The organism is uncultured Eubacterium sp., assembly GCF_934295145.1.
Lineage (GTDB): Bacteria > Bacillota > Clostridia > Lachnospirales > Lachnospiraceae > Eubacterium_I.
Genome location: NZ_CAKRAS010000001.1, coordinates 1 through 57,671, shown reverse-complemented (window position 1 = coordinate 57,671; position 57,671 = coordinate 1). Strand labels below are relative to the sequence as shown.

Below are 57,671 nucleotides of genomic sequence, written 5' to 3'. Positions count from 1 at the left end.
AAAATCCTGGATAAAATTTTCTTTGGATCTACTTTCGCAAAATAACCGGATACAAAAATAAAAGCCGGCATATGAAAACTGAATATGATCTTATAAATAACATCCACTTCCGGTGTATCTGCAAAGGTACTGATCATGTGCCCGAATACTACCAGAAAAATCAACAAAGCCTTTATATTGTCAAAATGATAATTTCTCTCTCCTGCTATGTCTGTTCACCCCTTTTTTTATATTTATCCCGTAGTGAGTATACCGTCTTTTTACAAAAACCGCAAGCAAGTTCAAGAAGTATCGCCCGCAAACGAATTTACTTTTCTGGCTCATTTTGTTTATCCCTTCTTGAAACGAGTTCAAGAAGTATCGCCCGCTAGCGGGCTCTGTTAGCACTCATTTTCAAAGAGTGCTAATTTTCTATTGACTTTTCATTTTTCGAGTATTATAGTGTATTTATGCTTTCAGAAGTCCCTCTTTTCATCAGGATTTTTGAACCAAAAACGTTAATTTTTCAAAAATATTTATAAAAAGAAACAGGAGTGATATGTATGAGTAACAAACACGGAAGTCTTTCCATTAACAGTGACAACATTTTTCCGATCATCAAAAAATGGCTCTATTCTGACCACGACATTTTCTATCGTGAGCTTGTATCCAACGGCTGTGATGCCATCACAAAACTGAAAAAACTTGATATGATGGGCGAATACACACTGCCGGATGATTACGAGGCAAAAGTAGAAGTACGTGTCAACCCGACAGAAAAAACATTAAAATTTATCGATAACGGTCTTGGTATGACTGCCGATGAAGTAGAAGAATATATTAACCAGATCGCATTTTCCGGAGCAACTGATTTCCTTGAGAAATACAAAGACAAATCCAACGACGATCAGATCATCGGTCATTTCGGACTTGGCTTCTACTCTGCATTCATGGTAGCTGACGAAGTTCATATCGATACTCTTTCCTATCAGGATGGTGCTAGACCGGTTCACTGGGAATGTGATGGCGGTACAGAATTTGATATGAAGGACGGTAATAAGACAACGGTTGGTACTGAGATTACTTTGTTCTTAAATGAGGATTGTCTGGAGTTTGCCAACGAATACCGTGCAAGAGAAGTACTGACAAAATACTGCTCTTTCATGCCGACAGAGATTTATCTCGTAAATGAAACTGCAGAACCGGAATATGAAACCATTCTTCCGGAAGAGAAAACAGACAAAGATACCGTCATTGAGACGATTATCGAAGAAGCCAAAACAGAAGAAAAAGAAAACGAGAACGGCGAAAAAGAAATCGTAGAAGTATCTCCGCGTACGGAAAAATTAAAGATTTTAAAACGTCCGGTTCCGATTAACGATCCGCATCCACTCTGGACCAAACATCCAAATGAGTGCACAGATGAGGACTACAAAGAATTTTACCGCAATGTATTCCATGATTACAAAGAGCCATTATTCTGGATTCATCTGAACATGGATTATCCGTTCAACTTAAAAGGTATCCTCTACTTCCCGAAGATCAATACCGAGTATGATTCCATTGAAGGCACCATTAAGCTGTATAACAACCAGGTATTTATCGCAGACAACATCAAAGAAGTCATTCCGGAATTCCTGATGCTCTTAAAAGGTGTCATTGACTGCCCGGATCTGCCACTGAATGTATCCAGAAGTGCACTTCAGAACGATGGATTTGTCAAGAAAATTTCTGAGTACATTACCAAGAAAGTGGCTGATAAACTCACAGGTATGTGCAAGACAGATAAAGAAAGCTATGAAAAATACTGGGATGACATCAGCCCGTTCATCAAATTCGGCTGTTTAAAAGATGAGAAATTCTGTGACCGTATGAACGACTACATCCTCTTCAAGGATATCAATGACAAATACATGACGCTTCCGGAACTTTTAAAAGAGAAAGAAGAAAAAGAAGCGGAAGCAAAAGATGAAAATACCGATGATAACGCTGATAATACGGAGGAACAGAAAGATACCCGTGAGACCATCTACTATGTAACAGATAAGAACCAGCAGGGACAGTACATTCGTATGTTCAAGGAATCTGACATGAACGCGGTCATCCTTGATCACAACATTGATACTTCCTTCATCACTCAGTTAGAGCAGCGGAATCAGAATTACAAATTCATGCGTATCGATGCTGATGTAACCGATGCACTGAAAGAAGAAGTATCTGAGGAAGATATGAAATCCGCACTGGATACTCTGACAGAGACATTCCGCACCGCTCTTGGCAAAGAAAATCTGGATGTAAAAGTAGAGAAATTAAAAGACGCTTCTATCTCATCCATGATCACACTCTCCGAAGAGGGACGCCGTATGCAGGATATGATGAAGATGTACAATATGTACGGCATGGATCCGTCCATGTTCGGTGGCAATGAGACATTGGTTCTGAATGTCAACAACAAACTGGTTCAGTACATTCTTGATCACAAAAATAGCGAACATGTACCAATGTTCTGTAAACAGCTTTATGATCTGGCTATGCTTTCCAACCAGCCGCTTTCGCCAGAGGCTATGACAGCATTCATTAACCGAAGCAATGAGGTTATGATGATTCTGGCTGATAAATAAATTTTAAGAACAACTTTATATTGTAGTATTAATGAAGCCCTTTATTTTGCATCACGCAGGCTAAAACGCCTGCTTAGATGAAAAATAAAGGGTTTCTATTTACATGCTTTATCGTAATTCAGTTGTCCTGACATAAGCATCCCCCTACCCACCGCTTAGTGTTCTACGCACTTGAAGCGGGGGAATGCTTATTCTGCGTTCAATTTTCTATTATTTCGGTGTCACCATCGTTAACGGATCAACATAGGTTCCATTCACTCTGAATCTAAGATCCAAATGATTTCCCGTTGCATCTCCGGTCATTCCAACATATCCGATCACGTCACCCTGTGCCACCTTCTGTCCCACTTTTACATTCAGTGCGGAACAATGCAAATACATCGTATGTACGCCATTTCCGTGATCAATTTCGATGTTATTGCCGAAACTGCTGCTTAATTCTGCTTTGATTACTGTTCCGGCTGCACATGCCTTAATTGATGTTCCCGCCGGTGCAGGAATGTCAATTCCACCATGATATTCATAGCCATGATATGGGCAGACGCGATATCCAAATTTTGAACTTAAGGTTGTGTATCCGTTTAACGGCCACAGATAATCTGATTTCTGATCATCACTGTTATCTTTGCTGTCGCTGTCATTTTTGGAATCATTTTTATTGTCATCTTTTCTGGTGTCATCCGGTTTTACGTACTGAACCTGACCATTAACTACTTTGCACTTCACACCATTCCACACGGTTGTTCCATTATAGGAGAAATCAACTTTTCCTCCTCTGAGATACCAGATACCGTTTTCATTTTCAGCTGCACCATTAAAATTGAAGCTGACTTTTCCGTCCTCAATCTTCCACCAGCCATTTTCGTTTTTTGCTACGGTATTTGCAGTGAAATCCACTTTTCCGTTGCGCACCAGCCACCAGCCGTTCTCATTTTTCGCCACGCCAGTGTAATTATAGTTGACTTTTCCGCCTTCAATCTTCAGCCATTCTGTTCCGACTTTCACGATTCCGTTGCAGTTAAAGTTGACTTTTCCGCCTTCAATCTTCCACCAGCCGTTTTCATTCTCGGCGATTCCATTGTAATTAAAGTTTACCTTTCCGTTTTCGATCTTCCACCAACCGTTTTCGTTTTTTGCTACGGTATTTGCGGTGAAATCCACTTTTCCGTCACGCACCAGCCACCAGCCGTTTTCATTTTTCGCTACAGTATTTGCAGTAAAATCTACTTTTCCGTTGCGCACCAGCCACCAGCCGTTCTCATTTTTTGCTACGCCGGTGTAATTATAATTGACTTTTCCGCCTTCGATCTTCAGCCATTCTGTTCCGACTTTTACGATTCCATTGCAGTTAAAGTTGACTTTGCCACCTTCGATCTTCCACCAGCCGTTTTCGTTTTCAGCAATTCCGTTGTAATTAAAATTAACCTTGCCATCTTCGATTTCCCACCAGCCATTCTCGTTTTTCGCTACGGTATTTGCTGTAAAATCTACTTTTCCATTGACAATCCGCCACCAGCCGTTTTCATTTTTCGCCACACCGGTATATTTAAAATCTACATCACCGTTTGTGATCTTCCACCAGCCGTTCTCATTTTTTGCTACGGTATTTGCCGTTTTATCAATTTGTCCATTTACATATAAATGCCATGTATTGGTCACCAGATCTTTACAAACCCCGTTCAGTACTTTTGTCTCTGTCTCATCTGTATCTGTACTGCCGCTGTTGTCTGTCGTAGTTTCAGTTGCTGTCGGTTCCGCCATGGCCGGTACTGTAAAACCGGTCATGGCTGTCCCTGCAACCAATGCAACAGCTAAAAGTTTCTTCCATTGTTTCATTCTTATAACTTCCCTGTCCTGCTACTGTTGTTCTGCAGAAAAATACTGCTGATATACTTCCATGAAAGATGCACTATCAAGCTTCAGCGAAGTATCTACCGTCACACTTGACCATACATCCTGATTTTCCTTGGAGCTCAACTGATTCATATATTCTGCATAAGTATTTGTCACTGCATCAGACATACGTTTTTCCAGCACATCTTTTTTGTGCGCGTCTGTCAGTTCCGCATCAAAAGCACTGCTGCAGTAAAAAATATAATAGCCACCGTCAATTTCTATCACATCTGTGATGCCGCCATCTGTCAGCGCAAATAATTTTTCCGACACATCATCAGAAAATGTGGTGCGGTTCACATTGATGTCCACACTATCTGCTTCATTGGCGGTCTGCGCCAGTGTCTCAAAATCAGTTCCGCCCTGAAGCTGCGCCAGATATGTCTGCGCTTTTGTCTGATCTGTCGTATAGATCTGTTTTAACTTCATCACCCGGGCTTCGTCATCACTGACTTCCTGATTTACTTCTGTTTTCAAAGTCTCATACAGTTTTTCTGCCAGCACATAACGTTCAAACAGTTTTTCCGTCTGTTTTTCGCTGAGTCCAATGTACTCACGCTCCGTGTCATCCAGACCATCCCGATATGTTTTGGCTGCTTCTGAAACTTTTTTCTGTTCATCCTCAGATAATGTCACTTCTTTTTCGGAAGCGATCACATCCAGCGTATACACCTGCGCCATCTGAGCAAGCGTCAGATTTTTGATATATTCTTCCAGACTCTGCTCCTGTCCGTAATCATGCTCCCACATGTCGATGCCGTACAGATTACTGTACTCTTTCTGATAATTCATCAGAATTGCTTTCGCATCTTCCTGACTGCAGCTTTCACTGCCAACCTTAAATACCGGCTTGGAAATGATTGCCGCCAGTGGACTGCTGCAAGCACCAAGAAATGTACTGCACACCAGCACAACTGCAAGTGCACCTGCTTTTTTTCTCATATTTCTACTTTTCAATCAACTATTCTCCTATTAATGGAATCTTATAATCATACCTCATTTTTTAGGCATCTACTACCAGATAACGTCCATCCGGAAGTTTAAACACTTCGTCTGCCTGCTCCAGTTCTTCTTTACTCATGCCGGAAATATCTGCTCCGGTCTCGTCAAAGTACTCCCGTACTTCTTTGAGATTTTTGCATACTGCTGCCATGCACATATCCAGAAAATCTTCTGCTTCTTCCGGTGTCTCTGCAACTTTCTCCGGAAAAAGTTTTAACTGGTCTTTTAAAAATGTTTCAATACATACTTTATCGTATTCGCCCATGGTACTGTTCTCCATTTCAAAATTTTCGTTTTTTCATGTGAAATGATGCTTTGTCATCCTAGCAGGACAAAACACCGTTATTTTTAATATACCATTGTTGTATCTTTCTCGCAACCGGAAATAGTCCTTCTAGTTTTTTAGTTCATGATATAACCGTGCAATTGGTAAACCAACCACATTGTTATAATCACCGTGGATTTCACGGACATACAGACCTCCCCTGCCCTGAATTCCGTAAGAACCGGCCTTGTCCATCGGCTCTCCGGTGGACACGTACTGATTGATCTCTTCTTCTGTCATTGGATAAAAGACCACATCTGTTTTTTCAAAAAAACAGTGCACGTCTTCTGTTCGGTTTTCTCTTTTCCAGATGCAGACCCCGGTATACACCTGATGTTTATTGCCCTGCAGCATGCGGAGCATCCTTTTTGCATCTTCTGCATCTTTTGGCTTTCCGAGAATCTTCTGGTCATAAACAACCACGGTGTCTGCCCCCAGAATACACACATTTCCTTCCGTTTTTCCTGCGATCTCCGCTGCTTTCTGCTGCGCCAGTTCCATTACGGCACGCTCCGGCAGCACTTCTGTAATCTTTTCTTCTCCCTGTGACGGGCATACTTCAAATTCCAATCCCATCTGTGACAGCAGTTCGCGCCGTCTCGGGGAGGCTGATGCTAAAACAATCTTCATCTACATATTCTCCAATTCAATAACTGCACATATTTTTTATGAAAGCTGTATCGTCTCTGCCAACGCAAAGGAATAGATCAAAATCTCTTTTACTGGCTTTCCATCTCCAAATCGGCTCAATGCATCCGCATAAAGCTCTAACTGTTTTTTATATCGGCGCACCAGTTCCTGCGCATGATCCACTCGGTCTGTTTTATAATCCAACAGTACAATACCGTCCGCTTCTTCCCAGAACACATCTATGATACCCTGAATCAGCACTTCTTCTTCCGGGTGACTCTCCTCCCAGACCAGATTTGCCGGAACAAACATTACAAATGGTTTTTCCCTCTCTAACGTGCCCTTCATTGCTGCATCTCGCATCCGTTTTGCGGTATCGCTCTGCAAAAATTCAAGCAGTTTCTTCCAGTTTAAGCGCTTCGCGTCGGCTTCCTGCATACGTCCAAGTGCACAAAATGCATCGATCTGCTGTTTTACAAAATACAAACCCCGTTTCTCTTCCATAAAATCCGGAAGTTCTGCAAAATCCAGACATTCCAGGAAACGGTGTACCATCGTTCCATACAGTGCACCCGCATTTTCCTTGGCTTCCTGCACAAACCGTGGCAGATATGGGGAAACAATTTCCTGCGGGAATAACGGTTCCGCTGTATTCAGTGTCTGATTCTCTGACTCACTGCGTTCTTCTATCGCCCGGTGCTTAAGTTCGGATACTGATACTTTCTGTTTATGTTTTCCTTCCTCCAGCCAGGCATATTTCCATTCAAACCGATTTTCCAGCTTCTGCATCTCCTCTTTTGACACATCCTGCAGTGCTTCCAACAAATTCCTGTGCTGCTCTGCCGCATCATGCAGCTGCCGCTGTTGTTCAGAAAGCATCTGTTCCTCATCCCAGATTGTATAGTCATAGGCCCCATTTTCCATGCCAAGCACCGGCAGTACCCAGTCCCAGTAACATCTCGCATCATACCGGGTCGAAAACGGCACTTTTTCCTCCCTGCCGTATCCAGGAAACTGTCCCTTTTCCGGAAGTTTGCAGCTTCCCGCAAGGATCAGTTTTTCCTTTGCTCGAGTCAGTGCCACATAAAGCACACGCAGTTCCTCCCCCAGATTTTCCCGTTTGGCTTCCATGGCAAAAATCTGATGAATCAGTGTATTCGCCTTAGTTCGCTTCTCACAGTCATACCATTTTAGACCGATACCAAATTCCGGGTGAAAGATTATGCTGCTGTTCAGATCCTGTTCATTAAATTTTTTCCCCATTCCGCAGACAAATACCACAGGGAACTCCAGACCTTTACTTTTGTGAATACTCATCAGGCGGACCGCATTTTCCTGCTCACTGATAATTTCCGCCTCACCATAATCAATATCATATTTCATCAGACGGTCAATGTAACGGATAAAGTGAAACAGACCGTGATAACTCGTCTGCTCATAGGCAACTGCTTTTTCCATCAGCATATCAAGGTTGGCCCGACGCTGCTCTCCGGCCGGAAGCGCTGTCACATAGTTGCGGTAGCCGCTCTCGTCCAAAATTTCCTGCAGTAATCTATGGATCGGTGTATATGGAATGCGTCTGCGAAACTTCTGAAGCATTTCCTGAAATGCACAGATTTTTTCTGCCAGATGCTGCGTCTGCTCCACACATTGATAAAATGGCAGGTTCGGATATTCTGCCCGGATTTGAGCCAATTCATCGGAAGTAAATTTACCAAAATAGGATTTCATCACTGCTGCCAGTGGGATATCCTGACATGGATTATCCAGCACACGAAGCAATGATAACACCGTTTGCACTTCTGTCGCTGAAAAATATCCCGTTTTGGATGATACGATCAGTGGAATTCCTTCCTGTTCAAACACTTTCTGATAAGTCTCCGCCCAACCGGACATGGATCGCAGTAAAATCACAATATCTTTATAAGTAAGCCCCGGCAGCTTCTGCTGATCGACCATCTGTCGGATCCGACCTGCCACCGCAAACGCTTCCTGCTCTCTTCGATCTGTGCTTCCGCCATCCGCCGGAACCAGTAAAAGTTCCGGTTTACAACATGCCACATCTTCATATTCTGGATACTCCGCACCGGCGTACAAAGCAGCTTCCGCATCATAACCAACGTTTCCGAGATCTGTCGCCATCAATGGATAGAAAATATCATTGACCGCATCCACCACTTCCCTTCGGCTTCGGAAATTTCGATGCAGATCAATGCGCTGCCGGCTGCTCTCCTCCGTGGAAAAACGCTCATATTTTTCCATAAAGAGTTCCGGTCTGGCCAGTCGGAAACGATAAATACTCTGTTTCACATCACCAACCATAAACAAATTTTCACGTCCACATTTCACGCCGGAAACAGCTGTCAGAAGCGTTTCCTGCACATAGTTGCTGTCCTGATACTCATCGATCATAACTTCTTTGAACTGCTGCTGATACTCCAGTGCCGTCTCCGTCAGTTCTTTTGTCTCAGGGTCCACCAGCACCCGCAGCGCATTGTGCTCCACGTCGGAAAAATCCATCATATTTTTCAGCTGTTTTTCCTGATAAAAACGTTTTGCAAAGGCCTGCGTCACCGTCACCAGCATCCGCACCATCCCAGAAGTCTGATTCAGTCTCTCCAACTGTATTTCTAACGGTGTGGCAAAGATTGTTTTTTTCCATTTGTCCACCTGTTTCTTCATCCGGTCACGCCCGGACATGACAGCCTCTTTCTTCTGCTCACTGCCCTCGTATTTTCTGGCACTTCCGATATTTTTAAATTTAATCCCGGACAGAACTTCCTGCCACTGGGAATAATGTGTAAACTCTGCCAATCCGCGCAGCTGGCGCAGATCATCCTGAATGGACGCCTCATACATATACGGCCCATCTGCTTCCTGGGTCAGTTCCAGCAGTTCTTCATGTGCACGGATCAGATCCCCGATCCGCACTTTCATGTAAGCCAGAAAATCCTGCACCCACGGTTTTTGCTCCAGTTCGTTCTCATCCGCAGCCTCATACTGCTGCACACAGGATGCCAGCCATTCCTCCGGCCAGGGATAGCTCTCGGCATAATCATATAATTTCAGCACCATTTCCTTGATCTGCAGATCATCTTTCGCTCTGGAATAACTATCTGCAAACCGTAGAAACTCCGGATCTGCTTTTTCGTAAAACTCTTCCAGAACCGCCTCGCAGACATCTTCCCGCAGCAGTTTTAACTCGCCCTCATCTGCGATACGAAATCCCGGTTCCAGATCGATTTTGTGAAAATGATCCCGCAAAATCCGGATGCAGAAACTGTCAATAGTAGTAATCTGTGCGTTGTGCACCAGAGTCAGCTGACGCTGCAAATGCTGATTGTAAGGATCCTTCTCCAGCGCCGCCTCAATGGCTGCGCCAACACGCTCCCGCATTTCCGCCGCTGCCGCATTCGTAAACGTCACAACCAACAGCCGGTCGATATCCATCGGATCCGTCTCATCGGTCACCATGGAAATAATACGCTGAACCAGCACCGCCGTTTTTCCAGAACCGGCAGCCGCAGAGACAAGCAGACTCCGATTTCTCAGATTGATGACTTTTTCCTGTTCTTTTGTCCACTTAACGCTCATCCGACTGACCTCCTTCCCGATAAATATCACTCCAGATTTCCTCTTCCTGCAATTTTTTGTTTTTTTGGTAACGATACCCCTCAATCTTCGGATCAAAACCGCACACACTGTGATACGGACAATAGTCGCATCCGGTTCTCGTCTCCATCTGATACGGACGGATATTGATCTCTCCCTCCAGGATCTGCTCTGCCGCCGCACAGATTTTCCGGTTCACGAAGGACGTCAGCGCATGGAAATCGATTCTGGTGGCTCCCGAAGTTCCTCGCTTACTGACAGTTCCGTCTTTTTTCAATGTCAGCGGAATCACTTCTGATTTTCCCTGTAAGCCCACATCCATCTGCTCATAAGCTTCCTGCTCCAGGCTGACCAGACCATTCAGACGCAGTTCGCTCAAGATGTTTTCCATAATTTTTTCTTCGTCCTCGCCGTCCGCATCCACCATCGGATCATCCATCCGATAGTAAAAAATACCAGCCGGAACGATTTCTTTTCCCGGATGTGTCCTCTTTAACTGCTCCATGGCTGCGTTCAGATACACCACAAGCTGCAGCTGCTGTCCATAATACAGATTCAACAGCTGAAACGTTGTTTTTCCGGATTTATAATCAATGATGCGTACATAAACAGCATCCTCCGTCTCACGAGTATCCATACGGTCAATTTTTCCCACAAGACGCATTTTGTGTTCCTCATCCAGTATCATATTTTCCACATTTAACTCATTTACCTGCACAAAATCCACTTCGTACCCCGACGGTTTGAAGGTTCCGTGCCGAATCTGTTCGGTCAGTGCCCAGATGCTGCGCTTCATGATCCGATAGATCCGCTCCAGCACATAGGCACTTCTGGCAGACTCCAGCAACGACTCATTCGGCATGGAAAGTACCGCATCCTGCATGGCAGCCTTCAGCAGATCCTCCTGCTGCGGCTCCGTGATGGAATACCAGTCATAAGATTTCTCCAGACTTTCGCAATACCGCTGCAAAATCTCATGGAACATGCTTCCCATATCCAGCGCCGCAAAGCTGTAAGTCTCCCGCTCGGATAATTTCAGACCATATTCCAGAAAATGTGCATAAGCACAACGGGCAAATAATTCCAGACGTGTAACAGAATTTGTCAATACCGTTCCATACAGCTGTCGTGCGGTCTCAACTGCCAGCTCTTCCCCGGTAAACTGAGAAAATGCTGCCTCAAATAATTCCTTTACCACCGGTCCCCAGACCATTGAGCCGTCAAGGTACCGGTGCAGTGCCTTCCAATCATCCGTTATCTCACCTTCCCTTGCCGCTGCCAGTCCGGTCAGATAAGCATCAAGACTGCTCTTTGGTGTCAGTGGTATAAAGGCTTTCCCCGCCTCAATTTCCTGCACAGAAAGCTCCGGGAACAATTTCTGCAGTGTTCCGATCAGATAAGACGGTCGTGACGCTTTTTGCTGCGTATCCATCCGCGCATACGTCAGGTACAGCGCCTCCGACGGCTTCGTCATATTCAGATACAGATAGAAGCGCTGCAAGAAAGACTGCTCTCTGGCTGTTGGTGACAACTGCAATTTCTGCTCCTCGATCAGTTCCCTGTCATACTGGGACAAAATACCTCCATTTGCCGTACTTTTTGGAATCATACCATCGTTTACCCCAAGGAAAAACAGCACTTTTATACCTTCCAGACGGGTACGTTCAATATCGCCCAGAATCACACAGTCCGCTCCCGGCGGAATCGCGCCAACCTTTGCCGATGCAAAACCTTCCTCCAGCACGTCTGCATAATCCCGGACCGACAACTTTTCCTCACCCAGCAGATCCACCAGTTTGTCCAGCAGATCAATAACAATCTTGTAAATCTGGCGATACTGAGAAGCCAGCAGTTCCTCCCCGGTTTCCTCAAATGCTTCCTGCTGCTCTCTCATCTGTTCTTCCAGATGTAATGCGCAGAGCAGTTCGTACAGAGCCTTTGTCAGCTCTGATACCGTAATATCTTTTTGGGATGCCACCTGATAAAATGGCTCCATCATTTTCCAGAATTGCTCCCGCAGCTGATTGGCCCGGGACAGTTCTTCCTGCAATACCGTTTCTTCCATCCGGATTCGTCCCGTATGACGCATTGGTTTCAGGAACTTTTTCTTCCATTTGGAAGCACCACGGATTCCACGGGCCAGCACATAGTTTTCCAGAAAATCAATGTCTGCCTCCGCAAATCCGGACAGACCGGTCCGCAAAAAGCGAAAAACACTTTCATAGGAAAAATCTTTTTCCACAATTTCCAGTATCGCGCGAATCAGTTCAATGCATGGATGATACAAAATCGAAGTTTTCATATCCACAAAATATGGCATATCATACCGCGAAAACACAGACTGCGCATATTTTTCATAGCATTCCACATCACCGCACACAATGGCACATTCACTGTAACGATAGTCACATTTTCGCATCAGTTCAGAAATCTTCCATGCCGCAAATTCCAGTTCTTCCCGGGGTGTTGCCAACGAATGCACCTGCAGTTCTTCCCTGCATTCTCCCTTATACTGTAGCGTTCTCACCCGAAACAGATTCTGCTCCAAATGCTGCAAAGCAGATGCATTTGCCAGACGGCTCTGCGCTCCCGGTGCCAGAAACACTGCTTCCTCCACAGGGAAATGTTCTTCCTGCGCCGCCCGCAACAATGCTGCTGTCATCTTCCGACTCATATAAAACAGGTCCTGAATGCCTCGATCCTCCAGCGGATCTTCCCGCACATCCATCGTCACCGTCACATACATATCTTTCACCACATGCATGCAGCGGTGCAGTAACTTCATCTGTACCGGAGTAAATCCGGTAAACCCGTCAAATACGAACACCGCATCTCTCAGTAATCTTGAATCATCCACAGCCTCTGCCAGCACATCCAGCACACGCTCCGCTGTCACATACTGCCCCTGCAAATACTCCTCAAAAGCAGCATACATGGTATGCACATCCGATAATTTATAATACAGATTCGATTCCGGTTTTAACTGTTGTAAAAACGCTTCCAGCTCTTCTACGGAAATATCATACTGCATTAGCTCAGAAATCATGGATTTCAGTTCATTGATATATCCCATCTTCCGGATATTTCCACGCAAAACGGTCAGATCTTTGCCTTTTTCTTCCGCAATTTTACGCAGCACCAGACTTTTTCCGGTCTCTTCCATGACCGTATTCTGAATACCAAGTTCATCAAAAATACGGTACGCCAGACGTTCAAAACTGACTACGTCAATATTTACGATCACATGATTTTGTGACCGGCCTGCCAGTTCCCGCTGTGTCTGCATCGTAAACTGCTCCGGAACAATGACATAAAAATTGCGCCTGCGGTCTGCCTGCGCCATCTGAATGACTTTTTCATAAATATAGGTTGATTTTCCACTGCCGGAATTTCCGTAAATCAGCTGTAAGGCCATGTTTTTTGCTCCTGTTCTAAAAAAATTGTCTGCGCTCATCGTATCATGTTTCCTGTTTTTTCGCAAATGTTACACTGGTCTGTTCCAATCCCCTGATAACAAAAAAGGGAGTTTTTTTACATCCCCCTTTCTCATTTTTATTTTATTGTTCCTGCGGATATAATTTATTATGATAATATCCATCCGCCGCATACAGCGCTGCAACCGGATTGTGACCAAGCACGCGGTCTTTTACAACAAGTGTTGTTGTCAGTCCTTCGGCATATTTGTAAAACATACTGTCGTGTCCCACACATAATCCCATCACGATATTCAGATCTGTGTGCTCCGCATTCAGCATTTTTGCCTGCAAAATCGGATTGCACATGTTCACACCAGTGTTTTCACAAGTCTTCGGAATACCAACTTCTGTTTTGCGCACCGTGCCCGCCTTACAGGCCACGCCGTATACTTCAAATCCATGACTCCGCAAAATATTGGTCAGTGTGCGCGTTTCACGAATCAGTCCCACACAGGTAGCAATCCCAATTTTCTTTGCACCGATTCGTTTTGCAAATTCAATGGTCTCCTCCACACGGCACATCTGACAGTAATAATCGCTCTCCACGCCAGCTGCCGCAAGTGTTACTTTTTTATTTTCTTCGTCATCATATAAGCGGATCACTTCGCCCAGCAGCTTTTCGTCCATACCGGTTGTCAGGCAGAAGTCCGGATAATATTTGTTCATTTTATTACAATTTGTTACGCCACAATCGACACAGCTGTGGTGTAACGGATTCTTTTCGCCCATTCTTATATTCCTCCATATTCTTTTGCTACTATTTCTCTGCTAGAAGTTTTTCTAATTCACGAATGCGAGCGTCTTTCTCCGCTAATTCTGCTTCTTTTTTCTCTAATTCCTCATCTCTTTTCTTTAATACTGTTGCCATTTCCGCTTCTTTCTCTTCCGTTATTTTTTTACGGATTTCTTCGCCTCTTTTCTCTAGCTCCGCTTCCTTTTCTTTCGTTATTCTTTTACGGATTTCTTCGTCTCTTTTCTTTAATGCCTTACACATTTCCGCTTCTTTTTCTTCCGTTACTTTTCTTCGTATTTCTTCATCTCTTTTTTCTAACGCTCTACACATCTTCGTTGAACCTCCCTGTTCCTTATTGACCATTGTCTCATATAGTTTCTGATCACCTGCAAGAATTCCCGTTAATGACAAAATACTATTTTTGATTTTTCTGTCATCCGGTTCCTTCTCGGCATATATCTGTGTCAATGCATATTGCAAGTCCTGTAAATTCTGATCCGCAAAGGACAATTTTTTATCATGCCCTATATCAATCACATACAAGGGATAATCCGGTACACAGGTACAGATTCTATCATCTGCATCCAGATCCATCATATCATAAAGTGATGTCGGACCATCCCATGGCGTTTCCCCCGTGTAAAACACAACCGTAATAATTGGTGTTACAGTTGTTCCTTTTCCCACATTTGACAGCCGTTCCTCTATGGTCCATTCTGCCGGATCCTGTTGTTTCGCCTTTTCTGTTATTTCTGTGGAATACCCTAACACATCATATAACATTTTGCGGATCGGCATTGCGTAATGCACCTTATTCTGATCTTCTATCCCAAGTATCACCAGTGTCCCTATTTCTGTCTTCCTGACAATATCACGATATTTATTAATTTTCTGCTTCTTTCCATCTGTATTTTGAACCGTAACCGCATATGCTGTATCTGCAGGTTCTAACGCAGTGGAAGAAATAACATTTTCTCCCTGAAAAAGATACCCATTGAATAACGACGCAAACACTTCATCATTCTGAAAAAACTCCCTGAGTGCCTCGTTTGGCTTTGGCATTTTAATATTTGACATATTTTCTCCTTTTATTATAGTATAATTTTTTCGCAAAATATAGCGTTTTCTTTTTTCAATCCATCCCCTTCCTACGATTACATACTGTCATAATTATTAAAATCTCTCTGTCTGTTCGTTCTTCCTCTGGAAAATGCTCGAAATCATGAGCTTCCGAAATTCAGAAACCTGTCACCTGGCTAAATATAAGAAAATTTGTGCCGTTACATAGACTTGTAACCGCGTAGTTCTAAAATAACACAACTATATTTATTTTGCAATCAAAAATATTTACAAACTACAATGTCAAATTTTTGGTAGTTTTTACTAATTCATCATTATAGCAAAAAAGATGCCTGCTTTTATACAGACATCTTTTTTGCTATTCAGAGTTTTATTTTAGGAACAGAACATCTCTTATTCCAAACTAAATTGTAATTACACTTTTTTGTTAATTTCAAATACTCCAAACTAAATTGTAGTTTTTTACTGAAATTTTATATCTCATACCACTTAATTTCGTTTGCATCAAGATGCAGTTCAAAGCTGCTTCCATCTCCGCGGTAAACTACTGTATCCTGTGGTACATAAGTATTATTAACGACACAATATTTGCCATTTGCTACATATGCATGTACATCTACATTGAAATTCTCAGAATACCATTTTCTTAAGTTTGCTTCATCATGGCAGCTGTACATTACGCTTCGATGAAGGATTCGTGCATTTTCGAAGGAATATGGCAGACCGCTGATATAAACGGAGCGACCTTTTCCAAATTCATGCACAGCCATCTGGACTTCCTTGTCACGCTGTACCAGGATTTCTGTATCCTCGCGAGCAAACATGCTCTTTTTGCCTTCTCCAAAGTCCACATCTTTTGTACAATCTTCAAGGATAAAATGCTCCGGATGATTATCCCAATTATATTTGTCATAATTTAAGGTAAATCCGGTCTCTTTCTCCACACCGATCACATTGCCAAGCTGAATGTATCTGCCCTGATGCTGATGTCCGGTCGGCTCACCGACGCCGATAAATCCACCACCATTGTATACAAATCTCTGGATTGCTTCCACGATCTGCGGATCTTCCCACTCGTAACCACCGGTATGTGCGGTATCGCCATCACCTACATTAATGATAACATCAATATCATTTAAAATATCTGCATTTGCACGGATATCGTCAAAGTTGATGAATTTCACATCATATGGAGCGCCGCTCAGTGCTTCAATAACACCTGCATAACTGTAATTCTGTTTCTGATACAGTGCATGGTGTACCATATGGCAGCCCCAGGAACGCATCTTGCCCCAGCTGTTTAAAACCGCAACGGTTTTTACACAATATGGTGTGGTTCCTTTTGCATTCTCATACAATAAACGGAACTCATCACAAACGCTCTCAATATAATCAACGAAATCCGGGAATTCACAGGCAAGTTTTAAATATCCGCCGTATCCGATACGATCGATCGGTTTACGAAGAATTGCTCTTCTGGCTGTTACCCAGTTTTCTTTTGCTTCTTTTACCGGATCTCCACCTTCATGGAAGGTATCCGGGAAGAAATATGGTAAAAATCTTCCTTCTCTGTATTTTACACCTTCCACATCACTGATCAGACGCAGGGTAGAACCATTTCCGACACTTCCTACCAGCGCATCCAGACCGATTGTTTTGAACTCGTCCATAAACGGCTCTGTTCCGATCCAGTGATCGCCGAGGAACATCATCGCTTCTTTGCCTTCCTCGTGGGTAATATCTACCATCTCTTTTGCAAGTTTTGCAACTTCACGGCGCTGGAAAGCCTGGAAATCTTTGAACTCTTTGGACGGGATACGATACTGATTGTTAAAATATCCCTGATCAATAATATATTCCGGACGGAATTTGTAGCCAACTTCTTTTTCAAACTGTTCCAGAATGTATGGACTTACACTGGCTGAATATCCGTACCAGTCAACATATTTTTCCCTTGCAAGTTCGTCAAACACAAGCGTAAACTGATGGAAAAATGTCGTATAACGGATAACATTGACATGTGGATTTGCCTTGCAGAACTTCCGCAGACGCTCCATACTGAATTTATGTGTCTTTGGCTGACGCACATCAAATGTGATCTGATGCTCTACGTCTTTCCAGTCGTTGACAACGGCATTGTACATGTGCACCGGATCCCACATAATGTAAGCCAGAAAACTTACTGTATAATCATGGAATGGTGTAGCCGGATCAATGGTCACATCTCCGGTCTCTTCGGAATAAGACCAGTTGTCACAACTTACTACTTCCCCTGTGGTACGGTCGATGACTTCCCACCAGCGGCGAATGTCATCGCGGCTGTTTACTTTCAGCATTTCCGGATAAATACCGGTCATCAAATGAATGGATAATTTGTCAGATTCGGCAGTATAAAATTTTGTCATAATATAACACTGCTGAATCTCATCCGGGTTGGCTTTTGCCCACTCGTTATCCTTTCGCGTTGTATAATAAGTAGAATACACTTTCGCATCTACATCTTTTAATCCTTCCGGGTAATCGGTTCCATCGCAGTCACGAATGGCATCTGCACCCCAGCGTTTCATCAATTCCAGTGTTTCCGGAACGACATCGATATCTGTCGGGATTGTTACACGACCTGTCAGTTTCTGATCTCCCATCTTATTTTTCCTCCTCATGAATTTGGTCAGTCGTTTTATTCCAGACTGACTAACTATAAGTATTGTATCATTAAATTTGAGAGATTTCATCCGATATTTGTACAAAAAAGTTTTTAAAACTTGTAAAAAAAAGAACTAAATTGTTTTGTGGATATTTTATAGGTTATGAAAAGGCAGAGTCAGATTTGTCTCGGTCGCTGACAATCGCTCCTTGAGAAAAATCTGACTCTGCCTTATTGTACGTTACTTATCTTGTTGCAAGGAAATATCCGATTACTGCAATACCAAGTACGATTCGGTACCATCCAAATACTTTGAAGTCGTGTTTCTTGATATAGGACATCAGGAACTTGATTGCGATAATGGAAAGTACAAATGCTACGATCATACCAATTGCAAGTAATGCAACTTCTGAGGAATTAAATCCACCGCTGTATTTCAAAATTTTGATCGCGCTTCCGCCAAACATTGCCGGCACTGCAAGAAAGAACGTAAATTCTGCTGCCGCAGTTCTGGAAATACCAAGCATCAGAGAACCAACGATAGTGGAACCGGAACGGGATGTTCCCGGAAAAATTGCGGCGATCATCTGGAATACACCGATCAAAAATGCCTGACCATAAGAAATATCATCAATAGAATCTACTCTTGCTATTTTATTCTTATTCGCACGCTCTATTACAATAAATACAATACCTACCAGGATCAGCATGATTGCAACGGTCTGGTAATTGTAAAAATATTTTGTAAATACGTCATCCCAGAGGATTCCAACCACACCTGCAGGAATGGATGCAACGATGATTTTTACCCACATCTTGCATTTTCTGCGGCTGATATGTAAGCCATGCTTTGTAGACAGCGGAATCAGCTTATTCCAGTAAATAACTACTACCGCAAGAATTGCGCCCAACTGGATCACTACCAGAAACAAATCCAGAAATTCTTTGCTTACATTTAATTTTACAAATTCATCAAGCAAGATCATATGGCCGGTACTACTGATTGGAAGCCACTCTGTAATACCTTCCACAACACCAAATAAAATCGCTTTTAATACTTCGATTATTGTTAACATGTCAAAAAATCCTTTCATAATTTATTATCTACTTAATTTTTATGCCTAGAAGATTCTAACATGCTTCCCACAATATCTCAACTTAATTTTTTATGAGTATTTCTTTTCTGATTTCTAAACAGACCTGACCAGCCTCATCCGATTACTTTTTTGATGTAATAGAAAATCATATTTTTCCTCTTCATCAAGCACTATGCAAACAATCCTTCTAACCAAGTCTGAGCCAGATTAATCCAGCTCTGACACTCCTTTTGTACTCCGATTCCGTTGGCACGGCAGGTTTCTTCATTTGCAAGAGAAATTCCGTGTCCTCCCACCGGGTAAATATGCAATTCTGCGGAAACGCCCTGCTGCAGACAGGACTGAAAAAAGTAAAGTGAATTTTCTACAGGTACTGTTTCATCCGTTGATGTATGCCATAAAAACGTTGGTGGTGTATCAGGCGTCACACAGTTTTCCAGTGAAAGTTCTTCCTTTTTCTCTTCATACTGTTCTCCCAGCAAATTTCGAAAAGATCCTTCATGTGCTTTTTCCCCGGAAGTGATAACTGGGTAGCACAATAATAACCCTGCTACGCGAAGCTGTTCCGGATCATTCTCCATCCCCATGCGTTTTGTCAAAAACGGACTGTTCCAGGCAATGCCATAATTGGCAGCCAGATGTCCTCCTGCCGAACATCCCTGTAATACAATTTTCTCCGGATCAATATGGTATTCTTCTGCATGATATTTCAGATATAATACGCTTTCTGCTACCTGCTGCAATGCCACCGGATAACGCACCGGACTGACACTGTAACGCAAAATGGCAACATGATAGCCCATAGCAAGAAACTGCATGGCCATCGGTTCTGCCTCCCGGTCGGAAGTCATTTCATAGCCGCCTCCCGGGCACATCAGAATAACCGGGCGTTTTTCGTTTGGACGCATCTCAATGGAGCTGTCCAGAAAATAGGTGTATAAGTAGCCGGCGGCTTCGGTGCCGCGGGCTTGGATTTCAATTTTTTTGTGTATCATGTATGCATTCCTCCCATAGTACTCTGATTTTCTTTATAAATGTGACCATTGGCAACCATTCCACATCATCTGACACATATCTTACTTTATGAAAATTTTTTAACTTTATACACACTCTTATTCGTATTTCCCTCTGGAACAACATACCCGGTTTCAGTTAAAAGTTTAAGATAACGCCATATAGTTGCAGATGATTTTCCACATACTTGCTTTGCCTCTTCAGGCGTAATACTTCCATACTTATCCATAATTTCTACGATCGGAAGAACTTTATTATAATCAACTTCTTTCAAATCTTCTTTCAAAACTTCCTTCAAACTTCTTTCATTTTCCATACTTGATCCACCAACAGTAGCTTTTACTTCAAATCCATCCCTAATATGAATAATCGTATTCAAATATGTTCTATCTTCGTCCATATCAAATTCCGGTGCAGGAGAACCGTTTTTCCTAAGCTCACGTAATATTTTTGGAATACCAGTGCCCTTCTTCTCAGATAAATCAATTTCTTTAAAAAATTCACCAATTCTTCGGTTACGATATTTTCTTCCTCTTATCATTCCAGCTTCAAAACGTTCAAGATTAATCCATTTTGCAAGTCCCGGATAGTTCAAAATCTGAATGCTATCTACATATATGCGAATTTCTACTGGTTCAGGTTCACGATACGATTTATGAAATATTGCATTAACCAATGCTTCCTCCAATGCATTATATGGATAATTGTAAAATCTTACAGCTTCTGCCTGACCTTGTATTTTTTCTACCTTCTGCTCAATAACTGTATTCTTAATATAATCTAATGCATCTATCACTTGTTTCCAAATAGGTCCGGTAAATGTCTTTTCAACAAAATCATCAGAAGCTTCTGCATCCTTTGTATTAAACCGTATCAATTCAATATATGCACCTGGAATCAACTTTTCCGGATGTTCTGTAAACATCAAAACACCAATATTTCTTATATCAAGCTCTGTGTCCGTCTCGTCTGCCACTTCCTGTGCAATCAACAAATCCTCTAATGTACAGTTATTAAGTTCATTTATCAAACTACTGTTACTCTTCCTGATAAAATCCTCAATATATCCTCTTCTAATGTCATCAATCTTAGCTTTATAGTTTATTCTATCGTCATATGGGACAGAATTAAATTTATCATATAATTCAGATATTTCATCCTGTTTTGCGTCTGTGGTAAGTGATGCTGGACGTATCCAATATTTCATGCTTTTATCTATTTTCTCTCCTTTAGCACCATATACTGATTGCGGCGCTTGATAGGGACCACTATCACCAGCCGGACACCATAAATATACTAAATATGTTTCCGAATTTTTATAATTTATAATTTCAATTCTTGGAATATATCTTGGTGCAATCATATTACAATATTGGAAAATTTCCTGCTGGATTGAATCTAATTTCTCCTTAGGAACTCCTGCCAACGGAAAAACAGGCATTCCGTTTTCTTCCTTTACTCCAATTACAATATATCCGCCATTAGAATTATCATAATCATTTGCAAATGCACAAATTGAATGAATAATATCATTAGGATTCCAACCAGTTTTGTATTCAACACGATCATGTTCAACAACACGTCCATCCAACAACGTTTCTATTTTTAATGGTATCATTTAATCCCTCACTTTCCCCACTACTCTGCAACAAACACAATGCTCATATTAAATGTACTCACGAAAAAACTATTCATCTTTAATTTGCATATTCTTTTTAAATAGCATAGGCTCCGCCACCATTTTTAATACATTTCTACTATTCTGACCACCAATTTCCAGAATCTGTTCTGATTTAGTAGAAAACGCTGTGCCACCGATGCCATAATATTTTTCAAAAAAGATGTTCAACTTATCAATAACTTGTTGCTTCTTTTTGTCCCTACCACCGCCAAAACGTGATATAGGTGGCAACAATTTATCAATATCAGTTCCAGCTGTTCATTTATGCCCCAATCCAAAACAAGGCATATATTTTCATTATAATTAAATACTTTCTTCAACTTTTCCACTTTTATTTTTTAATTATAATTCCTCATAATATCTCTGAATCAACCGAGACATCAATTTCCTACGTTCCTGTAAGAAAATATCATAATCATCAATCCGCATTTCAAAAATATCGTATGGAATACAATTATCTACCAGATTTTCATATAACAATTCTTCTTCCGAAATATTTCCCAAAACGATATTTTTTGTAGCACATTGTTCTTTCACTTTTGAAAAATAAACTGCCGGCGCATCATCACTAATTGCCTTGTTTACTTGAGTATCCAAATAAATATAATTTGCTACCTGATTATATTTTGTTTTGGTAGTCACTCCATTTTTCTTCAAATATTCCTTAGGAAATATATGATGTACATCCCCGGAAATAGTTATCAAATCATTAACCTTTGTTCCCCTCATTAACAATGAGTTACAATTCTGATTAATTTGTGCCGCAAGAAAAATATTAAACGCCGGGCTATTAACAGATGATGTTTCCAGATTTTGTGGCAATGTTACATTCCAAAAAGTTTCCGATAATGACGATGCCTCCACTTCTGAAAGGAACTGCAAAAATCCTTTTTCTCCAATATTTCGCATATCTCTATCCATCTGTGTTTCTGGAGAACCTATATATCTTGATGTTAAAGTTGACAGTACAAACCATTTTTGCACATATCTCTTAATCTGTGCATTAGGAATTTGTGGATCAGCTAATAGCATTAAATATAACGTATATGCAAAATCAAGTGTCATTTTTGAATTTAATAGCTTACCTGATACAAATCCTGCACCTTTAATCGCCATGATGAATTGTGAAAAATTATATTTATTAATAAAATTCATAATACCATTGTCTAATTTTTTATACGACTCTTCTACAATATCATCACGAAATTCTTTTGTCACAAAATCTCTACCAGAAAGCAAACTAACCAAATCTGCCAATTTTCCACGCTTAAATTGATGCATAAATGATACCCTTAACATATCTCCATAATCCGGATCATAGATATCATCATAATCATTTGCTAACCATTTAATTTTATCTGCATATTTAGAATTTTGAAATTCTTTGTCATTTACCAAATGAGAATAAAAATCTGGTTTAACTGCCAAATGGCAAAAATAATCCACTGTCTTTCTCATTAAACTACCATTATGTACCGAATCTGCTGCCATTTTTGACATAACAAAATCAGACTGACTTAATGACGTACCTTTAGAATTGATACGAATAAAAATTTCAGTTACTTCGTCAATATCTAATGTTGCATCTAGTTCAATTACACCAATCTGACGATTTGCAATGCTTTTTAACTTTGTTAAAACTTCCGACAATTCATCTAAATCCACATCTGGATTATTATTTGCATATTCATTTTCAAATGCTCTCTGTTTAAATCCTGTTGAAAATAATATTGATATATCAGGAATCCATTTTTTATCTTTGAGATGAGAAGCATCTTGTACTGCAAACCTTTTTGTTTCATCATCTGTTAAAGGATTAAATGCTATTTTTATACGCTCTTTATTAAAATCATCATCTAATACTTCTTTACCTGAGATTGCCGCCATCAAAGCAGTTACCCTCTGTTGCCCATCAATTAAAACCTTTTTACCATTTGCCTTTCCACCATCTTTTGTTTTTACATCTGGATTTTTCCAAGTAATTATATATCCTGTTGGATATCCATTATATAATGAATCAATCAAGTCTCTAACCTGACTGCGCTTCCAAACAAACGGACGCTGAATTTCAGGTATCACAAAATCTTCTGCTTCGATTAAACCCAATATTGCATGCACTGAATATTGCATTAATGTAAACTTTTCTCCGGTCATTAATATACCCCTTCTGCTTTTTAAGTTAACAAAAGTCTTTTTGCGACTTTTGTTTTCAATATATTATTAAATAAATCATATCATAATATATCGCTCTGAACAATTTTAAAAATTAATTTCAATTTTTATTTGACTTTTTAACAGCAACATCATACAATCATAACTAAGAAATGGGTTTTGTTACTGAGTAAGGTTACTCGACTGGAAAAGGATGCTCGTTTCTTTTTTATTGTTTTATATAACAAAAATCAATCGCAATTACTTACGATTGATTTTTCGCCCATCTTTATTCAATTATAATTTGAACTTATTTCCTGCACATCTCCCGATACAGTCTACTCTTCTGGTGATTATAATCAATCTCCATACACTTCTCAAAATTTTCCTCTGCCGCCGCATATTCACCTGCGCCCAATTTCGACAATCCCATCAGATAATAGCAATGTGCCTTGTTTTTTTGTGTAATATCATCTTCAAAAATCAGAAAATCAGGCAACGATACCGCAAAGAAATCATCTTCTACATGATCGTACAAATGCTGCTCTCCATAATCCTGCAACTTGTTCAGACAGGCATGATAACGTTTCATTTGATTCAGCTTTTTGCTTGCCAATGCCTGATACAATATCATATCCGCTGGCTGATCATAGTAATACATTGCGCCCGCCGGCTCGTTATCACCGATTTGTGCCAATTCAAAATACTTCCGCGCCTCATCCTGTCGGTTCAAATGTTCCTGTACCACACCAAGTTCATAATAAATGTCATTATCCTTGGTGCCTTCCAGACGTCCTTCACCCAGATTCTCCGGATACTGTAATGCCTGCTTCAAAAGCAGCTCCGCACGTTCATAATCTTTTTTCTGCATTGCTTCCCTTGCCAGTGTTGCCAGTGCAATCTTATACTGACCGGAAATCCGCCCTTCTGCACCTTCCCATGGGCGGAAGGAATGGCTCATGATGAGATCATAGGCTTTCTGCGGCTCACCGTCCAAATTATATAGTGTCACCCACTCCAGCATCGTATCATCCCGCTCCCGGATCAGTTTCTCCCTCGCTTCATACTGTTTCAAACGTTCTGCAAATGACACGCCAAGTTTCTTATATAACTGATCCAGTTCCAAAAATACACGGCTGTCGGATTCATCCAGTGCAAATGCCTGTTCCAGTTCCTTGCGGGCTGCCTCAGCATCCTGCCGTTTGTTATAATATGCAATTGCCAGATTTCGATGTGCAGTTGAATAAGATGCATCCAGCATGATGGACTGTTCCCAAAGTGCGATTGCACGATCATACCGCAATTTATCATAATACAAATTGCCTAAATAATAATATGCTTTTGCCCCTTTTGGATTTGCAACGATTGCCTGCTCCAATACTGCAATGTCCTCCAGTTTATTCGGGAAGCAATAGTCTGGTGCACACTTCTCTGCTTTTTCATACAATGTATCTGTTATATCTTTGTTATTTTCTGCATTGGCTTTCTGGCACAATCCCATTGCTACTCCATCATTTTCTCTATTGATAGTCAAATTTCCTTCAACAAATGCCTCTAATTTCTGCTGATAATATGCCTGATAGTAATAAATCATCGGCTGCTGCACAGCGCAAGATTTCAATATGCAGATTGCTTCTTCTGAACATCCATACTCTGCGTAATCTCTGGCTGTCTGCAAATATGTCTCATAAAAGCCTCTGCTTCTTTCCTGAAATACTATTTTGGCAGAGTGATTTTTTCCTTCATCTTTTCCAGCTAACACATTCTCAAACAATGTCACATAATCAAAAGCATCCAATTCCAGATTCTCTGCTCTCCACTTTTCCGCTGCTTCCACACGATTTAATTTACGCAATAATACAGCTTTCAATCCTCTCGCCTTGACATTATGACTGTTTTTCACCAGACTGCGCTCCACAAGTTCCAATGCATGCTCATATTCACCATCTCCACACGCAATGCAGGCCAGATAATAATAAGACATTTCCTGCTGCGCATTTGTCCATGCCGCCTTATAAAAAGCATCATATGCTTCTTCTTTTCTGTCTTGATAAAACAGTACAAGTCCAAGGTTATAGTAAGGCTCGCTGTCATAAGGATTCGGGCTCCGCCATGTCAGACGTTTGATTGCTGCCCGGAAATATTTTTCCGCTTCTGCAAACTGTCCCCGCCGCATCAGAAGCATGCCGTAGGCCTGATTGATCCGGATATCTCCCGGATCTCGTTTTAATCCTTCCAGATAATATGGATCCGGCCTCCAGGTCGCATGACGATGCTGCTCGATATGCTGTGCCGTCAGAAGCAATTCTTCATTTGTCAAAATCTTTTCCGGCTTCTTTGCTGCCTCCGCCGGCTCACCAAGCTTGGGAATCGTTTCCTCTTCCGGCTCATATGCCACCAGCAGTCTGCCATGTCCATAAACTGCCACCTTCAGTTCCTGTATTTTTTTCGCTGACACCGGAATGATTTCTTTGTAAGTTTCCATTGGAGACAGTTTTGTCTGTTTTCGGAAGATTTCTGTTCCGTTCTGCTCCAGCACGATTTCTGCATCTGCATATTCTTCCGTTGTATATACGACGATTTTTGCGCCCTGTGAAGTCAGTTCCAGATTCAAAGCCGCATGAATGGAAGCATTTTTTACTGCTCCTACTTTTTTGTATGGCATAAAATACTGGGTAAATACTTTTTCTTCAAATGGTTTTAACCAGCTGAAATCCGGCTGATTTTCTGTGTATACACCTGTCATCAGTTCGATGTACGGGCCATCCTCATCCGTCAGGTTGCGGTCCCAGGCTTTTCCGAATTCACCACAGCCCCAGGTCCACTGCTTTTTACCCGGTGAAAAATGGTGGTCTGCCACATGGAGCAGTCCGGCTTCTTTTTTATAATCATAACCGCCCACGAAATCATATTTTGACGTTTCTGCCATGTAAGAAGTCGGAACCGGAATGTTTTTGTATCTGGAAATGTCAACCCCTTCGCTGTAGTCGTGTTTATAATACTCTCCCTTTGCAATCGGGAATCTTGAAACGGCACGTTTTCCATGATCATACACGGTATGTACATCCGGTGGAAAAATCGACTGCGTGTATTCATTGACGGAAACCGCCGGGTTTGCCCACCACAAAAATGTCTGTGGCAGTGGTGTTCGGTTATAAAGCTGTCCCCGGATTTCGATATAAGATTTTCCCGGATACAAAGTAAAGGAAGTCAACACTTTGGTGCCATACATCTGGTCCACATCTCCCACCAACAGTGTCACGCTGCCATCCGCATGGGTTTCCACCAAGTGATCCACCGGCATATACGTCGTTGGGCGGTGATGCTGCGGCCAGTTAAATTCAATACCACCGGAAATCCACGGACCGGCAAGTCCCACCAGCGCCGGTTTGATCACATGATTATAATATACAAAGTCGTAATCATTTGTTTTATCGTATGCACGCTGGATTCGTCCGCCAAGTTCCGGCAGGATCATAACCTTCAGATATTCATTTTCCAGATATACTGCGTGCCAGATCTTGTCTTTCTTTTCATGACTGATCTTCTCTGTGGTCGGATACGGATATACTTTTCCGGAACTACCCTGATATACTCGTTTTTCCAAAAACATCGGATTTTTGTCCGGTGCACCAATCTCATAAGTTGGAATCACTACATCTTCTTCCCAGATTTTTGCGCTGTTTGCCGCTTCCATACTTTCCCGTCCTTTCTGCTTTTCTTCTCCTGTTATCGTTTCTGCGTAAATTCATCTAATCATTATCAATTTCTTGCTCTCATTATATTCCATACAGTTCCTGTTTTCATTCAATTTAATTGCTGATTCATTGCCAAAAATTGCTTTTGACATAAGCTAATAAAACACGTATACTTACAGTAATGTAAAGCGGACATTCGCAATCCGCTTTCTCAAATATTCAGGAGGTTCCTATGATATCTTACGAAACGCACATTCTGCCAAATTCCGATTACTATGTATACACCCCAAGCACCCTTGCCCAAAAACTGTTTTTCTATCCAATCTGTACCGGCTCTTTCCGTTACGAAAGTGGCTACCGGCTGGCACGAGATTCTTACAACAGTTTTCTACTGATGTACATTTTGAAAGGAACCTGTTTTGTAACGGTTCACAACCAGACAATGCAGGCTATGGCAGGACAGCTTGTTCTTCTGGATTGCTATGCGCCACATGCCTACGGTACCGATTCCGGTTTTGAAGCCCTCTGGCTGCATTTTGACGGTCCGATGGCGCGCACTTTTTATGAAACAATTGTATCTGAAAAAGGCTCTCTGCTCTATCCAGCTCACCCGGATACCATCCGCAGATCCCTCTATGATATCTACGATACTTTCCGCAACCGTGCACCAATTGCAGAAGACCAGATTTCCGGCACGATCACAAATATTCTGACAGATTTGTTAACCGCTGAAACGACACAGCAGACAACTAAGAAAACGCAAACTAACGTATCAGAAGCCATTTCACACATTAACAAATATTTTTATAAATCCATTACACTTCAGGAATTAGCAGATATTGCAGCGTTGAGTCCATACTATTTTTCCCGGGTGTTTACCAAAGAAACAGGCATGACTCCACACAAATATCTCATTACTACCCGCATGGCAAATGCAAAATTTTTGCTGAAAACAAGCCAGATGTCCATAAAAGAAATTTCGATTCGCTCTGGTTTTTCTGATGAGAGTGGATTTTGTACTGCTTTTAAAAAACAGGAAGGTATGACTCCAAATGAGTATCGCAATACTGTTTGTTAATATTTCTTTCTATTAACTTTTCTAATGTTAACCAAATATTATTTTATAGGTTGACAATTAACTCCATTCTGCTTATACTAAGCAACAGAATCATACATGTAAAGCGGACATTCGCAATCCGCTTTCGCTACGTGCTCATGAACGCAGTCGCTTTGCGTTCAAAATACGATTCTATATGCAAGAATGGAGAATTGATTATGAATATCACTGAACTTACCAAAGAAATCATAAACGGTCGCCGCCTGACCCGCGATGATGATCTGTCGTTTTTTGAAACTGCAGATCTGGAAGAACTGGCTGCCGGAGCAAATGAAATCCGAAAGGCATTATGTGGAAATTCTATAGATTTATGCACGATCATCAACGGTCGTGCCGGAAAATGCTCGGAAAACTGCAAATTCTGTGCACAATCATCCTTTCACCACACTTCCTGTGAAACTTATGGCATGTTAGACACCGATGTCGTTCTTGCGGACTGCCGTGCCAGAGAAGCTGCCGGCGTGCATGCTTACTCCATCGTCACTGCCGGAAGAACAGTAGAAGGTGATGATCTGGAAAAACTGATCCACACCTACGAAGAATTACATAAAAACAGTACGCTGCGTCTGTGTGCGTCCCATGGATTACTGGCACCGGAAGCATTTTTCCGTCTGAAAGATGCCGGTGTTACCATGTATCATGCTAATATCGAGACATCCCGCCGCAACTTCCCAAATATATGTACAACCCATACGTATGATGACAAAATTCGTGAGATCAAACTGGCACAGGACGCAGGGCTTGCTGTCTGTTCCGGTGGCATTATCGGCATGGGCGAAACTTTTGCTGACCGGCTGGATATGGCAGTATCTTTATCTGAGCTTGGCATTGTATCTATCCCGATCAATGCACTGATCCCGGTTCCTGGAACTCCGTTTGCCGGGCTTCCGGCACTGACAGAGGATGAGATCATCCGCGCAGTTGCCATGTTCCGCTATCTGAATCCGAATGCATATATCCGTATGGCAGCAGGACGCAGTTACTTCAAAGACGGTGGACGCCGGTTATTTGAAGCAGGTGTCAACGCCACCATCACTGGTGACATGCTTACTACTGTTGGAAATAATACCAGACAAGATCAGAAAATGCTTACTGATATGGGCTTCCAAATATAAAATCAATGCATAGAAAATGGAGAATGACTTATGAACAATGCAACAACGAAAACGACTTCAAAATTTACGATTCAACAGATTGCCATGATCGCGGTCATGACCGCTGTAACTTGTGTACTGGCACCACTTTCCATTCCAATTGGCCCGGTACCGATTTCACTTACCAACCTTGTGATTTATTTTTCCCTGTTCATTCTGGGAACAAAAAAAGGAACTATCAGTTACCTGATCTATCTTCTGATCGGTTTGGTTGGAATCCCGGTATTTTCCGGCTTTACCAGCGGTCCTGGAAAACTCTTTGGACCAACTGGCGGATATCTAATTGGATTTATCCCGCTGGCACTGATCGCCGGTTTCTTTATCAATCATTTTCGTAACAAAAAAGCACTCTGCTTCCTCGGTATGATCCTTGGAACTGCTGTGTGCTATGCACTTGGAACCGCATGGCTTGCTATTCAGGCTCACATGGGCTTATCTGCTGCACTTATGGCTGGTGTTATTCCTTTCCTGCCAGGTGATTTTATTAAAATGATCCTTGCACTGCTGATTGCACCACAGATTCGCAAGCAGTTAGATGCTGCAGGACTTGCACGTTAATCATTTTTAACTCATACACCTTTATATTTCATACCAAAAAAAGAACTCACGATGCTTGTATTCCCACTCACCCAGACAGGGCTATAGCAATTTCGTGAGTTCTTCTTTTTCTTTTTCTTTTATCAGACATATTTGTTTCCCTTTATCATCATCCTTTTTTATATGCACGCAAAAAGACCTGTAAATCTTCTTTCGAAGATTTACAGGTCTTTAAACTCATTTTCATCATACGAACTGTCTGATTATGGTCTATGATACTTATTTCGCGTAATCTGTTACACGGCTTTCGCGGATAACATTTACTTTGATCTGACCCGGATATTCCAATTCAGCCTCAATCTGCTTTGAAACATCTCTGGCCAGAAGTACCATATCTGCATCACTGATCTGCTCAGGTACAACCATAATACGAACTTCTCTGCCCGCCTGAACTGCAAAAGATTTGTCTACTCCCTTGAAACTATTTGTGATATCTTCCAGTTTCTTTAATCTGTTTGAATATGTTTCCAGCGTCTCTCTACGAGCACCTGGTCTTGCTGCGGAAATAGTATCTGCAGCCTGTACCAGACATGCGATCAAGCTCTCCGGCTCAACATCACCATGATGAGCTTCCACAGCATTGATAACAGTAGGAGACTCCTTGAACTTTCTACAAAGTTCAACACCCAACTGGATATGAGAACCTTCCATCTCGTGGTCAACAGATTTACCGATATCATGCAGAAGACCTGCACGTTTGGCAACTCTGACATCCACACCAATCTCTGCAGCAAGCAGTCCGCTTAACTGTGCTACTTCGATGGAATGTTTTAATGCATTCTGACCATAGCTGGTACGGAATTTCATACGTCCAAGGAGACGTACCAGTTCCGGATGAATGCCATGTACACCTACTTCAAGTGTAGCGGCCTCACCTTCCTCACGGATCATACTCTCTACTTCTTTCTGTGCTTTCTCTACCATCTCTTCGATTCTGGCCGGATGGATACGTCCATCAACGATCAGTTTTTCAAGAGCGATACGAGCCACCTCACGACGGATTGGATCGAAGCCGGACAGGATAACTGCTTCCGGTGTATCATCAATGATCAGGTCTACACCTGTCATAGTCTCAAGAGTACGGATGTTACGTCCCTCTCGACCAATGATACGTCCTTTCATCTCATCATTTGGAAGCTGCACAACAGAAATTGTAGTCTCGGCAACATGATCGGCTGCACATTTCTGAATCGCATTTACTACGTATTCTTTTGCTTTCTTTCCAGCCTCTTCCTTTGCCTGATGCTCCATTTCCTTGATCAACTTTGCAGTATCCAGTTTCACATCTTCTTCAACTGTTTTCAGGAGATATTCTTTTGCCTGTTCAGAGGTGAGTCCTGAAATTCGCTCCAGTTCCTGTATGCGTTCTTCATTCAGCTTGGCAACTTCTGCTTTCTGTCGCTTAATCTCTTCTTCTTTTGCCGCAAAGCTCTGCTCACGTCGCTCGATAGCTTCCAGTTTTTTATCCAGATTAGCCTCTTTCTGTTCTATACGACGCTCGTTACGCTGAATCTCAGATCTGCGGTCTTTGATCTCTTTGTCAAGTTCATTCTTTGTCTTAATAGACTCTTCCTTGACCTCGAGTAAAGCCTCACGTTTCTTCGTCTCAGCAGATTTCACAGCTTCATCGATAATTGCTCTCGCACGATCCTCTGCACTTCCGATTTTCTCATCAGAGACTTTCTTAAAATGTGCATTAGATGCTACGTAAGTAAGCAAGATTGCAACTACAGCAGTAATTACCACCGCAATGATAATCTGCGCCACAGGAGCACCTCCTTATTTAATTTTCATTGTACATATAACAATTTATATCTGGTATTATGTCATAAATTACAACTATTAAATTTTATACTTTTTTGTGCTTTCTGTCAAGCAAATAATACTAACCAAGGCACTAAACTGTATACAATCCATAACTGTTTCGACACAAAAACACTTTATATCCCCATCCGACGCCGGATAGCCTCAGACCGAAAACCTCTCCGCATCAGATACTGATAGATTCGCTGCTTTTCCTTCTGATCCATTGTTTCCGCATCATAATGCTTCTTCTCCAGCAGACGATCAATCAGCTGCTCTTCTTCGCCCGCATATTCGTCTTCCAGCGCCTGATCGATCAGATCTGACGCGACACCACGCTCATATAGCTTCATTTTCAACTGCAGCCGGCTCTTTTCTGCCTGATGATATCGAATGTATGTACAGGCATAACGATAATCATCCACGTAATGAAAGGATTTCACATAATCAATGGCACACTGCACAATATCTTCCGGATAACCGTTTTCCTGCAGTTTCTGACGCAGCTGGTATTCTGTCCGCTCCATTCTCTGCAAAATATATAACGCACGACGCTTGGCACGTTTCTCCAGAATTTCTGTACAGATTTCATTCCACTCCTGATCAGACAGCGTACCACCCTCCATCATCCGATACTTTGCTGCTTCTTTTTCATAAATGGGAAAGGAAAGCCCTCCCTCCAATCGAACGGTAAGCTTTCCCTTTTTTCCTCTGATAATCTCCTGTATCTGCATTATTCTGCGTCAGTCTGTGCAGCAGCTTCCACGGAAGTATCTGCACCAGCTCCCTCTGCTGTTTCTTCTCCATCCAGATGATAGTACGCACGTACTTTTGCCTCGATTTCCTGGCAGATCTCCGGATTCTCTTTCAGGTATTTCTTGGCATTCTCACGTCCCTGACCGATTTTCTCGCCGTTGTACGCATACCATGCACCAGATTTATTAACCACGTCTGTATTTGCCGCCAGATCAAGGATATCGCCCTCTCTGGAGATTCCCTGTCCGAATACGATATCAAACTCAGCCTCTTTGAATGGCGGAGCGATTTTATTCTTAACAACTTTGATACGTGTATGGTTTCCAAGAATCTCACCGGCCTGCTTTAAAGCCTCTACACGACGTACATCCAGACGGATGGAGGAATAGAATTTCAACGCACGTCCACCGGTTGTTACCTCCGGATTTCCGAACATAACACCAACCTTCTCACGCAACTGGTTGATGAAAATAACGATACAGTTTGATTTGCTGATCACTGCAGTCAGTTTACGCAGCGCCTGTGACATCAGACGTGCCTGTAAACCTACGTGGGAATCACCCATATCGCCCTCAATCTCTGCCTTCGGAACCAGTGCCGCAACAGAGTCCACGATCACGATATCCACTGCACCGGAGCGAACCATTGTCTCTGTGATTTCCAGCGCCTGCTCACCGTTATCCGGCTGTGAAATGTAAAGGTTATCAATGTCTACACCGATATTTTTCGCATAAGCCGGATCAAGCGCATGCTCTGCATCGATAAATCCTGCGATGCCACCGCGTTTCTGTACCTCAGCTACCATATGTAACGCTACGGTAGTCTTACCACTGGATTCCGGTCCATACACCTCAATGATACGTCCTCTTGGCACACCGCCAAGTCCAAGTGCGATATCAAGACTTAAGCATCCGGTCGGAATGGTCTCTACATTCATATGTACACTCGGATCCCCCAGTTTCATAACGGATCCTTTTCCATACTGCTTCTCAATATGCGCGATTGCTTCGTCCAGTGCTTTTAATTTTGCCTCTTTCTGAACTTCCATTTTATCATTTTTTGCCATACTTTCGTTTCTCTCCTTATCTGAACAGTCTGCGTTCCTGTTATCGTCTCGCAAATAGTGAACATTTGTTCGCATCTGTTCCTATCATATTATAAATACCTTCAAAAGTCAATCCCGATTATAACATTCTGCCGTGCTCCTGTCACTTAGAAAAAATCGGTCATTTACTGTTTCCGTTTTTTATATTATGTACAAAGAAAAACTGTCCAGCATGACACCGGACAGCAATTTTTCTCAATGTATTTTTCCTATGCAAGTGCTTTCTGTAGTTCATCCTCAGTCTGTAATCCAACTGCACGGTAAGCAACCTCACCGTTTTTGATCACAAGGATGGTAGGGATACTTGCTACCTCAAACTCACGTGCAAGTTCCATCTGCTCGTCCACATTTACTTTTCCAAATACCGTAGTATCTGCATTTTTCTCAGCAAATGTATGGAAGATCGGAGCCTGCATCTGGCATGGTCCACACCAGGTTGCCCAGAAATCAAGCATTACCGGTTTCTCACTGTTTAATACTTTCTCGTCAAAATTTTCAACTGTAACTTCCAGAATTTCCATTTTATTTTCCTCCGTAATGAAAGCAGTATTTTTATATACAAAACCATATAACTACTGCAGGCTTACTTCCGACTGACAGCTTTTTATCTGCACATTTCCGAAAGTAATGTTAATTAGTACCAAACTCAGACAGAACCAGACCTTCGTTTCGATCCAGTGTCATGCCAACACTCCATGCATTTACAAAAAGTAATAATGGATTGCCCTTCAGATCCTTAATCTTCTTCATATCAGAAGTACCACTTAAATGATCCAGGTCAATGTCTTTATTTTCAATCCAGCGAATGTGCTCATACGGCAGATTCTCCAGACGGATTTCTACATTATATTCATTTTCCAGACGGAATTTCAATACATCAAACTGCAGAACGCCGACAACGCCGACAATAATCTCCTCCATACCGGTGTTGTACTCCTGGAAGATCTGAATCGCACCTTCCTGCGCGATCTGGGAAATACCTTTGACAAACTGCTTACGTTTCATGGTATCTAACTGACGCACTCTCGCAAAATGCTCCGGCGCAAAAGTCGGAATTCCCTCAAAAGCAAATTTGTCTTTTGCAGTAGTCAGTGTATCACCGATGGAGAAAATACCCGGATCAAATACACCGATAATATCTCCGGCATACGCCTCCTCTACGATCTTACGCTCCTGCGCCATCAGCTGCTGCGGCTGGGAAAGCTTCAACTGCTTATTGCCCTGCACATGGAAAACTTCCATTCCCGCCTTAAACTGTCCGGAACAGATACGCATGAACGCAATTCTGTCACGGTGTGCTTTATTCATATTTGCCTGGATTTTGAATACAAAGGCACTGAAATCCTCGGAAAACGGATTGATTTCGCCTTTGTCGGATATTCTCGGCAACGGAGAAGTTGTCATCTGTAGGAAATGCTGCAAAAATGTCTCCACACCAAAGTTGGTCAGCGCAGATCCGAAAAATACCGGTGAGAGCTGTCCTTTGGATACCAGATCCATATCAAATTCAGCACTGGCACCATCTAACAGCTCAATTTCTTCCTCTAACTGCTCTTTATAGTCTTCCCCGATTTCTGTCATCAATGCTTCAGAATCCAGATCAAATTCTTTTTCCTCACCTTCTTTGGTTCCCTTTAAAGTGTCAGAAAATGTCATGACTTTCTTTGTATTCCGATCATATACACCCTTGAAATTTTTACCGGAACCAATCGGCCAGTTGATCGGGCAGGTTGCAATTCCAAGCTCTTTCTCGATCTCATCCAGCAGGTCAAAAGGATCGTTGGAATCTCTGTCCATCTTATTAATAAAGGTAAAAATCGGGATATGGCGCATCACGCATACTTTAAACAGCTTACGTGTCTGAGCCTCTACACCTTTAGAACCATCAATAACCATAACCGCAGAATCTGCTGCCATCAGGGTACGGTAAGTATCCTCGGAGAAATCCTGATGTCCCGGTGTATCCAGAATATTGATGCAAAATCCGTCATATTCAAACTGCAGTACAGATGATGTAACGGAAATACCTCTCTGTTTCTCAATTTCCATCCAGTCGGAAACTGCATGGCGCGCAGTTGCCTTTCCCTTTACGGAACCTGCAAGGTTGATCGCACCTCCATATAACAGAAATTTCTCTGTCAGCGTTGTCTTTCCGGCATCCGGATGGGAAATGATCGCGAATGTCCTTCTTTTTTCTATTTCTTTGTGTAAATCAGCCAAATTTAGCCCTCCAACATGTCTTTATCTTATCTTTCATAGCAAGATTTTTAAATGCATTATTTCTAATTGATACTCAATCTTATCTATTGTAATAAAGGGAAAAACATCTGTCAAGAGCCAACCGAATGGCTTTTTATAACATACTCTCGCCTGCAATCTCCCCTGACAGTCCAAAATAATCCAATACGGTTGCTCCGATATCGGAAAAACTGCCTCGTGTTCCCATATTTTTACCGTGTGGCAAATTCTTTCCATACATTACAAACGGTGTATACTCTCTGGAATGGTCTGTGGACGGTGTTCCCGGATCACAGCCGTGATCTGCCGTGATCATCAGTACATCCTCCGGCTCCATAGCTGACAAAATTTTTGGAAGCTGCTGATCAAAATAAGTCAGTGCCTTTGCATAACCCGGCACATCGTTTCGATGACCATAGAGCATATCAAAATCCACCAGATTGATAAAGCACAGGCCATTAAAATCGCGCTCCATATATTCTAATGTCTTTTCAATGCCGTCTGCATTATCCTGCGTCCGCACAAACTCCGTAATTCCTTTTCCTGCAAAAATATCATTGATCTTACCAATGCCGATCACATCATATTCTGCTTCTTTTAAAACATCCAGCATCGTATCCTGCGGCGGCTCCAGGGAAAAATCATGTCGTCTGGACGTTCTGGTATAGTTTCCGGAAGAAGTACCCACAAATGGTCTTGCAATAACTCTGCCGACCCCAAGATCTCCCTGCAGCATCTGCCGCGCGATCTCGCAGTCACGATACAATTCTTCCACTGGAACTACATCCTCATGCGCCGCAATTTGGAATACGGAATCAGCAGATGTATAAACGATCAGCGCACCGGTCTTCACATGCTCATCGCCATAATCCTGAATGACCTGCGTACCGGAATACGGCTTGTTGCACAATACCTTGCGTCCCACAGCCTTCGAAAATTCATCCAGCAGTTCCTGCGGGAATCCATTCGGGAAGGTCGGCATCGGTTTTTTGGAAATCAATCCGGCAATCTCCCAGTGACCGGTAGTTGTGTCCTTGCCTGCTGACTGCTCCGTCATCCTTGCAAACACACCTTCTGGAGCTGCATACGGTGCTTTCACTGTCACACCATCAATATTGAATAATCCCAGTTTTTCCATATTCGGCATGGAAAATTCCAGGCTCTTTGCCACGGTCCCAAGCGTGTTGCTGCCTTCATCGCCATACTTTGCCGCATCCGGCATCTCACCAATACCAAAACTGTCCAGAACAATTAAAAATACACGTTTCATCTGTCGTTCCTCCTTGTCTGCGTTTTTTATCCTGTTACCTGAAAAAATCTGTTTTTTCTTCGGATATCTATTTGTCTACAGTATAGCACATTCTCCTATTTTCTGTTCATCAATCACTCTCATTAAAGCAATTTTTTCTTATATTTTTTATTACTTCTGCTCTGTTTCTACATTCACAATTTACTTATATTACTTTTTATAATTACAGGATCCTTTTCTATATAACTTAATTTCTTGGTTACTGGTTCAGTGGCGTAATCACGATATTTTCCGCTGAAATTCCGGTTTTTCTTTTTACAATATCTTCCACCTGCGCCCGTTTCGCATCCGTGACATCGCCCATGTTTAACACCACGTCCGCTTCATTATCCGTAATGCTGACTACCACGTCTGAAAATCCCTTTGCTTCCAATAAAATCTCTGCCGCATTTTCCCGCTCTGCCACGTCCGTCATCTGAATCATAGAATCAATGGCATCCTGCTTCTGCGCTTCTGCAATGGAAGTATTATTGATAATCTCCAGTAGTGTTTCTTTATTTTTGGAACGCACCTGCTCCCGGTTCAGTTTTACATCTGCTGCAAACGCCAGTCCCTGTGCGTTTGCAGAAGTCTGTACCGTCTCCCCTGGGTTCTGCACGTCTTCGCTGCTTTCCTGTTCCGCATCATTTTGCGTACTCTGATCCGCCTGATCTGTTCCATCTTCCGTCTGCGCATCCGCTGCATTTGCAGTCTGGGTGTTATCCTCCGTATCTGTAAAAATCTCTCCAATCTGATCACCCTCAGAAATATCATATGTATTGTCCGCATTGTCACCTGCAGTCTGAATTGCCTCATTTTCTGCCACATTCGTTTTCGTATAGCTGATGTAGCCTGCCACAGCGATCATCAGAGCCAGTGCGGTTATAATGATCTGATTTTTCCGAAATATCTTTTTCAATTGGAATCTCCCTTCGTTTTCATTTTAACTATCTTTATTTTATGTGCATCCAGCCCAAATAATGCCTCCACTGCTTCAGAAACATTTTTTCTCACGCTTGCATCTGCCCCTCCTTCCGCCACGATCAAAACTCCATCGATCTTCGGCAGTATTTCTTTATTTACAAACGGTGTTTCATCCCCATCTGATTGTAAAAAAACAGTCGATTCACTGCTTTCCCGGCTGCCAGAGTTTCCCATTCCGAAACTTCCTGTTGTTCCACCACCAGAATCCTGTCCGGAACTTCCTGTGCCCGCGTTTTGCCGCATCGTCACATCCTTCTCCACCACAGACTCTCCCTGATCCTGAAACGTGAGCATCACCTGCACATTACCGACGCCATCCATTCCCTCTAAAATCTGCGCCAGACGTATTTCCAGTGTTTTTTCATAATCGGCTTCTCCCGATTCGGTTCCATTTGCCTGCGCAATTTCCTCTTGTGCATTTTTCTGTTTTGCAGTTTTGGAACTGCTCTTTCCGGCAGGCATGGCAACAATCAGAAGTAACACTCCTGCCAGAAACAAGATCAGCCACTGATCCTTTTTCATCTTTTTCCACTTTTTCTCCCGCAGAAACTCTTTCAGAGCCATTACGTTTCATACACCTCCACCTGATCCGCAGAAATACCGCAGGCCTGTGCGGTCTCCTCCTGCATGCGCTGTCTGCTCTGTTCACCGCTAACTATCGTCCACACTTTCACCCAAAGAATGGAACCGTCATTCCTCGACAAATTCACCTCCACCCGCTGCACCGGACAGCCATTTGTCTCCCCCAGTTTTTCTATCATCTGCGCCACTGCATCCTTCGTCTGTTTCTCATAATAAGCCTGTTGCTGCTGTTCCATATAAGAAAAATCAAGCTGACCACTCTGTAACACATCCTCCTGAAAAAGTTCCCGCTCCAGCGTCTGCTCCCAGTTTTTCTCCCCCAGAATTGAAAAAAGCGGGCTCACAATGGTAAGTACAAACACCATTCCCACAAAAAAACGCACATATTTCCGATAGGTTCCGGAAGGAAGCACCTGCAGCAAAATCGTCAGGAAAATCCCCAGAAAAATCATCCGTTTTACCCATTCCAGTAATTCTGTCATACCGTCGCCGTCACCACCACCGCAATTGTAATCATGCACAATAAAATTCCTGTCCCCAATGCACGAAACAGCAATAATGCGCCATCTCCCACACAGTCGATACATCCGCAGATCCGTTTATCCGAAAAAGGCTCCGCAAGTGCTCCCGCCATCTTGTAAAACACAGAAAATATCAGCATTTTTAATAAAGGACCAATGGCCAGACAAAGCAATACAATCATCGCCGCTGTTCCCATTCCGTTTCGGATCACTGCCGCGGAGCCGAAAAAAATATTTCCAACTGCCTGCGCCGTATTTCCCAGCCCCGGTATCATACTGATGGTCTGTGTCACAGACATTTTTTTCAGATTGTCCACCGACGGGGCAATCATCCGCTCGATCACATTCATACCGGTCACTCCCGCCAACAGCAGGCGCATCACCCAGATCAATCCCCGCTTCAATAACACCGTCATCCGGGAAATCAATTTTCCCGCCGTCATGCAGTTTAGCATCTGTAATACCACATACACATGAATCGCCGGAATCACCACATACAACAGCACACGCTCGATCAGATAAATCACGATCAGGGACAACTGATAAAATCCTACCGCGGCCACTTTCTGGCTGCAAAACACCATCGTCATACAAAATGCCGGAAGCAATGCCTCCATAAAGCTGATCACCTGATCCAGTACGCCTTCCAAAATACCACGGATCAGCAAATACGACCGCAGCAACAATCCCATCAGTAACAAAAAATACAAATAAAACCCCGTTTTTGAAATCTGACTGTTCTCAAATACATTGATAAAGTTTTGCAAAAACGCGCAAGCTGCCATCAGAAGCAGTATCTGAACAAACACCTGTCTGCCTTCTTCCACATCGCCAAATGTACTTTTTAAAATCTGCCGAAACAGCTCCTGCTTGTCAGTATTTACATCTGCCTGCATCAGGCTTTTCACCAATTCCCGAAAAGATATATTTTCCGTGTCAGTATTTTGTTGCAGCACATCCTGAATATCCGATAATGGCAGATCTGACAATAAATCCTGCTGTATATTATCGCAGTCCGATGTTCCTGCATGATCTGTTCCTGTTGTATAAGAAACCTCATTTGCCTGCACTGATTTTGTTCCAATATTTATACCAACAATCAAAACACTTAACAATGCAAAACGCATCAGAAGCAATCGCAGTTTTTCTATCCGCCTTTCTCTTTGACATATCAACATTACTACTTTTCTTTCTGATCTCATGCCCCCAATAAACCCTCTATTGTTTCCAGTAGTGTCAGCAACACAGGCACACTTACTGCCATGATTGAGAACTTCGCAAACATTTCAATCTGACTTCCAATGGCAGAAAAACCAGCATCTTTACAAATTCCAGAAGCAAACTCTGCTACATAAGTAATCCCCATCAGCTTTATCAGAATTTTCAACATCGCTGCATCAATCCCGGTATACTGTTCCATCTTCTGGATTGTATCCATCACCACCTGCAATCGGTTCATACTGAAAATCAGGATCAAAATAACAGCGACCAGACTCAGATACAGCGCATATTCACTTTTCTGCTGCTTCAACAGCAACGCAAGCACCACCGCTCCGATACCAAGCATCGAAATCTGAATGATTCCCACTGCATGCTCCCTTCTTTCTTAAAGTGAAAACAAATTTTTAATCTTATCAAACAGGTCATAAATATATGGCACGATCCAAAACAATACAATCACCAATCCTGTCAAACTGACCAGAAATGCATGCTCCTCTCTGCCGCTGTGCTTTAAAACCTGTCCGATCACTGTAACCAGAATCCCCACCGCCGCTATTTTAAACAACAAATTGACATCCATACATGTCCTCCTGTAACCTCATCTGTTGAAAAAATTCCTTTTCTCCGCATATAACTTGATTTTTCCTTGTTAAACCAGAACCAATATCACAAAAATTCCTGCCGCCATCCCAAGGTATCGGTAAATACGATTTTTCTCCTCCAACTCCTTCTGCACCTGTTCCTGCATCCACTGTAACCGCTTTGCACATCCCTTCAAATGTTGTTCCTGCTGTGTCTGATCCAAAAATCCCAGATGTTTTCCAATCCGGCAGACCTCGTCCAACTCCTCTGATTTCAAAAGCAAATCTTTCTGCGCTTCACAAAATGCCTGCTCCCAGATTGTCACAAATTCTGTTCCACTTCCCCTTTTCATCTGCTCCACAATATGTAACAGCACAGTCGAAATCTCAGGTCTCATTTTCTTTTGCACCTGCAATAGTGCGTCCTGAATCGGAAGCCGCTCATATCGAATCTCCGCTGCCAGTAATTCCGTCATTTCAATTAATGATTCCAGTATTTTTCTATGTAAATTTCCTGTACGGAGTATCTCCCTGACAAATCCTATGCAAGACGCCAATACGCAGACACTTCCCACCAATTTTAAAAACATACATCCTCTTCTCCCGCTGTTTTCACCTGATACCTTCTCTTTCCATCTTTCTTTGAAATAACCACATATTTTTCAAACATCCGTTCATCCCTGCACTTGTCCCACCCCGGCTTTTGAAACAATTCCTCCAGACTTCCTGCATGCACCGTTGCCAGCAAATGACAGCCACACCGTACAGCGTGTTGCATGGCAAAAAAATCATCCACTCCACCAATCTCATCCACAGCCAAAATTTCCGGTGCCATGCTGCGCACCAAAAGCATCATCCCGTCCACCTTCGGACATCCATCCAATACATCCGTCCTTATCCCAACATCATTTTGTGGAATCCCGTGTAAACATCCGGCAAGCTCGGATCGTTCATCCACCAGTCCGATCCGTTTCCCGGGATGCATTTCATCTCCATTCGAAAACAGTCGAATCAGATCCCGTAAAAGCGTTGTTTTTCCGGTTCCCGGTGCAGATAACACCAGCGTATTTTCCGGCTCTCCATGCTTCCATAACTGCTCGTACACTACTTTCCCGCATCCTTTTCGTTCTCGGGCAATGCGAATATTCAGATACAAAATTGGATAAATCCTGCCGATTGTCCCTGCTTTTTGTAACACCTGACCGCACACACCAATTCTATGTCCTCCCTCCACTGTCAAAAATCCCTGCCGAACTTCCTCCTCGTATGCATAAAGGGAATATTGTGACATCAGCGTACTCATTTGACGCAGATCTTCTACAGTTGCCGATAGACACTGCCTGTCCGGAACGCTTACCAACGCATCATTCTTTAAAAAATATGCTCCTCTTGCAGTGGCCAATTCTATCGGCTGATTCACCCGCACCCGAACCTCCTCCAGTTCTCCAGAAAACATTTCAAAAATATTCGCCCGCAAAAAACACTTCCTGATCCGTACGGGAAATAACCTTAAAATCTGCTCCATCACATCACTCCATCCGGCAATTTGCTGCATTGCCATAGTCTAATATATGTATTCCTGCTCATCTTAGAACAAAAAACAAGAATCTCTTCTCGTGCGAGTGCGCATCGTTTGCACGAAGTGCTTTTGTTTGATGGGAAATTCATCGTAATTTCCTATCAAATGAAAAAATATCCCTGCAAGGCGTCATTGCCTGCAGGGATACTTTTTCAGGATTTTTTCTTTACTACCTGGATCTCAGCCACAAAAAAAAGCTTACAAAAGCACGATAAAAGGACACTTCCACAGAAGTGTCCTTTCAATAACTTTGAACTAGTTGTATTTACGTTTTCTAGCTGCTTCAGATTTCTTTTTACGTTTTACGCTTGGTTTCTCGTAATGCTCTCTTTTACGAATCTCCTGCTGGATACCAGCTTTCGCACAGTTTCTCTTAAATCTGCGTAAAGCGCTATCTAAAGTCTCGTTCTCTTTTACGATTACATTTGACATAGTCTCACACCTAACCTCCCTCCAGTTGCGTATTGTGCATATTCAACTGATTGGGTAATATTTTACTGCACTGCTTGACAATTATAATCATTTTTCGCAAATATGTCAATAGTTTTTCCAAACTTTTTTCATACTTTTGCGTTTTTTTGCATAATTATGATATTTTCCCCTGTATTCAGCCCATTTTTCACACATGATTATTCGCTAAATACAGAGGATCACTTATCTTATTATTTAATCTGATCTGCCAGTGCTTCTTTTGCTGCTGCGATCGCATCCGGAATGCCTGCCGGGTTCTTTCCACCCGCCTGAGCCATATTCGGACGTCCGCCGCCGCCACCGCCAACTTTTGCAGCGATCGCTTTGATCAGGTTACCTGCATGTGCACCCTGCTTCATAGCTCCTTCTGTTGCCATAGCGATCAGGCTTACTTTGCCTTCGTTTGCAGATGCCAGTACAACAACACCCTCACCGAGTTTCTCTTTCAGCTGATCACCCAGGTCACGCAGTCCGTTCATATCTACATCTTCCAGAGCGGTTGCCAGAAGTTTTACTCCGTTGACTTCTTCTACACGATCCATGACATCGCCAAGTGCATCCTGTGCAGCTTTGCTCTTCAAGGATTCGTTCTCGCTGTGGAGTTCTTTCACTTCTGCCTGCAGATGTGTGATTTTTTCTGTCAGACCTGCTGCATTTGTTTTCAATAATGCCGCTGCCTCGTTGATGATCTCCTCTAATTTATCATAGTAAGCATATAATGCATCGGAAGTCAGAGCTTCAATACGTCTTACACCTGCTGCGATACCGGACTCAGATACGATCTTAAATGCGGAAATCTCGCTGGTATTTGCAACATGAGTACCGCCACAGAGCTCTGTGGAGAAATCACCCATTTTTACCACGCGGACGGAATCACCGTATTTCTCACCAAACAGTGCCATCGCACCTGTTTTCTTTGCCTCTTCCAGACTCATGATACTTGTCTCTACCGGAAGTGCCTCTGCGATCTTTTCATTTACGATCGTCTCAACCTGTTTTAACTCTTCTTCTGTCATAGCAGAAAAATGAGAGAAGTCAAAACGCAGACGATCCGGATTTACATCAGAACCTTTCTGCTCTACATGAGAACCAAGTACGTTACGCAGTGCTTTCTGCAGTAAGTGTGTCGCACTGTGGTTCTTTGCGATCAGAGAACGTCTTTTTGCATCTACTTCCAGAGTAACTGTATCACCGACTTTGATCATACCTTTTGTCACACGGCCAATGTGTCCGACTTTACCGCCAAGCATTTTTACAGTATCTTCTACACGGAACTCACCCTCTGCAGTACGGATATAACCGGTATCAGCGGTCTGTCCACCCATAGTTGCATAAAATGGAGTCTCCTTTACAAAAATGGTACCTGCTTCACCATCAGTCAGTGCTTCTACGATCTCTGTCTCACTGGTCAGAACGGTTACCTCTGAATCATGGCGGAAACGGTCATATCCGATAAATGTTGTTGTAACAGACGGATCGATCGCATCATACACAGTTGCATCTGCACCCATATAGTTTGTTACTTTTCGTGCGTTACGTGCTTTGGTACGCTGTTCTTCCATGGCCGCCTCAAAGCCTTCCTGATCAATGGTAAAGCCTTTTTCTTCCAGGATTTCTTCGGTCAGATCTACCGGGAATCCGTAAGTGTCATACAGACGGAATGCATCTTCTCCGGAAAGAACTTTCTTCCCTTCTTTTTCCATCTCTGCCTGCATGTCAGCCAGGATTGCAAGTCCCTGATCGATAGTTTTATTAAATTTTTCCTCTTCCTGTGTCAGTACACGGAAAATGAATTCTTTTTTCTCTTCCAGTTCCGGATAACCGTCTTTGCTCTCGTTGATAACAGTTTTGCTCAGTTCTGCCAGGAACAGTCCATCGATACCAAGCATTTTTCCATGTCTTGCCGCACGACGGATCAGACGACGAAGCACATAGCCTCTGCCCTCGTTGGTCGGCATGATACCATCAGATACCATGAATGTAGCAGAACGGATATGATCTGTGATCAGACGGATAGATACGTCATCCAGTGCATCTGTCTGGTAAGTTTTGTGAGACATTTCACATACTTTGTCACGGATTGCTTTCATTGTATCAATATCAAATACGGAATCTACATCCTGCATAACAACGGCCAGACGTTCAAGTCCCATACCGGTATCGATATTTTTATTTTCTAATTCTTCGTAATTTCCTTTTCCATCACCGTTGAACTGTGTAAATACGTTGTTCCATACTTCCATAAAACGATCACAGTCACAGCCTACTTTACAGTCCGGGCTGCCACAGCCATATTTCTCTCCACGGTCATAGTAAATCTCAGAACATGGACCGCAAGGACCTGCGCCATGCTCCCAGAAGTTATCGCACTCCCCGTTTTCATCACGGTAAAAGCGTGTGATCTTCTCTGCCGGTACACCGACCTCTTTTGTCCAGATTTCAAATGCTTCCTCATCCTCTCCGTAAATAGACGGATACAGGCGCTCCGGATCTAACTCCAGAACTTTTGTTAAAAATTCCCAGGACCATGCGATTGCTTCATGTTTGAAATAATCACCAAAAGAAAAGTTACCAAGCATCTCGAAAAAGGTCAGATGACGTGCTGTCTTTCCTACGTTTTCAATATCACCGGTACGGATACATTTCTGGCAGGTGGAAACTCTGCGCTTCGGCGGAATTTCTGCTCCTGTAAAATAAGGTTTTAACGGTGCCATTCCTGCATTGATCAGCAGCAGACTGTTGTCATTATGCGGAATCAGCGAAAAACTCTTCATAACAAGATGATCTTTGCTTTTGAAAAAGTCAAGATACATTCTTCGTAATTCATTTACACCATACTTTTTCACTCTCGTGTTCCTCCATCTATGTGTTTATTTTGAATATCTAATTCATCTATGCAATTACGCTTTTTTATATAATTACACACTCTTATCATAATATCATAGCATTTCTTCCTTGTAAAGCGATGCATTTACTCTTTACCAGACAAAAATTTTCCTCTTTTTTTCATCTGTATCATATTGTATACAAAACCTTTTTTCTCCGGATTTGTGCGAAGTGCCACCGGAACCGGCACACATCCTCCCACCGCAGATGCCAGCAGCATCCAGCCAAAATTTTTCATTGGGAAAAACACCAGTGAAAGTGCCAGTGCCCCCAATGGCTGCTGCAATACTGTTCCCATCAACGCACCTGTTACCAGTACTACGCTGACAATTTCATTGGTATGTAAAATAGCAGCAAACCCGTATCCTATACTCAGTCCGCTGAAAATCATCGGGAAGAAGTGTCCGCCCCGCCAGCCGGAGGCGATGCAGACATTTGTCAGAAACAATTTTACAACTCCGATCAAGATCAGCAGATACGGTGTATATTTTAAATATTCATACTGCATGGTCTGAATGTCACTGCCACCGGAAAACATCGTCATCGGAAGTGCCGTTCCGATCAGGCCAAGAATCAGGCCTCCAAGCACCGCATTCAAAACGGCCAGATGTTTTTCCTGCATTTTTCCAAAGAACCAGTTGCTCAATTTCTGAAAAATCAAAAACAGATAGCCTGATGCAATGCCCACAATAATCAGCAACACGACAGCCACTTTGTCTCTTAAAAGCAGTACACCCCCCTGTAAATGCGGTACTGACAGGCATCTTCCAAAGAAAGCGTTCAGTAATTCATATACTGCAAGTCCTGTCAGCCCGGCTGTCACACCGGCTGCAATCTGATCCTTTCGTTTCCATTCAATTTTTCCTTTATCATATACAATCTGATCCGGTGGCAAAAAGAGCCCTGCTGCCATCACCTGGAACAGTTCTTTTTTCATAATATATGGATTTCCGGCCTTCAGCGTCTCCATTTTCCAGCGCGCCAGACCAAACTGATCCATCGCCCAGCAGCAAAGTCCCAGCAGAAGACTGACCAGACCGGATTCCGGTCCTACCGCACCACCGAAAAACAATGACAGAAACGACGCTGCCACGATCATCGGCAGTTTTCGATACGGATAAGACCCAGTGTCCTTGACACGTTTGACAGAGTCTGCCATCCGCTCCGGAAACGGTCCGTATACCCTGTGAAACAGTCCGATCACCACACCGCCTGCCAGACACATCAGAATCGTATAATACCGGGAATCTATGTACGCCGGAATCATTTCCCAGATGACTGTAATTCCTACATTTGCAATTTTCAAATACAACCATACCAAACCGGCGATCACAGCACCTGTCAGTGCCGTAAAGCACAAAAACAGGCTGCTGTTACTCATTTGTTTTTTCATTCTGTTATCTCATCCTCCAGCAGATTCCCACCGTCTGCTGCTGTTGTTGCCAGACGGTCACAACGTTCATTCTCCGGATGTCCGTCATGTCCTTTCACCCAGTGAAACGTCACCTGATGCGGTTCCATTGCCGCCAGCAGTCTGCTCCATAAATCTTTATTTTTTACCGGAGATTTGTCCGATTTCTTCCATCCGCGTTTCAGCCATCCATCGATCCAATGTTGGTTAAATGCATCTGTCAGATATTTAGAATCGGAATACAATTCCACCTGACACGGTTTTACCAGCGCTTCCAGCCCCACAATGGCTGCCATCAGCTCCATGCGGTTGTTTGTCGTCTTACGATATCCGGCGCTTAATTCGCGTTCATGCAGTTTACCTGTGGAATCAATAAACTGTAAAACTGCACCGTATCCACCCGGGCCGTCCGGATTTCCCCGGGCAGCACCATCGGTATATAATGTTACTTTCATAACTCTTATCCTTCCATAGAACGAATAATGCGGTTCGCTTCCTTATAAATATCTGCCGGTTCAAATCCGATGGAGAATTTCTGATCTTCATACAGGATTTTTCCGTTTACCATAGTCAGCTTCACGTTCTGTTTGCTTCCGCTGTATACCAGATTTTTCACAAGATTGTTCTCTGGCTGCATGTTCGGCTGCTGTAAGTCGATCAGAATCAGATCCGCTTTCTTACCTGCTGCCAGACGATCACAGTTATCTAATCCCATAGCATGGGCGCCGCCTGTGGTTGCCATATATAAAATCTTGTCCGCACTGATACACTCTGCATCCATTTCACGTACTTTTGCAAGTGCGCTTGCCAGGAACATTTCTTTAAACATATCCAGACTGTTATTACTTGCCGGTCCGTCTGTACCGATTGCCACCGGAATTCCTTCTTCTACAAACCGTTTTAACGGTGCAATTCCGCTTGCCAGTTTCAGATTAGAAGCCGGACAGGTAACTGCAGTAAGCTGACGTTTCTGAAAGATTTCAAAATCTTTATCATCAAAATATACACAGTGGTATCCACCGCCGCCATATTCATACATACCCAGTTCTTCTGTCAGCTGTGTCGGCGTCTTACCATAACGCTCCAGACACTCTTTTACCTCATTCTGTGTCTCAGAATTGTGTAAAAATACCGGAGATTTGTATTTATGGGCCAGATCTGCGATTTCTTTCATCAGATCCATTTTTGTGGTGTATTCTGCATGAAAGCCGATCATGAAAGAGGTCAGATCACTGGTCTCATTGACTTTCAGATAATTTTCCTCAACAACTGCCGCGCTTCCACCAAAACTGTTTACACCGGACACCTGAACGGCACGGAATCCACACTGAGCTGCCACCTGGGCATAGACCGGTGGAAAATAACACATATCAAAACTTGTGGTAATACCACTGGTCAGATATTCCATAATACCAAGCACTTCCAACGGACGGATATTTTCCGTATCCAGCTTGTCCTCCTTCGGGAAACACATCTGGTATAACCACTCCTGCAGCGGAAGATCGTCCGCATAGGAACGTAAAAATGTCATGTAGGTATGTGCATGGGCGTTCTTGAATCCCGGCATCAGCAGATTGCCTTTTACGTCAATCTCTCGCTCCCACACCGGCTGCTCCAGTTTCAATTCTGCACAGATCTCCGCCGGATTTTTGCTCTCTCCCACATAACTAATGGAGTCTCCGTTTACCCAGAGTTCTCCGTTAATAATCTCAAACTGCTCCTGCTCATTTAAGGTCAGGATTTTTGCATTATAAAAACGAATGTTCATCTTCTTTCCTTTCTCATTTTGTTTCTATTATTCTATTGTTTTTGCAATATTCACCACTGATTCCGTGATCAGTTGCTGAAACATTGGTGCTACGCGGTCTGCCGTCTCCTGAATTTCGGCATGGGTCAGCGGATTTTTCGAAATGCCTGCCGCCAGATTGGAAATACAGGAAATACCACAGACACGCATTCCCATATGGTTCGCTGCCATTGCCTCGCAGGCGGTACTCATGCCAACCGCATCCGCACCGAGGATTTTGTACATTCGTATCTCCTCCGGTGTCTCATAATTCGGTCCACTAGTCTGTACATACACACCTTCTTTTAACAGAATTCCACAATTCTTTGCTGTATTTCGTATAATTTCCTGCAGATCTTTTTTATAAACCTCGCTCATATCCGGGAAGCGGGTTCCGAGTTCTTCGATATTCGGTCCGATCAGCGGTGATGGCACAAAACTGGAAATATGTCCGGTGATCAGCATAAAATCCCCTGCCTTCATATCATCCTGCATTCCACCGGCCGCATTAGTCAGGAACAATACTTTGGCTCCAAGCATTCCCATCAGTCGCGTTGGGAGCACTACATCCTGCATATCATAACCTTCATAATAGTGAACACGCCCCTGCATGATCACGACCGGAATGTTTTGAATATAGCCAAACACAAAACGGCCTTTGTGTCCCAGAACCGTAGAAACCGGAAATCCTTCGATGTCATGATAATCCAGAACCGCCTCCACCTGAACCTGCTGCTCGGCATAATCACCAAGTCCTGATCCGAGGATTAATGCCACCTGCGGTTCAAAGGATATCTTTTCTCTCACGCTGTGATAACATCTCCGTAATTTATCATATACCTCACTCATGCTAACCTTCTCCTTTTTTCTCTGTTTATGTCGAATCGTTATACTTTTCACATAGATAGTAAATTATAATACCACAAAATCTCAAAATGAACAAGTCTATGGGGCTTTTCATCCCGCGATATGCGAATAGCGAATAGCGGGAAGAATTGTGGGAGTGCAAAGCATGGAACAATCCGTATAATCACGATTTTGATGTTTTGACACCCAAATCTATATAGTACGAAAGTCCATCAGAAGTATCCCACTGGCTAAAGCGCCTTCTGTGATACTTCTGACGAACTTTCTCATAATATCTCTTCTGGATCTACAATATAATACATACGAGTCCACCGTTATTGTCATTGACGATTTTCTTCATCGTATCCTGCAGTTTCTGCTGACTTTCCTCATCCATCATCGTGATTTTCCTGCGGATGCCATCTTCCACCAGTTCTCCCAGTGACTTCCCGAAAATATTTGTTTTCCACAAGCCTTCTGGTGTATTCTCGTTTTCCTTGATATAAGAAACCAGATCCTTTGCCTGTTCTTCGCTGCCAATGATCGGTGCGATCTCTGTCTCTATATTCGCCCGGATCATATGTATCGATGGCGATGAGGCTTTCAGACGCACTCCATACTGTCCACCATGCCGGATCAGCTCCGGTTCTTCCACAGAAATTTCTTTCATCGAAGGGGAAACCACTCCGTAGCCGGTACGCTGGACACTTTCCATGGCCTCTGCCACCTGCGCATACGCTTCTTTTTTCGCTGACAGTTCCCGGATCAGTGAAATCAGTTCATATTCCCCATGAATCGGAACGCCCGCCAGTTCACTGATATTTTCATAATAATAACTGTCATCCACCTGAAAACAGATTTTTGCCGTACCGCACGCCAGATCCGTCACTTCCAGCCGGATCGATAAGATTTCTTCTTTTTCCGGTTCAAAGACAACACCTGCAATATCCTTCATCTGTTCCGCCTGTTCCAGAATCCTGCGTGCTTCTTCAATAGCTGCTGCTTTAATCTTATGGGATATCGGCAGCATCTCCACCCATTTTGGCAGATAAAAATTAAGCTCTGTCACCGGAAATTCATACAATACCTCCTGCAAAATTTTACAGATATCTTCCTGTTTCAACTGCTCGCAATTTACCGGGAGTACTGAAACACCATATTTTTCCTGCAGTTCCTTTGTCAGACGCTGAGACTCACTGCTGTGTGGTCGCGGGGTATTCATCAAAACCACAAAGGGTTTTCCAATTTTTTTCAGTTCCTGGACTGTCCGCTCTTCCGCCGGAACATAATTTTCTCTTGGGATTTCCGTAAAACTTCCATCTGTCGTCACAAGAATTCCAATGGTCGCATGCTCACGTATCACCTTTTCCGTTCCAATCTGTGCCGCTTTCGAAAAAGGAATTTCATGGTCAAACCATGGTGTCTTCACCATCCGCTCACTGCCCTCTTCCATATGGCCATTTACCCCGTCGATCAGATAACCGACACAATCGATCAGCTTCACCTTTGCAGTCACATCATCCTCCAACTGAAGGCTTACGGCCTCTCTTGGAATAAACTTCGGTTCCGTCGTCATAATCGTTTTTCCCTGCGCCGACTGTGGAAGTTCATCCACCGTCCGCTTCTTCGCTGCGGAATCCTCCATCTGTGGCAGCACCATCACATCCATAAAGCGCTTGATAAACGTAGACTTTCCGGTGCGCACCGGTCCAACCACTCCAAGGTAAATATCTCCGCCTGTTCTGGCTGTAATATTCTCATAAACATTCATATTCATCATAGCAGTCATCCTCTCCTCTTCTACTCATGAATATGCGATATCCTCCCAAGATATGCCGGAAAAAGAGCGAAAAAAATATCCAGCAAGGCGTCTCAGCCGGCAGGATACTTTTTCCGCTCTTTTTTCATCCGTTTTACCACTCAACACTTAATTGTCCAGAAGATATTCCCCCAGAATGCGAATTCCATCTTCAATACAGCCATCACAGCTGCGCAGTACTTTCCCAGTACCAACACCTTTCAGTTCCCGGCATACGATCGATCCATTTTTCTCCTTAAATTTTGCAGCCAGTTCCCTTACTTTCCCCATCGTCTGTGCCTTTGTATCACAGGCTTGCAGATCTCCGGAACTGTTTGCCAGTCCAAGTGCCATAAACATCGCCGTCACAGCACCGCATGTCTCCATCATGCCTCCCATGCCTGCTCCGAATCCTTCGGAAATGCGAAACAGCGTTTCTTCATCCATTCCAAGTTCATCCGCATATGCACAAAGCACGATCTGTGCACAATTATATCCTTTTCCGTGCTTTTCTTTGATTTCCGCCACACGTTCTTCAATTGTTTTCATCTGTCTCCTCCTGGTTTTTCTACACTTATTATAGCACAATTTATACTCTTTTTATGTTTTTTTGCCTGAAATCCATTGAATTTTCCATAAGAAACTGGTACACTATGGTTACCCTTTTGATACTAAATTACTTTTTTAAGCTAAATAAAATTAATTTTTTAACAAAAAGAAAAATTTCGGAGGTGAAATACATTATATGCAGCAAACTGTCAACCCCTATCATTTTGTTACAAATTGTATATCCGGTAAGTGGAAAATGACCATTCTTCACCACATTCATCATTATGGGAAAATACGTTTTAACGAAACCAAGAAAACGCTGGGCGTCAGTGAAAAAGTATTAAGCCAGCAGTTAAAAGAACTGACACATGACGGACTTGTTCAGAGAATTCAGTACAATACAATTCCGTTGAAAGTCGAATATATCTTGACTCCATTAGGCGAAGATCTGATCCCTGCTCTGGATATCCTTTATATCTGGAGTATCCGCAGACTCACCGATCTGAATCTCCCGATTGATCCGGATGCCTTTAAGGTACATACAGAACTGAAATATCGTGATCAGTTGCAAGACGTTATGGATACATATATGAAAAAGCATCCTTCTGCTGAGGATGAAAAATAAAAGAATACATACAAAAAAAGCTGCTTTCGCAGCTTTTTTTGTATTAGGATAGGATATTATATAGCTACAAACAAGGCGGAGTTTTCCTGCCTGTGTAACTTACGTTGGATAATGTGTGACTTATTTGTTTGTCACATACTCATAAATTGCATGTGCTGCATGTTTTCCGGCACCCATTGCAAGGATAACAGTTGCGGCACCTGTAACTGCATCACCACCGGCATAGACACCTTCTTTTGTTGTCTTTCCGTTCTGCTCATCAGCTACGATACATTTCCATTTATTTACTTCCAGACCCTCTGTTGTTGAAGAAATCAACGGGTTTGGAGATGTTCCCAGAGACATGATAACAGTATCAACATCCAGGACGAAGTTGGAATCCGGAATTACCTGTGGACGTCTTCTGCCAGACTCATCCGGCTCACCAAGCTCCATGCGGACACATTCCAGACCGGATACCCATCCGTTCTCATCCTCATGGATTTTAACCGGATTTGTCAGAAGATCAAAGATAATACCTTCTTCTTTTGCGTGATGAACTTCTTCCACACGGGCCGGAAGCTCTGCTTCACTTCTTCTGTATACAATATGAACTTCTGCGCCGAGACGGAGTGCTGTTCTTGCAGCATCCATTGCTACGTTACCACCACCGACAACAGCTACTTTCTTGCCGCCGTGAATTGGTGTATCGTAATCTTCTCTGTATGCGCTCATCAGGTTATTTCTTGTCAGGTACTCATTTGCGGAAAATACGCCGTTTGCGTTCTCACCCTCAATACCCATGAATTTCGGAAGACCTGCTCCGGAGCCGATAAATACAGCCTCAAAACCTTCCTCATCGATCAGCTGGTCAACAGTTACTGCTTTACCGATCACTACGTTTGTTTCAATTTTTACACCCAGATCTGTTACATTATCGATTTCTCTTGCAACAATCCGTTTTTTCGGAAGACGGAACTCCGGAATACCGTAACGAAGTACTCCACCCGGCTCATGTAATGCTTCAAAAATAGTTACATCACATCCCATTCTTGCCAGCTCACCTGCACAGGCCAGACCTGCAGGGCCAGAACCTACGATTGCGATCTTGTGTCCGTTTGCCGGAGCCGGATCCTGCTGACGATAATGGAATTTTGCAGCTGCATCTGCTACAAAACGCTCTAATTTACCGATGGAAACGGCCTCGCCTTTGATTCCGCGGATACATTTTCCTTCACACTGGTTCTCCTGTGGGCATACACGTCCACAAGTAGCAGGAAGAGATGTGTACTGAGACAGAATTTTGTAAGCCTCCTCAATCTCTCCAACTTTTACTCTTCCGATAAATGCAGGGATGTCGATAGAAACCGGACAACCTTCGATACATTTCGCATTTTTACATCCGAAACATCTCTGTGCCTCCATCATTGCTTCTTCTTTATTATATCCATAACAAACTTCTTCAAAATTTGTTGCTCTTACCTTTGGATCCTGCTCTCTTACAGGAACTTTTTTTAACATATCCATTAGTTGTCACCTCCGCAGTTTCCGCATCCACCATGATGTGTATCACCTTCACGCAGTTTCAGGATCGCACGTCCCTCCTCTGTCTTGTACATCTGCTGACGTTTCATTGCCTGGTCAAAATCAACCAGATGTCCGTCAAACTCCGGTCCGTCTACACATGCAAATTTGATTTCATCACCCACCTGTAAACGGCATGCACCACACATACCTGTACCGTCTACCATGATCGGGTTCATGGAAACAATCGTCGGAATGTTCAGCTTTTTGGTAAGCAGACATACAAATTTCATCATGATCATCGGTCCGATTGCTACACATACATCATACGGCTGTTCAGATTTCTCTGCCAGTTCCTCGATTGCTGTGGTAACCATACCTGGGATACCATAACTTCCATCGTCAGTACATACATACAGATTGCCTGCTACTGCTTTCATCTCATCCTCAAGAATCAGCATCTCATGATTTTTTGCTCCGACAACAACATCTACATCAATACCATGCTCATGCATCCATTTTACCTGTGGATAAACCGGTGCTGCTCCAACACCACCTGCCACAAACATAAGTTTTTTCTTTTTCAGTTCTTCTACATCTTCCTCAACGAGCTCAGATGGACATCCCAGCGGTCCAACGAAATCCTGGAAGGAATCTCCCTCATAAAGAGATGTCATACGCTCTGTGGAAGCACCCACTACCTGAAATACAATGGTAACGGTTCCTGCCTCTCTGTCATAATCACAAATTGTCAGCGGAATACGCTCGCCAATCTCATCCATTTTTACTATTACAAACTGTCCCGGCAAACAGGATTTAGCTACTCTCGGTGCATTTACTACCATATAATAGATTTTATCAGCTAACTGCTTACGTTCTAAAATCTTATACATAAGGACCTCCTCTATTGTTAATGAATTAACTTACTTTTTATATTGTATACAGATTTTTGACGTTTTTCAACTACTTTCTGCATATATCTTTGTTCTAATTCATATACATCACTCACCAGCTAATAATTATGCATTTTTTGTATAAAATATTGATAATTTTTAAACGATATGTATATAAAGGATACATTTTTGCCTTATATTCAAGTCGAACGCACATGAGACTTCGTGCGTGATTCTGGTCAGCCAAAGCTGACATATTCTTCTCAGAATCACAGCACTCTACACATCTCTGCTTTCGTATACTTTTTCATTTCTATGAATGATTATTCGCTTGTGAAAAATTTCTACGTATTGAAAAAAACCCCTGATTTCTCAGGAGTTTTCTTCGGATAGGTATAATTTTGGGAATCAGAAAAACCTGATAGATTTTTCTGCGTTTTACTGTGGTACAACCTTTGTAAATGTCTTGGCTTCCTCTTCTCCACGCTGAACACGCAGTGCACCAAGTGCAAGAGACTCCATCTCATTTTCTCCGGCATATACAATCACCGGTGCGATAAACTCGACACGCTTTGCAACTTCTTTTGTAAAATACTCAGAGTATGCAATGCCACCAGTCAGAATAATATTGTCAACTTTACCGTCCACATAAACAGCAAGTTTTGCAACATTTCTTGCTACATTTAAGATCATTGCATCATAGATAAGTTTGGCTTTTTCATCGCCATCCATCATCATTTTTTCAACGATTCTTGTATCATTCACACCAAAGTACCCCATAAGGCCACCCTGTGTTTTTACTTTTTTCATCATGGCTTTTTTACCCATGCCTTCACGGGTAGCCATATCAATCACCTGGAATGCAGGCAGTCCGCCGGCACGCTCCGGTGAGAAAGGTCCTTCATCATCAGAGATCATATCAACAATCTGACCTTTGTGGTGCAGGGATAATGTAATTCCACCACCCAGATGTGCAACAATTACAGAAATATCACTGTATGGTTTGTTGTTCTCTTTTGCATATTTCATAGCAGCGGCACGCATATTCAGGTTATGTCCCATACCTTTACGCTGCATCTCCGGTAAACCGGTCACTTTTGCAAGTGGCTCTAACTCATCCACGGTTACTGCATCATAAATATAAGCCGGAATGTCAAGTTCTGTAGCAATCGCATTTGCGATAACTGCACCAAGGTTGGATGCATGCTCATTCTGCGGAGCATAGGTAAGCTGCCATACCATATCTTCGTTTACACGGTAAGCACCTGCTTTGATCGGTGGAAGCAGTCCACCACGGGATACGATTGCGGTCAGATCTTCTTTGTACACTCCATTTTTTTCCATGGTTGCAACAATCAGATCTTTACGCATCTCATACTGATCAATAATATTTTCAAAAGGCTTTAACTCATCCTGGGAATGCTCAATACTCTCTACAAATAACGGTGTCTCATCCTGATAAACCGCAATTTTTGTGGAAGTGGAACCCGGGTTCATGACTAAGATTTTTTCCATGTGAGTCTCCTTATTTGTTTTTGCCGGCACTTACTGCTGCTGCTAATGCAAGAGAAAGGAATTTTTCTTTTGCAGAAGATCCTCTGGAGCAGAATACGATCGGTACCTGAGCACCAACTACGAAGCCTGCCATGTTACCCTGTGCAATGATTGTGATGGATTTTCCAAGAATATTTCCAACCTGGATATTCGGAACAAGGATAACATCCGCATCGCCTGCAACCGG

Annotated in this window: 46 protein-coding genes (1 of these 46 running past the window's edge); 5 read left to right on the top strand and 41 right to left on the bottom strand. The window is 42.8% G+C overall.

What is annotated here, in order from left to right; genetic code table 11:
• Positions 1-209, bottom strand: partial view of an acyltransferase family protein gene (locus Q0I54_RS00235; protein ID WP_367270759.1) — the beginning only. 790 nt of this gene lie to the left of the window's left edge; 209 of the gene's 999 nt are visible here — the first part of the coding sequence; it begins with the start codon at positions 207-209; its stop codon lies beyond the left edge, outside the window.
• A 333-nt stretch (positions 210-542) separates the two neighbouring features.
• On the opposite strand from Q0I54_RS00235, the gene htpG reads away from it, so the two are divergent.
• Complete coding sequence (gene htpG, locus Q0I54_RS00230; RefSeq protein WP_296115486.1) at positions 543-2,600, top strand: molecular chaperone HtpG; 2,058 nt, start codon at positions 543-545, stop codon at positions 2,598-2,600.
• Between the two features lie 210 nt (positions 2,601-2,810).
• On the opposite strand, the gene Q0I54_RS00225 is transcribed toward htpG, so the two are convergent.
• The 14 genes from Q0I54_RS00225 to Q0I54_RS00155 all read right to left on the bottom strand — a co-directional run bounded on the left by Q0I54_RS00225 (position 2,811) and on the right by Q0I54_RS00155 (position 27,635).
• Positions 2,811-4,436, bottom strand: coding sequence for a M23 family metallopeptidase (locus Q0I54_RS00225; protein ID WP_296115485.1), 1,626 nt, complete (start codon positions 4,434-4,436; stop codon positions 2,811-2,813).
• Between the two features lie 21 nt (positions 4,437-4,457).
• On the bottom strand, positions 4,458-5,450 hold the full coding sequence (locus tag Q0I54_RS00220; RefSeq protein ID WP_296115484.1) for a peptidyl-prolyl cis-trans isomerase: 993 nt from the start codon (positions 5,448-5,450) through the stop codon (positions 4,458-4,460).
• A gap of 46 nt (positions 5,451-5,496) precedes the next feature.
• Complete coding sequence (locus tag Q0I54_RS00215; protein WP_294782713.1) at positions 5,497-5,760, bottom strand: glyoxalase; 264 nt, start codon at positions 5,758-5,760, stop codon at positions 5,497-5,499.
• 129 nt (positions 5,761-5,889) lie between these two features.
• Positions 5,890-6,450, bottom strand: a complete 561-nt coding sequence (locus Q0I54_RS00210; RefSeq protein ID WP_296115482.1) for a nucleoside triphosphate pyrophosphatase — start codon at positions 6,448-6,450, stop codon at positions 5,890-5,892.
• Between the two features lie 36 nt (positions 6,451-6,486).
• The gene (gene addA, locus Q0I54_RS00205) at positions 6,487-10,044 is read right to left on the bottom strand and encodes a helicase-exonuclease AddAB subunit AddA (RefSeq protein WP_296115480.1); all 3,558 of its coding nucleotides are present in this window, start codon (positions 10,042-10,044) and stop codon (positions 6,487-6,489) included.
• A complete protein-coding gene (gene addB, locus Q0I54_RS00200; protein WP_296115478.1) occupies positions 10,034-13,516 on the bottom strand; it encodes a helicase-exonuclease AddAB subunit AddB in 3,483 nt (1,160 codons plus the stop codon). The genes addA and addB overlap by 11 nt, the downstream gene beginning before the upstream one ends.
• Positions 13,517-13,619: 103 nt before the next feature.
• The gene (locus tag Q0I54_RS00195) at positions 13,620-14,267 is read right to left on the bottom strand and encodes a DUF1847 domain-containing protein (RefSeq protein ID WP_296115476.1); all 648 of its coding nucleotides are present in this window, start codon (positions 14,265-14,267) and stop codon (positions 13,620-13,622) included.
• Between the two features lie 28 nt (positions 14,268-14,295).
• Complete coding sequence (locus Q0I54_RS00190; RefSeq protein WP_296115475.1) at positions 14,296-15,348, bottom strand: Rpn family recombination-promoting nuclease/putative transposase; 1,053 nt, start codon at positions 15,346-15,348, stop codon at positions 14,296-14,298.
• A gap of 476 nt (positions 15,349-15,824) precedes the next feature.
• Complete coding sequence (gnpA, locus tag Q0I54_RS00185) at positions 15,825-17,993, bottom strand: 1,3-beta-galactosyl-N-acetylhexosamine phosphorylase (protein ID WP_296115474.1); 2,169 nt, start codon at positions 17,991-17,993, stop codon at positions 15,825-15,827.
• Between the two features lie 247 nt (positions 17,994-18,240).
• A complete protein-coding gene (locus tag Q0I54_RS00180) occupies positions 18,241-19,071 on the bottom strand; it encodes an undecaprenyl-diphosphate phosphatase (RefSeq protein ID WP_296115473.1) in 831 nt (276 codons plus the stop codon).
• A 191-nt stretch (positions 19,072-19,262) separates the two neighbouring features.
• Positions 19,263-20,087 carry an alpha/beta hydrolase gene (locus tag Q0I54_RS00175; RefSeq protein ID WP_296115472.1) on the bottom strand — a complete coding sequence of 275 codons (825 nt, stop codon included), beginning with the start codon at positions 20,085-20,087 and terminating at the stop codon, positions 19,263-19,265.
• A gap of 86 nt (positions 20,088-20,173) precedes the next feature.
• A complete protein-coding gene (locus Q0I54_RS00170) occupies positions 20,174-21,724 on the bottom strand; it encodes an ATP-binding protein (protein WP_296115470.1) in 1,551 nt (516 codons plus the stop codon).
• A gap of 405 nt (positions 21,725-22,129) precedes the next feature.
• A complete protein-coding gene (locus tag Q0I54_RS00160; RefSeq protein WP_296115469.1) occupies positions 22,130-23,941 on the bottom strand; it encodes a DUF262 domain-containing protein in 1,812 nt (603 codons plus the stop codon).
• A 307-nt stretch (positions 23,942-24,248) separates the two neighbouring features.
• Positions 24,249-27,635 (bottom strand): DUF5107 domain-containing protein, encoded by a 3,387-nt coding sequence (locus Q0I54_RS00155; RefSeq protein WP_296115467.1) that lies wholly within the window; start codon positions 27,633-27,635, stop codon positions 24,249-24,251.
• A 233-nt stretch (positions 27,636-27,868) separates the two neighbouring features.
• Between Q0I54_RS00155 and Q0I54_RS00150 the strand changes: the two genes are divergently transcribed.
• The 3 genes from Q0I54_RS00150 to Q0I54_RS00140 all read left to right on the top strand — a co-directional run bounded on the left by Q0I54_RS00150 (position 27,869) and on the right by Q0I54_RS00140 (position 30,465).
• Positions 27,869-28,714, top strand: coding sequence for an AraC family transcriptional regulator (locus Q0I54_RS00150; protein WP_296115465.1), 846 nt, complete (start codon positions 27,869-27,871; stop codon positions 28,712-28,714).
• A gap of 203 nt (positions 28,715-28,917) precedes the next feature.
• Entirely contained in the window at positions 28,918-29,868 is a 951-nt protein-coding gene (bioB, locus tag Q0I54_RS00145; protein ID WP_296115566.1) for a biotin synthase BioB, read from the top strand.
• Between the two features lie 30 nt (positions 29,869-29,898).
• Positions 29,899-30,465, top strand: a complete 567-nt coding sequence (locus Q0I54_RS00140; protein WP_296115462.1) for a biotin transporter BioY — start codon at positions 29,899-29,901, stop codon at positions 30,463-30,465.
• Between the two features lie 258 nt (positions 30,466-30,723).
• Here Q0I54_RS00140 and rny read toward each other — a convergent pair whose 3' ends face one another.
• From rny to Q0I54_RS00030, 22 genes are all read right to left on the bottom strand, one after another.
• A complete protein-coding gene (gene rny / locus Q0I54_RS00135) occupies positions 30,724-32,271 on the bottom strand; it encodes a ribonuclease Y (protein WP_296115459.1) in 1,548 nt (515 codons plus the stop codon).
• A 173-nt stretch (positions 32,272-32,444) separates the two neighbouring features.
• Entirely contained in the window at positions 32,445-32,936 is a 492-nt protein-coding gene (locus Q0I54_RS00130) for a regulatory protein RecX (protein WP_296115457.1), read from the bottom strand.
• Positions 32,937-33,040: 104 nt separating this feature from the next.
• Complete coding sequence (gene recA / locus Q0I54_RS00125; protein ID WP_296115564.1) at positions 33,041-34,111, bottom strand: recombinase RecA; 1,071 nt, start codon at positions 34,109-34,111, stop codon at positions 33,041-33,043.
• 266 nt (positions 34,112-34,377) lie between these two features.
• Positions 34,378-34,689 carry a thioredoxin gene (gene trxA, locus Q0I54_RS00120; protein WP_296115456.1) on the bottom strand — a complete coding sequence of 104 codons (312 nt, stop codon included), beginning with the start codon at positions 34,687-34,689 and terminating at the stop codon, positions 34,378-34,380.
• Between the two features lie 109 nt (positions 34,690-34,798).
• On the bottom strand, positions 34,799-36,388 hold the full coding sequence (locus tag Q0I54_RS00115) for a peptide chain release factor 3 (protein WP_296115455.1): 1,590 nt from the start codon (positions 36,386-36,388) through the stop codon (positions 34,799-34,801).
• A 133-nt stretch (positions 36,389-36,521) separates the two neighbouring features.
• Entirely contained in the window at positions 36,522-37,676 is a 1,155-nt protein-coding gene (locus Q0I54_RS00110; protein ID WP_296115453.1) for a phosphopentomutase, read from the bottom strand.
• A 238-nt stretch (positions 37,677-37,914) separates the two neighbouring features.
• A complete protein-coding gene (locus Q0I54_RS00105; RefSeq protein ID WP_296115452.1) occupies positions 37,915-38,613 on the bottom strand; it encodes a SpoIIIAH-like family protein in 699 nt (232 codons plus the stop codon).
• A complete protein-coding gene (locus tag Q0I54_RS00100; protein ID WP_296115450.1) occupies positions 38,610-39,242 on the bottom strand; it encodes a stage III sporulation protein AG in 633 nt (210 codons plus the stop codon). Before Q0I54_RS00100 ends, Q0I54_RS00105 begins: the two co-directional genes overlap by 4 nt.
• The gene (locus Q0I54_RS00095) at positions 39,242-39,781 is read right to left on the bottom strand and encodes a stage III sporulation protein AF (RefSeq protein ID WP_296115448.1); all 540 of its coding nucleotides are present in this window, start codon (positions 39,779-39,781) and stop codon (positions 39,242-39,244) included. The genes Q0I54_RS00100 and Q0I54_RS00095 overlap by 1 nt, the downstream gene beginning before the upstream one ends.
• Positions 39,739-40,983: a stage III sporulation protein AE gene (locus tag Q0I54_RS00090; RefSeq protein WP_296115447.1), complete on the bottom strand. Its 1,245-nt coding sequence runs from the start codon at positions 40,981-40,983 to the stop codon at positions 39,739-39,741. Before Q0I54_RS00090 ends, Q0I54_RS00095 begins: the two co-directional genes overlap by 43 nt.
• On the bottom strand, positions 40,980-41,369 hold the full coding sequence (locus tag Q0I54_RS00085; RefSeq protein WP_296115446.1) for a SpoIIIAC/SpoIIIAD family protein: 390 nt from the start codon (positions 41,367-41,369) through the stop codon (positions 40,980-40,982). The genes Q0I54_RS00090 and Q0I54_RS00085 overlap by 4 nt, the downstream gene beginning before the upstream one ends.
• Positions 41,370-41,387: 18 nt before the next feature.
• Positions 41,388-41,582 carry a stage III sporulation protein AC gene (gene spoIIIAC, locus Q0I54_RS00080; RefSeq protein ID WP_109215554.1) on the bottom strand — a complete coding sequence of 65 codons (195 nt, stop codon included), beginning with the start codon at positions 41,580-41,582 and terminating at the stop codon, positions 41,388-41,390.
• A gap of 69 nt (positions 41,583-41,651) precedes the next feature.
• Entirely contained in the window at positions 41,652-42,173 is a 522-nt protein-coding gene (locus Q0I54_RS00075) for a stage III sporulation protein AB (RefSeq protein WP_296115444.1), read from the bottom strand.
• The gene (spoIIIAA, locus tag Q0I54_RS00070; RefSeq protein ID WP_296115443.1) at positions 42,164-43,144 is read right to left on the bottom strand and encodes a stage III sporulation protein AA; all 981 of its coding nucleotides are present in this window, start codon (positions 43,142-43,144) and stop codon (positions 42,164-42,166) included. The genes Q0I54_RS00075 and spoIIIAA overlap by 10 nt, the downstream gene beginning before the upstream one ends.
• A gap of 273 nt (positions 43,145-43,417) precedes the next feature.
• On the bottom strand, positions 43,418-43,594 hold the full coding sequence (rpsU, locus tag Q0I54_RS00065) for a 30S ribosomal protein S21 (RefSeq protein WP_021737899.1): 177 nt from the start codon (positions 43,592-43,594) through the stop codon (positions 43,418-43,420).
• Positions 43,595-43,824: 230 nt separating this feature from the next.
• A complete protein-coding gene (alaS, locus tag Q0I54_RS00060) occupies positions 43,825-46,446 on the bottom strand; it encodes an alanine--tRNA ligase (protein WP_367270758.1) in 2,622 nt (873 codons plus the stop codon).
• Between the two features lie 158 nt (positions 46,447-46,604).
• Entirely contained in the window at positions 46,605-47,912 is a 1,308-nt protein-coding gene (locus tag Q0I54_RS00055; protein WP_296115439.1) for a chloride channel protein, read from the bottom strand.
• Positions 47,909-48,385 carry a ribonuclease HI gene (rnhA, locus tag Q0I54_RS00050; protein WP_296115437.1) on the bottom strand — a complete coding sequence of 159 codons (477 nt, stop codon included), beginning with the start codon at positions 48,383-48,385 and terminating at the stop codon, positions 47,909-47,911. Before rnhA ends, Q0I54_RS00055 begins: the two co-directional genes overlap by 4 nt.
• Positions 48,386-48,390: 5 nt before the next feature.
• Complete coding sequence (locus Q0I54_RS00045) at positions 48,391-49,698, bottom strand: amidohydrolase (RefSeq protein ID WP_296115435.1); 1,308 nt, start codon at positions 49,696-49,698, stop codon at positions 48,391-48,393.
• Between the two features lie 27 nt (positions 49,699-49,725).
• Entirely contained in the window at positions 49,726-50,565 is an 840-nt protein-coding gene (locus tag Q0I54_RS00040; protein ID WP_296115433.1) for a purine-nucleoside phosphorylase, read from the bottom strand.
• A gap of 304 nt (positions 50,566-50,869) precedes the next feature.
• Positions 50,870-52,342, bottom strand: coding sequence for a stage IV sporulation protein A (gene spoIVA / locus Q0I54_RS00035; protein ID WP_296115430.1), 1,473 nt, complete (start codon positions 52,340-52,342; stop codon positions 50,870-50,872).
• A 147-nt stretch (positions 52,343-52,489) separates the two neighbouring features.
• Positions 52,490-52,909: a C-GCAxxG-C-C family protein gene (locus tag Q0I54_RS00030; RefSeq protein WP_296115428.1), complete on the bottom strand. Its 420-nt coding sequence runs from the start codon at positions 52,907-52,909 to the stop codon at positions 52,490-52,492.
• A 196-nt stretch (positions 52,910-53,105) separates the two neighbouring features.
• On the opposite strand from Q0I54_RS00030, the gene Q0I54_RS00025 reads away from it, so the two are divergent.
• On the top strand, positions 53,106-53,534 hold the full coding sequence (locus Q0I54_RS00025; protein WP_296115426.1) for a helix-turn-helix domain-containing protein: 429 nt from the start codon (positions 53,106-53,108) through the stop codon (positions 53,532-53,534).
• Positions 53,535-53,654: 120 nt separating this feature from the next.
• On the opposite strand, the gene gltA is transcribed toward Q0I54_RS00025, so the two are convergent.
• From gltA to Q0I54_RS00005, 4 genes are all read right to left on the bottom strand, one after another.
• Positions 53,655-55,040, bottom strand: a complete 1,386-nt coding sequence (gene gltA / locus Q0I54_RS00020; protein WP_288616694.1) for an NADPH-dependent glutamate synthase — start codon at positions 55,038-55,040, stop codon at positions 53,655-53,657.
• A complete protein-coding gene (locus tag Q0I54_RS00015) occupies positions 55,040-55,930 on the bottom strand; it encodes a sulfide/dihydroorotate dehydrogenase-like FAD/NAD-binding protein (RefSeq protein WP_294782824.1) in 891 nt (296 codons plus the stop codon). The genes gltA and Q0I54_RS00015 overlap by 1 nt, the downstream gene beginning before the upstream one ends.
• 438 nt (positions 55,931-56,368) lie before the next feature.
• Positions 56,369-57,445, bottom strand: coding sequence for a butyrate kinase (gene buk, locus Q0I54_RS00010; protein ID WP_296115422.1), 1,077 nt, complete (start codon positions 57,443-57,445; stop codon positions 56,369-56,371).
• Positions 57,446-57,455: 10 nt separating this feature from the next.
• Positions 57,456-57,671, bottom strand: a 216-nt coding sequence (locus Q0I54_RS00005; protein ID WP_296115420.1) for a phosphate acyltransferase, incomplete at its 5' end; no start/stop codon positions are given.

Excerpts from the sequence above, each read along its gene's own strand:
- Q0I54_RS00040 (WP_296115433.1), bottom strand. The coding sequence starts at position 50,565 with ATGAGTGAGGTATATGATAAATTACGGAGATGTTATCACAGCGTGAGA.
- alaS (WP_367270758.1), bottom strand. The coding sequence starts at position 46,446 with ATGTATCTTGACTTTTTCAAAAGCAAAGATCATCTTGTTATGAAGAGT.
- Q0I54_RS00055 (WP_296115439.1), bottom strand. The coding sequence starts at position 47,912 with ATGAAAAAACAAATGAGTAACAGCAGCCTGTTTTTGTGCTTTACGGCA.
- Q0I54_RS00130 (WP_296115457.1), bottom strand. The coding sequence starts at position 32,936 with ATGATGGAGGGTGGTACGCTGTCTGATCAGGAGTGGAATGAAATCTGT.
- gltA (WP_288616694.1), bottom strand. The coding sequence starts at position 55,040 with ATGGATATGTTAAAAAAAGTTCCTGTAAGAGAGCAGGATCCAAAGGTA.
- Q0I54_RS00150 (WP_296115465.1), top strand. The coding sequence starts at position 27,869 with ATGATATCTTACGAAACGCACATTCTGCCAAATTCCGATTACTATGTA.
- Q0I54_RS00090 (WP_296115447.1), bottom strand. The coding sequence starts at position 40,983 with ATGAGATCAGAAAGAAAAGTAGTAATGTTGATATGTCAAAGAGAAAGG.
- Q0I54_RS00025 (WP_296115426.1), top strand. The coding sequence starts at position 53,106 with ATGCAGCAAACTGTCAACCCCTATCATTTTGTTACAAATTGTATATCC.
- Q0I54_RS00225 (WP_296115485.1), bottom strand. The coding sequence starts at position 4,436 with ATGAAACAATGGAAGAAACTTTTAGCTGTTGCATTGGTTGCAGGGACA.
- Q0I54_RS00175 (WP_296115472.1), bottom strand. The coding sequence starts at position 20,087 with ATGATACACAAAAAAATTGAAATCCAAGCCCGCGGCACCGAAGCCGCC.
- rpsU (WP_021737899.1), bottom strand. The coding sequence starts at position 43,594 with ATGTCAAATGTAATCGTAAAAGAGAACGAGACTTTAGATAGCGCTTTA.
- buk (WP_296115422.1), bottom strand. The coding sequence starts at position 57,445 with ATGGAAAAAATCTTAGTCATGAACCCGGGTTCCACTTCCACAAAAATT.
- Q0I54_RS00075 (WP_296115444.1), bottom strand. The coding sequence starts at position 42,173 with ATGTTTTTAAAATTGGTGGGAAGTGTCTGCGTATTGGCGTCTTGCATA.
- Q0I54_RS00015 (WP_294782824.1), bottom strand. The coding sequence starts at position 55,930 with ATGTATAAGATTTTAGAACGTAAGCAGTTAGCTGATAAAATCTATTAT.
- Q0I54_RS00045 (WP_296115435.1), bottom strand. The coding sequence starts at position 49,698 with ATGAACATTCGTTTTTATAATGCAAAAATCCTGACCTTAAATGAGCAG.
- Q0I54_RS00100 (WP_296115450.1), bottom strand. The coding sequence starts at position 39,242 with ATGGCTCTGAAAGAGTTTCTGCGGGAGAAAAAGTGGAAAAAGATGAAA.
- spoIIIAA (WP_296115443.1), bottom strand. The coding sequence starts at position 43,144 with ATGGCAATGCAGCAAATTGCCGGATGGAGTGATGTGATGGAGCAGATT.
- rnhA (WP_296115437.1), bottom strand. The coding sequence starts at position 48,385 with ATGAAAGTAACATTATATACCGATGGTGCTGCCCGGGGAAATCCGGAC.
- spoIVA (WP_296115430.1), bottom strand. The coding sequence starts at position 52,342 with ATGATGAATATGAATGTTTATGAGAATATTACAGCCAGAACAGGCGGA.
- Q0I54_RS00215 (WP_294782713.1), bottom strand. The coding sequence starts at position 5,760 with ATGGGCGAATACGATAAAGTATGTATTGAAACATTTTTAAAAGACCAG.
- Q0I54_RS00155 (WP_296115467.1), bottom strand. The coding sequence starts at position 27,635 with ATGGAAGCGGCAAACAGCGCAAAAATCTGGGAAGAAGATGTAGTGATT.
- Q0I54_RS00195 (WP_296115476.1), bottom strand. The coding sequence starts at position 14,267 with ATGGGCGAAAAGAATCCGTTACACCACAGCTGTGTCGATTGTGGCGTA.
- Q0I54_RS00110 (WP_296115453.1), bottom strand. The coding sequence starts at position 37,676 with ATGAAACGTGTATTTTTAATTGTTCTGGACAGTTTTGGTATTGGTGAG.
- Q0I54_RS00140 (WP_296115462.1), top strand. The coding sequence starts at position 29,899 with ATGAACAATGCAACAACGAAAACGACTTCAAAATTTACGATTCAACAG.
- trxA (WP_296115456.1), bottom strand. The coding sequence starts at position 34,689 with ATGGAAATTCTGGAAGTTACAGTTGAAAATTTTGACGAGAAAGTATTA.
- Q0I54_RS00160 (WP_296115469.1), bottom strand. The coding sequence starts at position 23,941 with ATGACCGGAGAAAAGTTTACATTAATGCAATATTCAGTGCATGCAATA.
- Q0I54_RS00170 (WP_296115470.1), bottom strand. The coding sequence starts at position 21,724 with ATGATACCATTAAAAATAGAAACGTTGTTGGATGGACGTGTTGTTGAA.
- Q0I54_RS00190 (WP_296115475.1), bottom strand. The coding sequence starts at position 15,348 with ATGTCAAATATTAAAATGCCAAAGCCAAACGAGGCACTCAGGGAGTTT.
- Q0I54_RS00180 (WP_296115473.1), bottom strand. The coding sequence starts at position 19,071 with ATGTTAACAATAATCGAAGTATTAAAAGCGATTTTATTTGGTGTTGTG.
- Q0I54_RS00210 (WP_296115482.1), bottom strand. The coding sequence starts at position 6,450 with ATGAAGATTGTTTTAGCATCAGCCTCCCCGAGACGGCGCGAACTGCTG.
- gnpA (WP_296115474.1), bottom strand. The coding sequence starts at position 17,993 with ATGGGAGATCAGAAACTGACAGGTCGTGTAACAATCCCGACAGATATC.
- Q0I54_RS00030 (WP_296115428.1), bottom strand. The coding sequence starts at position 52,909 with ATGAAAACAATTGAAGAACGTGTGGCGGAAATCAAAGAAAAGCACGGA.
- recA (WP_296115564.1), bottom strand. The coding sequence starts at position 34,111 with ATGGAAGTTCAGAAAGAGGCAAAATTAAAAGCACTGGACGAAGCAATC.
- spoIIIAC (WP_109215554.1), bottom strand. The coding sequence starts at position 41,582 with ATGGATGTCAATTTGTTGTTTAAAATAGCGGCGGTGGGGATTCTGGTT.
- addA (WP_296115480.1), bottom strand. The coding sequence starts at position 10,044 with ATGAGCGTTAAGTGGACAAAAGAACAGGAAAAAGTCATCAATCTGAGA.
- htpG (WP_296115486.1), top strand. The coding sequence starts at position 543 with ATGAGTAACAAACACGGAAGTCTTTCCATTAACAGTGACAACATTTTT.
- addB (WP_296115478.1), bottom strand. The coding sequence starts at position 13,516 with ATGAGCGCAGACAATTTTTTTAGAACAGGAGCAAAAAACATGGCCTTA.